Source organism: Streptomyces bugieae, assembly GCF_036352915.1.
GTDB classification, from domain to species: Bacteria; Actinomycetota; Actinomycetes; order Streptomycetales; family Streptomycetaceae; genus Streptomyces; species Streptomyces endophytica.
Genome location: NZ_JAZBJP010000008.1, coordinates 170,629 through 218,965, shown reverse-complemented (window position 1 = coordinate 218,965; position 48,337 = coordinate 170,629). Strand labels below are relative to the sequence as shown.

Sequence of the window (48,337 nt, the reverse complement as noted above, 5' to 3'; positions counted from 1 at the left end):
GTATGTCAAGCCTTGGTAAGGTTCTTCGCGTTGCGTCGAATTAAGCCACATGCTCCGCTGCTTGTGCGGGCCCCCGTCAATTCCTTTGAGTTTTAGCCTTGCGGCCGTACTCCCCAGGCGGGGAACTTAATGCGTTAGCTGCGGCACGGACGACGTGGAATGTCGCCCACACCTAGTTCCCAACGTTTACGGCGTGGACTACCAGGGTATCTAATCCTGTTCGCTCCCCACGCTTTCGCTCCTCAGCGTCAGTATCGGCCCAGAGATCCGCCTTCGCCACCGGTGTTCCTCCTGATATCTGCGCATTTCACCGCTACACCAGGAATTCCGATCTCCCCTACCGAACTCTAGCCTGCCCGTATCGAATGCAGACCCGGGGTTAAGCCCCGGGCTTTCACATCCGACGCGACAAGCCGCCTACGAGCTCTTTACGCCCAATAATTCCGGACAACGCTTGCGCCCTACGTATTACCGCGGCTGCTGGCACGTAGTTAGCCGGCGCTTCTTCTGCAGGTACCGTCACTTTCGCTTCTTCCCTGCTGAAAGAGGTTTACAACCCGAAGGCCGTCATCCCTCACGCGGCGTCGCTGCATCAGGCTTTCGCCCATTGTGCAATATTCCCCACTGCTGCCTCCCGTAGGAGTCTGGGCCGTGTCTCAGTCCCAGTGTGGCCGGTCGCCCTCTCAGGCCGGCTACCCGTCGTCGCCTTGGTAGGCCATCACCCCACCAACAAGCTGATAGGCCGCGGGCTCATCCTTCACCGCCGGAGCTTTCCACACGGAGGTCATGCGACCCCGTGTCGTATCCGGTATTAGACCCCGTTTCCAGGGCTTGTCCCAGAGTGAAGGGCAGATTGCCCACGTGTTACTCACCCGTTCGCCACTAATCCCCTCCCGAAGGAGGTTCATCGTTCGACTTGCATGTGTTAAGCACGCCGCCAGCGTTCGTCCTGAGCCAGGATCAAACTCTCCGTGAATGCTTCCGGGTACTCCCGGCGAACACTCGCGTTGAGCGGAACCAGAGGGAGGAATAATCCCTCGGTTCACAGCGTCCTCGCTGTGTTTTCTTCAAAGGAACCTCGTCACCAGACCATCCGGTCCGGTAGACGGGGTATCAACATATCTGGCGTTGACTTTTGGCACGCTGTTGAGTTCTCAAGGAACGGACGCTTCCTTTGTGCCTGTTTCACCAGGCTCTCCGGGCGCTTCCCTTCGGTCTTGCGTTTCCGACTCTATCAGATCCTCGCGGTCCTGATTTTCGCCGGTGCGTTTCGGCCTTTCGGCTTCTTCGCGGTTCCGACTTTATCAGATCCGGTTTCTTTCGATTCCGGCTTCCGATTTCATCGGAGTGCTTCGGAGTGCCTTTGCGGCGGCCCCTCGGCGTGTCACCACTTTAGCGAATTTCCTTGGCGACTCATAATCGAGTCGCCCGGATCGATTTTCGGCAACGCGAAAGTCGATCCCGTCAGGGAATCGTGCGGAAGTAGTTGGTTTGTGCCACCTGGCGGAGGGCGCAGAAAGCGCTGTCCGTCTCCAGCGGCTCGGGCTACGTTAGGCGGTCAGGCAAGCAGAGTCAAGTAGCCGAGGTGGCGCGGCGGCGGGGCACGTGACGGCGGTAGGGACTGACCGTCGGGTCGCCGTCGATCCAGTAGCGCCAGGGGTGGTGGGCGCCGTCTCCGCCCACACCGGTGCGGGGGCCGTTGCGCACCCGGTCGGGGGTGGGCGGGGCGCCGTGGAGCAGGGACAAGGGGGCGTCGCCGCCGCGGCAGAGGTCGGTGCCGTCGAGGGTGCGGTCGATGTCGAGGGCGGTGGCCAGGCGGGCCGGGCCCTTGGCCAGCTCGTGCGCGCTGCGCGCCTTGGGGCGGCGGGCGGCGGCCAGGTGCGCGCCGCTGAGGATCTCGCCGGCGCGCAGCAGGACACCGCTCGCCCGGCCCTCGGGGCCGCAGACCGCGTTGAGGCTGAACCACATGCCGTAGATGAAGTAGACGTACGCATGGCCGGGCGGGCCGAACATCGCGGCGTTGCGTTCGGTGCGGCCGCGGTAGGCGTGGGAGCCCGGGTCGCCCTCGCCGTCGTACGCCTCCACCTCGGTCAGCCGGAGCTCGATCGGGCCGTCGGGGGTGTGGCGCAGGAGGGTGCGGCCCAGCAGGTCGGGGGCCACCTCCACGACGGGGCGGTCGAAGAAGTCGCGGTTGAGCGGCATTCGTTCCGGTACGTCGGTCATGCGGATCGAGCGTAGTGGAACCGTCAGGGGTGCCGGCTGGCCAGCTGGGCGGCGGGGTTGGGAAGGTGTGGGCCGTGGAACCGGCCCGTGCCGGTTCGCGTTCGTAGGTAGCGACCCGCAGGTCGTAATGGAGCACAGGCGCTGTGCCTGGGGAGGACGAGCATGGGATTCAAGAAGCTGCTGGCGAGCCTGGGGGCCGGGGGTGCGTCGGTGGAGACGGTGCTCTTCGAGGAGAACGTCGTCCCGGGCGGTGTGGTGCAGGGCGAGGTGCGGATCCAGGGCGGGTCGGTGGCCCAGGAGATCCAGGGGCTGTCGGTCGGTCTGCAGGCGCGGGTCGAGGTCGAGAGCGGCGACGAGGAGTACAAGAGGGACATCCAGTTCACGAAGGTGCAGCTGGGCGGGGCCTTCGAGGTGCAGGCGGGGGCGGCGCACACCGTGCCGTTCGGGCTGGAGATCCCGTGGGAGACGCCGATCACCACGTTCCTGGGCACGCATCTGCGCGGGATGAGCGTCGGGGTGACGACGGAGCTGGCGATCGCGCGGGCGGTGGACTCCGGTGATCTGGACCCGGTCAACGTGCATCCGGTGCCGGCGCAGCAGGCGATCCTGGACGCGTTCGGGCGGCTGGGGTTCCGTTTCAAGGCGGCGGATCTCGAGCAGGGGCACATCCGGGGCACGCGGCAGCAGCTGCCCTTCTACCAGGAGATCGAGTTCTACGCGCCGCAGCAGTACCGCGGGCTGAACCAGGTCGAGCTGTCCTTCGTGGCGGACGACCGGGAGATGGACGTCGTGCTGGAGATGGACAAGAAGCCGGGGTTGTTCTCCGAGGGGTCGGACACCTACCGGTCGTTCACCGTGGGGCTGCACGACTTCGAGGGGACCGACTGGGCGGCTTATCTCCACCAGTGGCTGGCGGAGGTCGGCGGTAAGCGGAACTGGCTCTAACCTGGCCCGACAGAGTGTCAGCGAGCGACCAGGAGGTTCATGTGTCCGAGCTGAAGCGGCGGCCGCTTCCGCACGATTTCCATCCGCCGGTACCGGAGTTCACCGTGGTGAGCGACGAGGTGGAGCCGGGCGGGACGCTGCGGCCGGAGCAGGTCCACTCGGGCGGGAACCGCTCGCCGCACCTGCGGTGGGAAGGGGCACCCTCGGGGACCAAGAGCTACGCCGTCACCTGCTACGACCCGGACGCGCCGACGGGCAGCGGTTTCTGGCACTGGGTGCTGTTCGACATCCCGGCGTCGGTGACGGAGCTGCCGTCCGGTGCCGGCTCGGGGGACATGAAGGGGCTGCCCGAGGGCGTCGTGCACGCGCGTAACGACTACGGGACGCGGGACTTCGGCGGGGCGGCGCCGCCGCCCGGGGACGGCCCGCACCGTTACGTGTTCACGGTCTACGCGGTGGACCAGGAGAAGCTCGGGCCCGATGCGGACGCCTCGCCCGCGGTGGTGGGCTTCAACCTGCGGTTCCACGCGATCGGGCGGGCCCAGCTGATCGGCGAGTACGAGGTGCCGGCGCAGGGCTGAGCGCCGTAATTCCGTTGCGCCCCGGCGCTTCCGGCACGCAGAGTGGTACCTGTGCCGCCGCCCCTCATCAGGGCGTCGGGCAGTCGGTACCGCAGTGGCGGGAGCGGCGGGGCGCAGGTGTGTCGCCGGCCGCTTGCCGGAGCCCGGCCTCGTGCCGGGCGTCCGCGCCGGCTGCCGTTCGCTCCGGGTCCCGCGTGTTTCACGGGGGCGGGACCCGGAGCGCACTCTTTTCGACCGGTCGCGACCCGTGCGGTCCTCAGGTGTGCACCGTCGCCGGATCACCCGGTCTTCATCTCGTGCTCGTCCGCCATTTCCCTTGTGGCATGCGGAAATTGCGTTGTTCGGGGAATACCTGCCGCTGCACAGTGGAGCAACTTCGCCGCGGGGGCGGAGCGGGTCCGGGAGGTGGACGGGATGCGCGAGACGCTGGTGCTGAATGCGAGCTTCGAGCCGCTGGCGACGGTGTCGCTGCGGCGTGCGGTGGTGCTGGTCATGCAGGACAAGGCGGTCATCGAGCACGCCCACCCCGGGATGCGCGTGCGGGCCGCCTCGGTGGACGTACCGGTGCCGCAGGTGATCAGGCTGAGCAGATACGTACGGGTGCCGTTCCGAAGACGGGCGCCGTGGTCGCGGCGCGGGGTGCTGGTGCGTGACCAGCACCGGTGCGCGTACTGCGGGCGGCGGGCGACGACCGTGGACCACGTCGTGCCGCGGTCGCACGGTGGTGGGGACACCTGGCTGAATACCGTCGCCTCGTGCGCGGAGGACAATCACCGCAAAGCGGACCGTACGCCCGAGCAGGCCGGAATGCAGCTGCTGCGGCGGCCGTTCGAGCCGACGCCGGCGGATGCGCTGCTGTCGACGCTGGGGGTGTCGGTGCGGGACGGTCTGCCGGAGTGGCTGGCGCTGCCGGCGTAGCGCCGTTCGGCTGTCGGCCGTCGCCCAACTCCCGCTATCTGAGCAGGAGATGGGCGATGGCCGCCAGGCCGACCAGGACGATGACGGCGCGCAGGGCGGTCGGCGGCAGCCGGCGGCCGATCTTGGCGCCGAGCAGGCCGCCGAGGGTGGAGCCGACGGCGATCAGGGCGACCGCGGTCCAGTCGAAGCGGGCGACGAAGAGGAAGAAGACCGCCGCGACGCCGTTGACGCCGCCGACGAGGACGTTCTTGAGGGCGTTGAGGCGCTGGAGGTCCTCGTCGAGCAGCAGGCCCATGAGGGACATGTAGAGCACGCCCTGGGCCGCGCCGAAGTAGCCGCCGTAGACGCTGGCGAGCAGCAGTCCGAGGAGCAGGACCGGGCCGCCGTCGGGGTGGGCGGTGGTGCCGTTGCGCGCACGGCGGGCGCGGAGGCGGGCCGAGAGCCAGGGCTGGGCGACGACGAGGACGAGCGCGACCGCGATCAGCGCGGGAACGACCATGGCGAACGCCTCCGGGGGCAGCGCCAGCAGCAGGATCGCGCCACCGAGGCCGCCGAGGAGGGCGGCGAGCCCGAAGCGGAGCAGGCGTCGGCGCTGGCCGGCGAGTTCGCGGCGGTAGCCGAAGGCGCCGCTGAGCGAGCCGGGCACCAGGCCCAGGGTGTTGGAGACGTTGGCCGTGACGGGCGGCAGCCCGAGGGCGAGCAGCACCGGGAAGGTGATCAGGGTCCCGGACCCGACGATGGTGTTGATCGTGCCGGCGCCGACTCCGGCGACGAGGACGGCGGCGGCTTCCCAGAAGGTCATGCTGGCTCCCCCCGTGCATGCTCGGTGTGGTCCTGCCCGATCATGCACCAGGGGTGCGGGCGGCGGCGGAGGCGGGCTCAGTCGTCGAGCGGGGGCGTCTCGTGCTTCGGGGTGCTGGGCTTGGGGATGGAGCCGCCGCCGGTCGGCGGGGCGAAGTTGCCGATGGCGCCGCCGAGGCCCTTGAGGGCGTCGCCGATCTCGCTGGGCACGATCCAGAGCTTGTTGGCGTCGCCCTCGGCGATCTTCGGGAGCATCTGGAGGTACTGGTACGAGAGCAGCTTCTGGTCCGGGTCGCCGGCGTGGATGGACTCGAAGACCACCCGGATGGCCTGGGCCTCGCCCTCGGCGCGGAGCGCGGCGGCCTTGGCCTCACCTTCGGCGCGCAGGATCGAGGACTGCTTCTCACCCTCGGCGGTGAGGATCTGGGACTGCCGGACACCCTCGGCCTGGAGGATCGCGGCGCGCTTGTCACGGTCGGCGCGCATCTGCTTCTCCATCGAGTCCTGGATGGAGGTCGGCGGCTCGATGGCCTTCAGCTCGACGCGGTTGACGCGGATGCCCCACTTGCCGGTGGCCTCGTCGAGGACGCCGCGCAGGGCCGCGTTGATCTCCTCGCGGGAGGTCAGGGTCCGTTCCAGGTCCATGCCGCCGATGATGTTGCGCAGGGTGGTGACGGTGAGCTGCTCGATGGCCTGGATGTAGCTGGCGACCTCGTAGGTGGCCGCGCGGGCGTCCGTCACCTGGTAGTAGATGACGGTGTCGATGTTCACGACGAGGTTGTCCTGGGTGATCACCGGCTGCGGCGGGAACGGCACGACCTGCTCGCGGAGGTCGATGCGGTTGCGGATCGAGTCGATGAACGGGACGACGATGTTCAGGCCGGCGTTGAGGGTGCGGGTGTAGCGGCCGAAGCGTTCGACGATGGCGGCGCTGGCCTGGGGGATGACCTGGATCGTCTTGATGAGTGCGATGAACACGAGCACCACCAGGATGATCAGGACGATGATGATGGCGGATCCCACAGCGGCTCCCGTGCCCTTCGTTGCTGGTCCGTGCCGGCCGGTGACCGGCTTGCCGTTGATCAGTCTTTCAGAGACGTGGTTCGTCGCGCAGCGTGTTCGGGTCAGATGACGACGGCGGTGGCGCCGTCGATCTCGACGACGTCGACCTGCTGGCCCGGCTCGTACACCCGGTCGCCGTCGAGGGCGCGGGCGGACCAGATCTCGCCGGCGAGCTTGATGCGGCCGCCGTCACCGCCGTCGACCCGCTCCAGGACCGTGGCGCTCTTCCCCCTGAGGGCGTCGATCCCGGACAGGTGCTGGGGGCCCTGGCCGCGGCTGCGGTTGGCGAGGGGGCGTACGACGGCGACCAGCGCGACGGAGACGGCGGCGAACACGAGGAACTGCGCGACCGTGCCGCCACCGAGCCCTGCGGTGACGGCACCGGCGGCGGCACCGACCGCGAGCATCCCGAATTCGGGCATCGCGGTCACGACGAGCGGAATACCCAGTCCTACGGCGGCGATCAGCCACCACACCCATGGATCCACGGGCTCATGGTAGATCCGTACGGCGGCCCGGGGACAGGGCGCGATCGGTCAGCGGTGGCCGGGCGGACGGGCATTCAGGCCAGCGGCAGGCCCTGGGCGGTGAAGCGGTCGCCGACCCGCTCGACGACCAGGGGCACGCCGAAGCAGTGGGAGAGGTTCCGGGAGGTGAGCTCCAGCTCGAGCGGGCCGGCGGCCAGCACCTTGCCCTGACGGATCATCAGGACGTGGGTGAAGCCGGGGGCGATCTCCTCGACGTGGTGGGTGACCATCAGCATCGACGGCGCGTACGGGTCGCGGGCGAGGCGGCCGAGGCGGCGGACCAGGTCCTCGCGGCCGCCGAGGTCGAGGCCGGCGGCCGGCTCGTCGAGCAGCAGCAGCTCGGGGTCGGTCATCATCGCCCGGGCGATCAGGGTGCGCTTGCGCTCGCCCTCGGAGAGGGTGCCGAACTTCCGGTCGACGTAGTCGTTCATCCCGAGGCGGTCGAGGAACGCGCGGGCGCGCTGCTCGTCGACGTCCTCGTAGTCCTCCTGCCAGTGGGCCGTCATGCCGTACGCCGCGGTCAGCACGGTCTGCAGCACGGTCTGGCTGCGCGGCAGCTTGTCGGCGAGCGCAATGCCGGCGATGCCGATGCGCGGCCGGAGGTCGAAGACGTCGACCTTGCCGAGCTGCTCGCCGAGGATGGAGGCGGTGCCCTGGGTCGGGAAGAGGTAGCTGGAGGCGACGTTCAGCAGGGTGGTCTTGCCGGCGCCGTTGGGGCCGAGGATCACCCAGCGCTCCCCCTCCTTGACCGACCAGGAGACCTGGTCCACCAGAGCCCGTCCTTCGCGGACCACGGATACGTCCACCAGCTCCAGCACATCGCTCATGAGCGCGTTGTCTCCCATTGCATCTCGGTCGTCGCGTGCACCTGTAGGCGCAGCCCCCCTGCAAACCTACGCCACTCGTTGTCAGTGCCGTTCCCTAGGCTGGGGGCCATGCTCAAGGAACCTCGTTCAGGCCGGCTGGCGGCATGGGGAAATGCCCTTTTGGCCGGGCTTGTCTCACCTGATGAAGCGGTGCACCGTATCGCGGAGGACGACGCGGTGCACCGCGTGGCCGGTCTGCCCGGGGAGGAGACGCCGGTCGGGCTGACGCTCGCGCTGGGGCGGCTGCGGGCGCTCGGCGCGGTCGGGCTGCGGGTGGCGCTGCCGGTGCCCGGCCATCCGCTGGGGCTGTGCGGGCCGCCGGAATTCAACGCCCGCGCGCTGGAGGCCGAGGAGGCGGTGATCGTCACCGGCGCCGGGCTGGGCCTGGTCCCGGAGACGTACGAGGCCGGGCCGGAGGGCGGGGCGGCGCCCGATGTGCACGTCGAGGTGGTCTGGCGGTGCCTGCCGGTGCGGGAGGCGCCGCCGGCGGACGTGCCGTCGCTGGGCGAGGCGGAGCGGGAGCTGGCGGAGGCGCTGCGGGAGGCGACCGAGGTGCTCTCGAAGCTGGACGTGGCCGGGGCGGGTCCGGTGGCGCAGGCGGCGCTGGCAGCCTACCGGGCGCGGGCGGAGGCCGGCCGTCAGGTGCTCGCCCCGGGGTATCCGCCACGGGCGGTGCGCGTGTTGGAGCTGGCGCAGCGGGTCGGGGCGCTGATCGACATCGCGCGCGAGGCCGGCGGGGACGGCGCGGAGCACGGCGCGGCGGTGAGCGCGTCGGAGATGGCGGCGCGCGCGGAGGCGCTGCGTCCGGTGGAGCGGACGGCCCGCCGGGCGCAGGTCGCGGCGTACAACTCCGCCGTGGAGGAGCGGGAGCGGCGCGGCGGCTGACGAGGGGGTGGAAAGGGGCGGGCCCCGCCGGACCATTGTGTGGTCGACGACGGGGCCGTTGCCGAGATGGGCCGAACAGCCCTGGGCAGGGTGGGCTGTTCACCCCAGATCGGACAACCTCAGCTGTTCGAGCTCTCGTTGTCGAACGTGGGGTTGAGCACGCCGATGACGTTGACGCTGTTGCCGGTGGCGTTCACCGGGACGTGCACGGGCACCTGGACGAGGTTGCCCGAGCCGATGCCCGGGGAGATCGTCGCCTTGCCGTCGGCCTGGGCGCCGCTGGTGGCGAAGGCGGAGCCGGCCGCGGCGGTCAGGGCGAAGCCGGTGGCCGCGAGGACGAGGGCGGCCTTCTTGGCGGTGTTCATGGTGAGGTGAGTTCCTTGCGTGGTGGCACGGGACCGCAATGACGGTTGCGGCTTGGGGCGGCTCAGAAGTTGGTGCTGCGGTTGCCGAAGGCGGGGTTGAGCACACCGACGACGTTGACGCTGTTGCCGGTGACGTTCACCGGCACGGTCACGGGCGCCTGGACGAGGTTGCCGGAGAGGACGCCGGGAGAGGTGGTGGTGGCGCCGGCGGCCTGCGGGCAGTCGGTGGCGAAGGCGGAACCGGCGGCCGCACCCAGACCGAGGGCGGTACCGGCGACGACGAGGGCGGCCTTCTTGGCGGTGTTCATGAAATGTGGTCCTTGCGTGGCGCGAAGTGGTCGGAAGGAGAAAAGAAACAGAGGGGTGGTGACGGCTTCCGCGCGGCCGACGGGGCCGGCGCGGCGGCGGTCAGACGTTCTCGCAGACGTTCCCGAAGGTCGGGTTGAGGATGCCGACGACGGAGACGGTGTTGCCGCAGGCGTTCACGGGGATGTGCACCGGGGCCTGGACGAGGTTGCCGGAGACGATGCCCGGGGAGTTCTTGGCCTCGCCGTTGGCGTCCGCGCCGCCGTGCGCGAACGCGGAACCGGCGGCGGCGCCGAGGCCGAGGGCGGTGGTGGCGAGGACGAGGGCGGCCTTCTTGACGGTGTTCATACGGGGAAATCCTCCGGTGAGGGGGGCACAGAGCCGGTGCACAGCACTGATGGGGCTGACGGGGTGGGGAGGGGGGACCGGCCGCGCGCTCACGGCGGTGAGGGGGCCGGTCCGGTGCGGGCCCGCGCGGACGGGATCGTCACACGGGCCGCGCGCAAGGGCCCTGCTGCGCTCAGAAGTTGACGCAGGGGTTGCCGAAGTTGGGGTTGAGCAGGCCGACGACCGAGATGGTGTTGCCGCAGACGTTCACCGGGACCTTCACCGGGGCCTGAACGAGGTTGCCCGAGCCGATGCCCGCGGACTGCACCGCGGCGCCCTGCGCCTGCGGGGTGTGGGCGGAGGCGATGCCGGCGCCCGCGAGGGCGAGACCGCTCGCCATCATCGTGACGGCCGCTACCCGCTTGATGTTCTTCACTTCTCTGCTCCTCATTGCCGTTGCCGTGACCAGCCGTCACGACTGCTCTGGACAACGGCCCGGCACGAGGAGGGATACGCCGAACGGGCTACGGCTACACGACAGTATGAATCTCGGACCGGCGGGCGACGTTCGGGTTGACGCATTGTCGTACCGAAGGGTCGTCCGGCCCCGGGCCGGCGCCGCCGCCGGCCCGGTCGTGGCGGCCTTCGCGCCTGGTCAGGCCCCGATTCCGTGCCGTACGGCCCACAGCGCCGCCTGGGTCCGGTCGGCGAGGTCGAGCTTCATGAGGATGTTGGAGACATGGGTCTTGACGGTCTTCTCGGAGAGCACCAGGGCGCGGGCGATCTCTCGGTTGGAGCGGCCGTCCGCGATCAGGCCGAGGACCTCGCTCTCGCGGTCGGTGAGCGACGTCCCGCGTCCCTGGCCGCCGTTGCCGTCCTCCTGGGAGAGCAGCGCGCCGGCCACCTCGGGCTGCAGCAGGATGTGGCCGGCGTGCACCGAGCGGATGGCGGCGGCGAGCGCCTCGGGGTCGATGTCCTTGTAGACGTAGCCGGCCGCTCCGGCGCGCAGGGCCGGGACGACGGTGCGCTGTTCGGTGAAGCTGGTGACGACCAGGACCCGGGCGGGGTTGTCCAGTTCGCGGAGCTTGCGGAGGGCCTCGATGCCGTCCGTGCCGGGCATCTTGACGTCCATCAGGACGACGTCCGGGCGGAGTTGTTCGGCGGCGGCGATGCCCTCGGCCCCGTCGGAGGCCTCCCCCACCACCTCGATGTCGTCCTGGACCTCCAGGAACGTGCGCAGCCCGCGCCGGACGACCTGGTGGTCGTCGACGAGCAGGACGTGGATCGGTCGGGTGTCAGCCACCGGGCACCTCCATCTCGACAGCGGTGCCCTTGCCGGGCTCCGACTGCACGGTGAGCGTTCCGCCGACGCCGCCGGCGCGGTCGTGCATCGAGACCAGGCCGAGGTGGCGGCCGGCCCGGCGGACCGTGCCGGGGTCGAAGCCGCAGCCGTCGTCGGCGATCCGCAGCAGTGCGCCCTGGCCGGCGCGGGAGAGGGTGACCTCGACCTGCTCGGCGCCGGAGTGCCGCAGGGCGTTGTGCAGTGCCTCCTGGGCGACCCGGAGCATGGCCTCCTCCTGGGCGTTGGGCAGCGCGCGGACGCCGTGGGCGGCGAAGGTGACGTGGGCGGAGTGGGCGCGGTCGAGGACCTGGGTCTGTGAGCGCAGGGTGGCGACCAGGCCGTCCTCGTCCAGGGCGGCGGGCCGCAGCTCCACGACGGCGGCGCGGAGTTCGTCGGCGGCCTCGGCGGCGAGCGCGGCGACCTGGTGGAGTTCGTCCTTGGCGCGGACCGGGTCGCGGTCGACGAGGGCGGTGGCGGCCTGGGCGGTGAGCCGGAGCGAGAACAGCTTCTGGGACACCGCGTCGTGCAGTTCGTGGGCGAGCCGGGCCCGCTCCCCCGCGATGGTCAGCTCGCGGCTGCGTTCGTAGAGGCGGGCGTTGGTCAGGGCGATGGCGGCGTGCTGGGCGAGTATGCCGAGGAGGTGCTCGTCGTCCTCGGTGAAGCCGCATCCGCCGTCCGGCTTGGGGCAGCGCTTGTTGGCCAGGAAGAGGGCGCCGAGGATCTCGTCCCCGTCGGCGACCGGCAGGCCGAGGAAGTCCCGCATGTCCGGGTGGGCCGAGGGCCAGCCGCCGAAGCGGGGGTCCTGGCGGACGTCGGCGAGCCGTTCGGGGGTGGCGTTGTGCAGCATCGCGGCGAGGATGCCGTGCTGGCGGGGCAGCGGGCCGATGGCCTTCCACTGCTCGGCGCTGACGCCGTCGACGACGAACTGGGCGAAGCCGCCGTGGTCGTCGGGCACCCCCAGGGCCGCGTACTCGGCGTCCAGCAGTTCGCGGGCCGAGGCCACGATCGTCTTGAGGACGTCGCGCACCTCAAGATGCCTGCTCATGGCCAGGATCGCGGTGCTCACCGCGGGGATCCCGGCTCCCGGTCCGTTGGTCATGGCTTCACCGTACCGGCGGGTCGGGCGGGCCGTATCGGTCCTGCGGCATCCGGTGGCCGGGACCACGGACCTAGGCCGAATGCCCTGGCCGGGGCCGGTCCGGCGGCCGACGCCCGGCGGGTGGCGGCGTTCCTACGGTGAGGGCGCGGGCCGGGGTGTCCGGCCCGGGCGGAAGGGGACGTGATCATGCCGGTGGCGATCATCACGGGGGCGTCGAAGGGGCTGGGTCGGGCGCTCGCCGGGGCGCTGGCCGTACGGGGCTGGGATCTGGTGGTGGACGCGCGGTCCGCCGGGCCGCTCGAGGAGGCGGCGCGGGCGCTGGCCGGGGCGGGGACCCGGGTGGTGGCGCTGCCGGGGGACGTGGCGGACGCCGGGCACCGGGCGGCGCTGGTGGCCGCGGCCGGGGAGCTGGGCGGGCTGGATCTGCTGGTGAACAACGCGAGCGCGCTGGGGGCGGAGCCGCTGGTGCGGCTGGCGGACCTGCCGCTGGAGGGGCTGCGGCGGGCGCTGGAGGTGAATGTGGTGGCACCGCTGGGGATTGTTCAGGCGGCTTTGCCGCTTTTGCGGCAGTCCTCCTATTGGGAATCGTATGGGTCCGATTCCCCTTATAGGGGTGCTGCTCCTTATATAGGGGAACCGGAAGGTAGAGAAATGTCCGATTCACCCTATTATGACGCCTCGGATGTGCGGCCGGAAAGGCGTCCGGGCGGGGCGGTCCTCGGCATCAGCTCGGACGCGGCCGTCGAGGCGTACCCGACGTGGGGCGGCTACGGAGCGGCCAAGGCGGCGCTGGACCAGCAGTCGGCGGTGCTCGCGGTGGAGGAGCCGGGGCTGCGGGTGTGGTGGGTCGATCCGGGCGACATGGGGACCGATCTGTACGCGGCCGCGGTACCGGACGACGACGCGGACCGACCGCTGCCGGAGACGGTCGTACCGGCACTGCTGCGGCTGCTGGACGACGCGGCCCCCAGCGGCCGGTACACGGCGGCGGAGCTGCTGACCGCGGCCGGCAGCGGTACGTCCGGCGGGGCGGGCTCCCGGTGATCGCCCAGGCGCTGCGGGTCCCGGAGGAGCTGTCGGCACGGGTGCCGGCCGAGCAGCGCGGCCCGGGGCTCGGCCGGGACGACGTACGGCTGCTGGTGAGCCGGGGGACGCGGGAGCCCGCGCATCACGTCTTCCGGGAGCTGCCGGAGCTGCTCGGGGCCGGGGACGTGCTGGTGGTGAACACCTCACGGACCCTGCCGGCGGCGGTGGACGGCCGGACCGGGGACGGCCGGGGGCGCGGCGAGCCGGTGGTGGTGCACTTCTCGACCCGGGCCGACCGGTGGCATCCGGCGGGCCCGGCGGTGGCCGGCTGCTGGGCGGTGGAGCTGCGCAGCCCGGACGGCCGGGGCAGCACCGTGCCGCGGGCCGGCGGTCCGGCCGGCACGGTGGTGCGGCTGCCCGGCGGCGCACGGCTGACCCTGGAGGCGCCGGTGGACCCGGGAGGCGTACGGCTGTGGTGGGCACGGCCGTCCGGGCTGCGGGTGCCGGAGCTGCTGCGGCGGCACGGGCGGCCGATCCGGTACGGCTACACCGACCGGGACCAGCCGCCGGCCGCGTACCGGACGGTGTTCGCGGTGGACTCCCCCGGCGCCGGGAGCGCGGAGATGCCGAGCGCGGCCCGGCCGTTCACCGCGGAGCTGGTGGCGCGGCTGGTGAGCCGGGGGGTGCAGTTCGCGCCGATCTCGCTGCACACGGGGGTGGCGTCGGCGGAGGCCTTCGAGCCGCCGTACCCGGAGCGCTTCGTGGTGCCGGCGGCGACGGCGTGGCTGGTGAACGCGGCACGGGCCCGCCGCAGGGCCGCGCCGAGGGCCGCCGGGGGCCGGATCGTCGCGGTGGGCACGACGGCCGTACGGGCGCTGGAGTCGGCGGCCGGTGCGGACGGGCGGGTGCGGGCCGCGGCCGGGTGGACGGACCTGGTGGTGACGCCGGAGCGCGGGGTGCGGGCGGTGGACGGCCTGCTCACCGGGCTGCACGAGCCGACCGCCTCCCATCTGCTGATGCTTCGGGCGGTGGCGTCGGCGACCGCGGACCGGGCCGCGCTGGAGCGGGCGTACGAGGCGGCGGTGGAGCGGCGCTACCTGTGGCACGAATTCGGCGATCTGCATCTGCTGCTGCCGGGCTGAGTCCGAGACTCGGTGCATGACACAGGTAACGAGGAACTGGACGCCGGCCCACGGTGAGCCCTACCGGCCGGTGCCGTACCGGCCCGCGCGGATGCCCGCGGCCGAGTCGCTGGCCCGGGCCGCCGCGCTGCGGGAGCGGATGGGCCGGCGGCGCACGGTCCGGCAGTTCGCCGCCGACCCGGTGCCGGAGCAGGTGGTGAAGGACGCGATCGCCTGTGCGGCGACCGCGCCGTCCGGGGCCCATCAGCAGCCCTGGACGTTCGTCCTGGTCAAGGACCCCGGGGTGCGGCGCCGGATCAGGGCGGCGGCGGAGGCCGAGGAGCGCCGGTCCTACCAGGGGCGGCTGGGCGAGGAGTGGCTGGCGGCGCTGCGGCCGCTGGGCACGGACGAGGTCAAGCCGCATCTGACCGACGCCCCGCACCTGATCGTCGTCTTCCGGCAGCGCCACTGGCTGGGTGCGGACGGCAGCAGGCGCAAGCACTACTACGTCGACGAGTCGGTGGGGATCGCCGTCGGCATGCTGCTGTCCGCGCTGCATCTGTCGGGGCTGGCGGCGCTGGTGCACACGCCCAGCCCGATGCGGTTCCTGCAGGAGGTGCTGGGGCGGCCGGCGAACGAGAAGGCGTTCGCGGTGATCCCGGTGGGCTATCCGGCACCGGAGTGCGAAGTGCCCGATTTGGTACGGAAGAGCCTGGATCAGGTGCTGGTGGAGATGTAGCGCATACAGGCTGTGCGTTTGCAATTACTCCTGGCGAGACCTTCCCCTTCGGGCTGTGACGCCGCCAATAGGGCGTAAATCACTTACGACCCGGGTTAGTGGCCAAAGAAATCCCACCTGACCAGGGATTTGTCCATTCGGGACGCAATATTCCGCGTACTGGTTCCACTAACCCGCTTCGTACGTCACACCTTTGCCGGGGCAATTTTCGGCCGCTAAGAATGGCTCCCGTCGCTCGGCGCCGTGGTCAGAACTCGGCGTTGGCCGCCGCTCAAGGCCCGTGCGACGTTCCCCCTTCGGAAGGTCTGTCCCGCCATGCCCAAGCACGCTCTTTCCCGCCTCAACCGGACGCACAAGCTCGGTGTCGCCGGTGTCACCGCTGCCGGTGCCGCAGCTCTGATCTTCGCCGCCGTTCCGGGTGCGGACGCCGACCAGGGCAAGACCCAGGCCACGGCCGTCGAGAACGTCAAGCCGGTCGCCTTCAGCGCCGTCGGCACGGCCGCCAGGGCCCAGCAGGTCACCATCGCCAAGCAGGCCGACGCCTCCGCCGCCAAGGGCAAGGCCGAGGCCGCGGCCGCGGCCGCCGCGAAGAAGGCCGCCGCCGAGAAGGCCGCCAAGGCCAAGGCCGCCGCCGCGGCGAAGGCCAAGGCCGAGAAGGAGCGCAAGGCGAAGCAGGCCGCGAGCCGCTCCGCCGTCCGCACCGCGATCCCGGCCGCCGCGCCGAAGCCGGCCGTGAAGACCTACCCGAACAACCTCGACGGCTGGATCCGCGAGTCGCTGGACGTCATGGCCAAGAAGGGCATCCCCGGCTCGTACAACGGCATCTACCGGAACATCATCCGGGAGTCCTCCGGCAATCCGATGGCGATCAACCTCTGGGACATCAACGCCCAGAACGGCATCCCGTCCAAGGGCCTGCTGCAGGTGATCGACCCGACCTTCAAGGCGTACCACGTCGCGGGCACCTCCTGGAACATCTACGACCCGGTCGCCAACATCACCGCCGCCTGCAACTACGCGGCCGACAAGTACGGCTCGATGGACAACGTCAACTCGGCCTACTGAGCGGCCGGTTGACCGGTCGGTCCGCAGGGGGACGCGCACAGACCGCCGAGGGGCGGCACCCGCAGTCGGGTGCCGCCCCTCGGCGTATGCGGTACGGGCCGGGCGCTACTTGCGCATGACCTCCGGCTCGTGGCGGCGCAGCAGCCGCGCGACGACGAAGGCCAGCCCGACGCCGAGGCTGATCAGGATGATCATGTCCATCACGTAGACACCGGTCTGGTGCTTCCACAGCGGGTCGGGGTTGCCCAGCTCCCACGGCAGCAGGGTGTTCATGTCGGCCGTCGCGCCCATCGCGGCGACCGCCCAGCGGGACGGCATCAGCCAGGCGACCTGGGCGACGCCGACGGTGTCGAAGAGCTGGAAGAGCACGCCGGTGAAGACCACCTGGACGATGGCGAACATGACCAGCAGCGGCATGGTCTTCTCGGCGGTCTTGACCAGCGAGGAGATGATCAGGCCGAACATCATCGAGGTGAAGCCCAGCGCGATGATCGCCAGCGCCATCTCGACCGCCGGGGCCTTGGGGAGGATCAGGCCCTCGGTGGGCATGTTCCGGGTCGAGAAGCCGATCGCCGCGATGATCACGCCCTGCACGGCGGTCACCACGCCCAGCACGATCACCTTGGACATCAGGTACGCCGACCGCGACAGGCCGGTGGCCCGTTCGCGCTCGTAGATGACCCGCTCCTTGATCAGCTCACGGACCGAGTTGGCGGCGCCGGAGAAGCACATGCCGACCGCGAGGATCAGCATGATCGTGCTGGCGTCGCGGTTGGTGCGGTGCCGGTTCAGCGGTCCGTAGCCGAGGCCGTAGTCGCTGGGGATCAGCATCGAGACCACGCCGAGCACCGCCGGCAGGATCAGCATCAGGCCCAGGAAGCCGCGGTCGGAGGCGAGCACCGAGACGTACCGCCGCATCAGCGTCCACAGCTGCGAGCCCCAGCTCTGGGACTTCTGCATGCGGGCCGGCGGCGGCTGGACGGCCACCGACTGCGGGGCGGTGGCGTCGATGTCCGCGGCGTACATCTGGAAGTGCGGGGAGCCGCGCCAGCGGCCCATCCAGTCGTAGTCACGGTAGTTCTCGAAGGCCGAGAAGACGTCCGCCCAGCTGTCGTACTGGAAGAAGTTCAGCGCCTCCTCGGGCGGGCCGAAGTAGGCCACGCCACCGCCCGGCGCCATCACCAGCAGCTTGTCGCAGAGGCCGAGTTCGGCCACGGAGTGGGTGACGACCAGGACCGTGCGGCCGTCGTCGGCGAGGCCGCGCAGCAGCTGCATCACATCGCGGTCCATGCCCGGGTCGAGGCCCGAGGTGGGCTCGTCCAGGAAGATCAGCGACGGCTTGGTCAGCAGCTCCAGGGCCACCGAGACGCGCTTGCGCTGGCCGCCGGAGAGCGAGGTGACCTTCTTGTCCTTGTGCACGTGGAGCTTGAGCTCGTGCAGCACCTCGTCGATCCGGGCCTCGCGCTCGGACTCCGCGGTGTCGCCGGGGAAGCGGAGCTTGGCGGCGTAGCGCAGCGCCTTCTGGACCGTCAGTTCCTTGTGCAGGATGTCGTCCTGCGGGACCAGGCCGATGCGCTGCCGGAGCGCCGCGAACTCCTTGTAGAGGTTGCGGTTGTCGTAGAGGACGTCGCCCTCGTTGGCGGGGCGGTAGCCGGTGAGCGCCTTGAGCAGCGTCGACTTGCCGGAGCCGGACGGGCCGATGACCGCGATCAGCGACTTCTCCGGGACGCCGAAGGAGACGTCCTTGAGGATCTGCTTGCCGCCGTCGACGGTGACCGTGAGGTGGCGGGCGGAGAAGGAGACCTCGCCGGTGTCGACGAACTCCTCCAGGCGGTCGCCGACCAGCCGGAACGTGGAGTGGCCGACACCGATGATGTCGTTCGGACCGACGGGGGCCTTGCCGGACTTGGGGACCGGCTGGCCGTTGACGTAGGTGCCGTTGTGGCTGCCGAGGTCGCGGATCTCGAAGCGGCCGTCGGGGGTGGCGTGGAATTCGGCGTGGTGGCGGGAGACCTGGAGGTCGGAGACGACCAGCTCGTTCTCCAGCGCACGGCCGATCCGCATCACCCGGCCCATGTCGAGGCGGTGGAAGGTGGTCGGGCTGCGGTCGCCGGCCGGTGCGCCGCCGGCCTGGGGCGCCGGGCGCTCCTGGGGCCGGCGGGCCTGCTGCGGGGGGACGCCCTGCGGCGTCTGCTGGGGTACGGCCTGCTGGGGCGGGACGTACGGCGGCTGCTGGCCCTGCGGCGGCGCCTGCCAGCCCTGCTGGGCGGGCGGCTGCTGGTGAACGGGCGGCTGCTGGCCCGGCGCCTGGTGCGCGGGGGGCGCCTGCCACCCCTGGGCGGCCGGCTGCTGCTGCGGCGTCATCGCGGGCTGCGCGGCGGCGGACAGGGTCAGCCGGGGGCCGTCGGTGGCGTTGCCCAGATGCACGGCGGAACCGGGGCCGATCTCCGTCTGGTGGATCCGCTGGCCCTGGACGTAGGTGCCGTTGGTGCTGCCGTGGTCTTCGATGATCCAGCTGCGGCCGCCCCATCGCACGGTGGCGTGCCGCCAGGAGACCCTGGCGTCGTCGAGCACCATGTCGCCCTGCGGATCACGGCCCACGTTGTAGGACCGGGACGCGTCGAGCGTCCAGGTCCTTCCGTTCAATTCGAGTACGAGTTCAGGCACTCCATGCCCCATTACATAGTCCCCCGAGTGACGCCCTGTGCGGGAAGTCTAGGGATGGCGAACATCGTGAGGAACTATTTCAGGCTCGGCCCGTGGACCGGAAACCGGGACGGGGCCGGGGTGCAGACGGTTTCCGCGGGGCCCGCCAAACACTCCCGGAGCGCGGGAAGAACCCATGGATCCGCAGGGATCACCGGATTACGGGTGTACCGGACGGGCGGAGGTCCGGACGGGAGCGGCGCCCCTCGGCGGGAAGGCCGCACGAGCCGGTCCGGGAGGCCGTGCGGACCGGCCGCGTAAGCCGCATCATGGGAGGAAGCGGACATCATCCGGATCATGGCCGCGGTCCGTGCGCGGTGCGCCGGCCCTCCGTGCGCGGGCTGCCGCGTGCGTGCTCCGGATGTGCTCCGCCCTCGGCACGCGCCGGCCGCGACGGGCCGAACCCCGCGGCGGGCCAAGGAGGTTGGGTTTTCCGCCGGGGTTGTCCCGACCTGCGGATCCGTGCGGGCCGGACACGACTCCATAACGATCGACGGGGCCGCCGGGGCCGCGGCCGGCGGGCCCACCGCGAGGGGTGCGGGCCGGTGGCGGACCGTGCCGCCGCGGTCCGAACCCCGGACAGCCGTACGGGCGCGACGGCCCGGCGGTTACCGTAAGGGCACCATGAGCGCATCGCAGATCCCGCCTGCCACCGCCGTACCGGGCGATGACGTACCGACCCTTCTCGTGAAGATCTTCGGGAAGGACCGGCCCGGCATCACCGCAGGTCTCTTCGACACCCTCGCCGCCTACTCCGTCGATGTCGTGGACATCGAGCAGGTCGTGACCCGGGGGCGCATCACGCTGTGCGCACTGGTCACCAGCCCCTCCCCCGGGGAGGGCACCACCGGCTCCTCCGAGGGGGACCTGCGGGCCACCGTGCACAGCTGGGCCGAATCCCTGAACCTCCAGGCGGAGATCATCTCCGGCCGGGGTGACAACCGTCCGCGCGGCACGGGGCGTTCGCACGTCACCGTGCTCGGCCACCCGCTCACCGCGGAGTCCACCGCCGCCATCGCCGCCGCCATAACGGGCACCGGCGGCAACATCGACCGTATTTTCCGGCTCGCCAAGTATCCGGTGACCGCCGTCGAATTCGCCGTCTCCGGTGCGGCCACCGAGGCGCTGCGCACGGCGCTGGCGCTGGAGGCCGCGCAGCTGGGCGTGGACGTCGCCGTGGTGGCGGCCGGGCTGCAGCGCCGGGCCCAGCGGCTGGTCGTGATGGACGTCGACTCGACGCTGATCCAGGACGAGGTCATCGAGCTGTTCGCGGCGCACGCGGGCTGCGAGGCCGAGGTCGCCGAGGTGACCGCCGCCGCGATGCGCGGTGAGCTGGACTTCGAGCAGTCGCTGCACGCCCGGGTCGAGCTGCTCGCGGGGCTCGACGAGTCGGTGGTGGAGGCCGTGCGCAAGGAGGTGCGGCTCACCCCGGGCGCCCGCACCCTGGTACGGACGCTCAAGCGGCTCGGCTATCAAGTCGGCGTCGTCTCGGGCGGTTTCACCCAGGTCACCGACGCGCTGCAGGAGGAGCTGGGGCTGGACTTCGCCAACGCCAACACCCTGGAGATCGTCGACGGCAAGCTCACCGGCCGGGTCACCGGGCCCATCGTGGACCGGGCGGGCAAGGCGCGGCTGCTGCGGGACTTCGCGCAGCAGGCCGGGGTGCCGCTGGACCAGACCGTGGCGATCGGTGACGGCGCCAACGATCTCGACATGCTCAACGCGGCCGGTCTCGGGGTCGCCTTCAACGCCAAGCCGGTGGTGCGGGAGGCGGCGCACACGGCCGTGAACGTGCCGTTCCTGGACACCGTGCTGTACCTGCTGGGCATCACCCGCGAAGAGGTCGAGGCAGCGGACACGCACGCGGAGTGAGCGGGGGCGACACGTACGCGGAGTGAGCGGGGACGACCCGTCGCAGAGCGAGCGGGGGGCGACACGCTCACGGGGTGGGCGGGGCGCAGCCGGCTCGGGCCGGGGAGTCCCGGCACCGGGAGGCGGGCCTGCGGGACGCGCCGGTACGTGAGCCCGAGGACGGGCCGACACACGAGCGGGGCCCCGGCGGTGTGCCGGGGCCCCGCTCGCTGTCTCGCCCGGGCGTCTCGTGCGGTGGGACGGCGACGGCTGCCGGACCGGGGACCTCGGCCCTGCGGCGCCCGGGCGCGGTGGGCGCTCAGCCCTGCGGCGTCCAGTACGCGATCAGCCGGCCGACGCCGTGCTCCACCGACTTCCACGAGCCGTTGAAGGCGACCACGGCGATCGCGGCGGTCGGGAAGCCGCTGCGGTTCATCCGCGGCAGGAGATCACCGTCGGACTCCCCCGACAGCGCGTCCGCGAGGGCGTGCACGCCCGGGTTGTGCCCGACCAGCAGCAGGTCGGTGACATCGTCCGAGGTCTCGTTGAGCAGGGCGATGAGCTCGCCGAGGGAGGCCTCGTAAATCCGCTCGTCGTAGACGGTCTTGGGTCGCTGGGGGAGTTCATGGACGGCGAGCTTCCACGTCTCGCGGGTGCGCGTCGACGTCGAGCACAACGTCAGGTCGGGGGTGACGCCCGAGCCGGCCAGCCAGCGGCCGGCGACGGGGGCGTCCTTGCGGCCACGCTCGGCGAGCGGACGCTCATGATCGCTGGTCTCCGACCATTCGGCCTTGGCATGGCGGAGGAGGACAATCCGGCGGGGTGTATCGACGCTCATGCGTCCCAGCTTCGCATGAAAGGCGGCGCGGGGCGCGGGGTGTTGAAGCGCTCCCCCTGCCGGGTGACAGCGGGCAACCGGGGCGCTCAGGCACCTATCCGGAGGATTCCCACGAGGTACTCGAGCAGCACCGCGAACCCCTGCGGGGCGCTCGCCGCACTCGCCCGGGCGGGGCTCGCCACGAGCGCCAGCAGGGCCATGAAGGAGACCACCGGCAGCGCCAGCGCCCACCACGGCAGCCGCGCCCGCAGACCGCGCGTCCGCAGCCGAGGCATCCGCAGGCCGGGTATCCGCAGCCCGTGCGTCCGGGGGCCGTGCGTCCGCGGGCCACCGGTCCTCCGCAGGCGGGCGGCCGGGGCTGCGGGTGACCGGCTGAACGCGGCGGACATGGGGATCGCCTCCGTGACGCATCGAAGGGGCGCCGGGCCGCGGGCCGCGGCTCGGCCACCGCGCTGTGCGGTGTACTCCGAAGCTACGGATCACCGGCGGCCGTTCCCATCCGGGAAGCCCCCCACTTACCCCTGATACCGGCCCCCTAGGGGACGGGGGGGTATCCCCACCGCCGTCGCCCCGGCGGGGCCGGCAGCACCGCCGGTACCGCCAGTACCGGCCGTATCCCAGCGGCCCGCCGCACACCGCCCGCCGCGGCGTGCGTCACCGTGGCGCGGCGATGCTCGCGATGATCGCGACGACGACGGTCACACCGAGCATGAGGCCCAGCACGAGGAGCAGCTTCTTCTGGCTGCCCTGCGGATTCGGTTCGAGCACTGGCATGGGCCCAGTGTCGCACCCGCGGATCCGACCGTGAGCCCGGGGCGGGGCACACGGCCGGCGCTCACGCCTCGTCCTCGATCCGGCGGTCCCGGCCGGCCAGCACGCCGACCGCGATCTGCGGCACCATCAGCCCCGCCATCAGGGCGATCGGCAGGCTCCAGCCGCCGCTGTGCTGGTAGAGCGTGCCGACCAGCAGCGGGCCGGGGATGGAGATCAGATAGCCCACGCTCTGGGCGAAGGCGGACAGCTTGACGACACCCGCGGAGCTGGTCGAGCGCATGCCGATCATGGTCAGGGCGAGCGGGAACGAGCAGTTGGAGATGCCCATCAGCAGCGCCCAGACCCACGCCCCGGCGGCCGGCGCCAGCCACAGCCCCGCATAGCCGGCCAGACCGCAGACCCCCAGGAACACCGCGAGCGGACCCTGGTGCCGCATCCGGGACGCCAGCCTGGGCAGCACGAAGGAGAGCGGGACGCCCATCGCCATGGTGACCGCGAGCAGCACCCCCGCGGTCTGCGCCGAGACCCCGGCGTCGCGGAAGATCTGCGGCATCCAGCCCATGGTGATGTACGCGGCGGTGGCCTGGAGGCCGAAGAAGACGGCGAGCGCCCAGGCGGTCGGCGACGAGGTGATCCGCAGCGGGGCCTCCCCCGTACGCGCGCCGCCTCCCGCGGCCGGTCCCAAGGCCGTGGCGCGCTGCCGAACGACCGCGAGCCACGGCAGCACGGCGACCGCGGCGAGCGCCGCCCACACGGCCAGCCCGGTGCGCCAACTGCCGCCCAGCGCCTGGGTCATGGGCACGGTGACCGCCGCGGCGAGCGAGGTGCCCAGGGCCAGCGCCATCGAGTACAGCCCGGTCAGCGGGCCGACCCTGTCCGGGAACCAGCTCTTGATCACGACCGGCATCAGCACGTTGCTGACCGCGATGCCGGCCAGGGCGAGCGCGCTGGCCGCGAGGAACCCGCCGGTGCCACCGGCGTAGGGGCGCACCACGACGCCCACGGCGATCGCGGCCATGCCCGCGCAGACGATCGCGCCCGGCCCCCAGCGCCGGGCCAGCCGGGGCGCGGCGAACCCGAAGACCGCGAAGCACAGCGGCGGCACGGAGGTGAGCAGCCCGGCGAGGGTGCCGCTCATGCCGAGGCCGTCGCGGACCTCCTCCAGGAGCGCGCCGAGGCTGGTGATGGCCGGGCGGAGGTTGAGCGCCGCCAGGACGAGACCGGCGATCACGATCCGCGGCAGCCAGCGCCCGGCGGCCGGGGCGCTGCCCTGGGTGCCCGCCGGGGCGTCCGGTTGCGCCCCGGGGCCGTCGGGCGCCGGGGCGGTGGTGGTCGTAGGGGCCTCGGTTTCGGTGCCGAGGGTCGCGAGGTCTTCGTCTGCCATGGGACTCATCATAGAATCATGGGATGAATACTTGTCCAGCCGATGTCGATAGCCTCTGCTGTCGCGGCCGGCACCGGGGACCGGGAGGACCCGCCGGGCGCCGCGCCACCGTCGTCCGTCCGCCCCTGCACACCGGAGCGCTGCCATGCCGCCTCTGACCTCGCCCCGCCGCTCCGCGCTGGCCGACCAGGTGATCGCGCAGCTGCGCGCCCAGATCACCTCCGGCGAGTGGCCGGTGGGCTCGCGCATCCCGACCGAGCCGGAACTCGTCGAACAGCTCGGGGTGGCCCGCAACACCGTCCGCGAGGCCGTGCGCGCGCTGGCGCACAACGGGCTGCTGGACATCCGGCAGGGCTCGGGCACGTACGTGGTGGCGACCAGCGAACTGGCCGGGGTGATGAACCGCCGGTTCGCGGCCGCCGAGCCGGGGCACGTGGCCGAGCTGCGCAGCGCCCTGGAGGCGGCCGCCGCCCGGCTCGCCGCGCGCCGCCGCACCGACCAGGACCTGCGGCAGATCGACACCCTGCTGGAGCGGCGCGAGCGGGCCTGGGAGTCCGGTGCCGCCGAGGCGTTCGTGGAGGCGGACGCGACCCTGCACATGGCGATCGTGTCCGCCTCGCACAACGAGGTGCTGGCCGAGATCTACGCCGACCTCGGCGGCGTACTGCGCGACTTCCTCCGGGCGGACGTCGGCGAGGAGCTGCGTCCGGAGGCCCACATGGACCACTCCCGCCTGGTGGAGGCGATCCGCTCGGGCGACGGCGACCGCGCGGCGGCCGAGGCGAGCACCCATCCGTTCGGGTGCCGGGCGGGGGTGCTGGAGGGCTCGGTGGAGGGGTAGGGGGCGGGGCCGGGGGGCGGGGCCGGGGCCCGAGGGGGCCGGGGCCCCAGGGAGCCGAGGCCCTAGTAGGGGTGGGTCGAACGGTTCCCGTAGGGGACGCGAACGCCCCCTGAGGGGCCACAACCGGACGGGAGCAGGGGGTATTCCCGCGGGGGAGTCCTCCCGCGGGGGGTCCTCCCGCGGGGGGTACTCCCGCGAGGGGATCCCCGCGAGAGCTCACGCCCGGGGCTACCCCCACGCGCCGCAGCGCAACGCGCACTGCCCGCCCCGGCGACCGGGACGGGCAGTGCGGAGTACGGCGTGAGTACGGCGTACGGAGGCGGTGGGGCCGTCAGGCACCCATCATGTGGACGCCGCCGTCGACGTGCACGATCTCGCCGGTCGTGCGAGGGAAGAAGTCGGACAGCAGGCCGACCACGCCGCGGCCGGCCGGCTCCGGGTCGGCCAGGTCCCAGCCGATCGGGGCGCGGTGGTTCCACACGTCCGCCAGCTCCTCGAAGCCGGGGATGGACTTGGCGGCCATCGACTTGATCGGGCCGGCCGAGACCAGGTTGCAGCGGATGCCCTTCGGGCCGAGGTCGCGCGCCAGGTAGCGGTTGGTGCTCTCCAGCGCCGCCTTGGCCACGCCCATCCAGTCGTACTTCGGCCAGGCGATCTGCGCGTCGAAGGTGAGGCCGACGACCGCGCCGCCGTGCTCCATGAGCGGCAGGCACGCCATGGTCAGCGACTTGTAGGAGTACGCCGAGACCTGGACCGCGGTGCTGACGTCCTCCCAGCCGGCCTCCAGGAAGTTGAAGGCGCCCTGGGGGCCGAAGGCGATGGAGTGCACGATGCCGTCGAGGCGGGCGCCGTCGCCCTGGTGCTCGCGGATCTTGTCGGCCAGGCCGTCCAGGTGCTCCTGGTTGGTGACGTCCAGCTCGATGACCGGGGCCTCCTTGGGGAGGCGCTTGGCGATCCGCTCCACCAGGGAGAGCCGGCCGAAGCCGGTGAGGATGACCTCGGCGCCCTCGTTCTGGGCGACCTTGGCCGCCTGGAACGCGATCGACGACTCGGTCAGAACGCCCGTCACGAGGATGCGCTTGCCTGCGAGGATTCCACTCATGCTGATCAGTGACCCATGCCCAATCCGCCGTCGACGGGAATGACGGCTCCGGTGATGTACGCGGCCTCGTCGGAGGCCAGGAAGCGGACCGAGGAAGCGACCTCCTCGGGCTGCGCGTAGCGCGCGAGCGGTACCTGCTTGACGATGTTCTCCCGCTGCTCGTCGGTGAGCACCCGGGTCATGTCGGTGTCGACGAAGCCCGGCGCGACGACGTTGACGGTGATGTTGCGGCTGCCCAGCTCGCGCGCGAGCGAGCGGGCGAAACCGACCAGACCGGCCTTGGAGGCGGCGTAGTTCGCCTGGCCCGCGCCGCCCATCAGACCCACCACGGACGAGATCAGCACGATCCGTCCCTTGCGGGCCCGCAGCATCGCGCGGTTGGCGCGCTTGACCACCCGGAACGTGCCGGTGAGGTTGGTCTCCAGGACCGAGGTGAAGTCCTCCTCGGACATCCGCATCAGCAGCTGGTCACGGGTGACGCCGGCGTTCGCCACCAGCACCTCGACCGGACCGTGCTTCTCCTCGATCTCCTTGTACGCCTGCTCGACCTGCTCGCTGTCCGTGATGTCGCACTTCACGGCCAAAAATCCCGCGGGCGGCTCGCCCGAGCGGTAGGTGATGGCGACCTTGTCGCCTGCCTCGGCGAAGGACCGGGCGATGGCGAGACCGATGCCGCGGTTACCTCCGGTGACCAGAACCGAGCGGCTCAAGAGATCACCCTTTCCGTTTCCTGTCCGTCCTGCGTTCGATACGAAACTATCGGTCACGGGGCCCTTCCGGGGAATCGAGCACGGACAGGCGCGCGCGCCGCGCTCTGTCGGGTCCCCACAGAACCACCACCCACGGTGGCCGACGCGCCGTGCCACACCCCCGGGTCCTCTGGGCCGCGCGCCCGCCACAAGGCATGATGCAGGCGCCGACTACGGGAGGACGCCTTGGCCGCTGCACCCCATGCCCTCGACGCATCGTTCCTGGCGCTGCCGCTGCGCGCGCTGGCCGACGCCGCGCTGGCCCGGGCCCGCGCCCTGGGCGCCACGCACGCGGACTTCCGCCTGGAACGGATCCGCGAGGCGTCCTGGCGGCTCCGGGACGCCCGGACGTCCGGGACCTCCGACACCACCGACCTGGGGTACGCGGTCCGGGTGGTGCACGACGGGGCCTGGGGGTTCGCCTCCGGGGTGGACCTGACCATGGACGCCGCGGCGCGGGTGGCCGCTCAGGCGGTGGCGATGGCGAAGCTCTCGGCGAAGGTCAGGGCCGCGGGATCGGGAGGGGCGGCGCGAAGCGCTTCCGGCGAAGGGCGGTGGTGGGAGACGGGCGGGCCGGTGGAGCTGGCGGAGGAGCCCGCGCATCCGGACCGTACGTGGGTGTCCTCGTACGAGATCAACCCGTTCGACGTGCCGGACGCCGACAAGACGGAGCTGCTGGCGGAGTGGAGCTCCCGGCTGCTGGCTGCGGACGGCGTGGCCCACGCGGACGCCTCGCTGATGACCGTCCAGGAGAACAAGTTCTACGCGGACACCGCGGGCACCAGCACCACCCAGCAGCGGGTCCGGCTGCACCCGCAGCTGACCGCGGTCGCGGTGGACCCCGACAGCGGTGACTTCGACTCGATGCGCACCCTCGCCCCGCCGGTGGGCCGCGGCTGGGAGTACCTGACCGGCGGCCACTGGGACTGGGACGAGGAGCTGGCCCGGATGCCGGACGACCTCGCCCAGAAGATGTGCGCGCCCGGCGTCGAGCCCGGCCGCTACGACCTGGTGGTGGATCCGTCCAACCTGTGGCTGACGATCCACGAGTCGATCGGGCACGCGACCGAGCTGGACCGGGCGCTGGGCTACGAGGCGGCGTACGCCGGCACCTCCTTCGCCACCTTCGACCAGCTCGGGAAGCTGGCTTACGGCTCGCCGCTGATGAACGTGACCGGTGACCGCACCGCCGAGCACGGCCTCGCCACGATCGGCTACGACGACGAGGGGGTGGCCGCGCAGTCCTGGGACCTGGTCCGGGACGGCATCCTGGTCGGGTACCAACTCGACCGCAGGATCGCCAAGTTGACCGGTTTCGCGCGCTCCAACGGGTGCGCCTACGCCGACTCGCCGGGGCACGTCCCGGTACAGCGGATGGCGAACGTGTCCCTGCAGCCGGCACCCGGCGGACCGTCCACCGAGGAGCTGATCTCCGGCGTGGAGCGCGGCATCTACGTGGTGGGCGACCGCTCGTGGTCGATCGACATGCAGCGGTACAACTTCCAATTCACCCAGCAGAGGGCCTACGCGATCCGGGACGGGCGTCTTTGCGGGCAGCTGCGAGACGTTGCCTACCAGGGCGTCACCCCGGAGTTCTGGGGGTCCATGGAGGCCGTCGGAGGGCCTCAGACATACGTCCTGGGAGGGGCCTTCAACTGTGGAAAGGCGCAGCCCGGCCAGGTCGCGGCGGTGTCGCACGGCTGCCCGTCCGCGCTGTTCCGGAACGTGAACATCCTGAACACGTCGAGCGAGGCGGGCCGCGCCTGACGGGTGCCGGTCAGTCAGGTGAATTCGTGCGCGGCGCCAGGGTGCCTGCGCCACCGGTGGTAGATGAGCCACGTGAGCTCCCCACCACCGACCGGCCCGCCTGCCGGCCCTCCCCGCGGCCCCCTGCCCGGGCACGCCCCGGTGCCCGGCCCCCCGCCCCCTCGACGCCCCTGGTGGCGCACTCCGCCCGTGCTCATCGGCACCGCCGTCGCCGTCGTCGCGATCGGCGTCGCGATCGCCTTCGCTTCCACCGCCGGAAACGGCGGCGGAAATCCCTCGGGCGGCACTCCCCCGCCCGGCGCGAATTCCGGAGAACCCTCCAGCATTCCGAGCGTCGACTCACCCGCTGCCGCCGGCGCTGTCGTCAAACGCGTGACGCTGAAGCCCGCGGACTGGGGCAGCGGGTATGTGGCAGATACACCGTACGAGAACAGCGAACTGACCCAAACTGCCGTCGACCAGAACTGCAATGCGGTGGACCGGCCGATCAACAACGCTCTCGCCTCCCTGACGCGCTGGTCCAAGGCATCGGACGACACAGTCAGCGCCGTCTCGTGGGCCACCGCCTACAAGACGGCGGAGCCGGCCCAGTACAACGTGTCCGAGCAGCGCTCGGCCTTGCAGCGATGCCCCACGCAAAGCTTGGACAAATCACGGTTCGAGGGTGTCCACGAGATCAAGATCCCGGAACTGGACGGCTTTGATGAGGTGGTGGCCGAGGAAGGCCACCGCGTCTCGGATGCGAATGGCAAAAGCATCGACGACTACTACACGTACCTCACCGGCCGTAAGGGAAATTTCGTCATGAACACCGAGGTGGAGAGGTCAGGAACGGGGACCCAGGAGCAGAACCGCAACGACGCGAGCAGCGCCCTTTCGCTCATGCTGAGCCGTCTCGAAGGTGGGGCGTCACAGTGAGCGCGGCATACTGAGCCGGGTGCCTCCCCCTGCCCGGTCACTGCGCCCTGGCAGCGCGCGGACCGGTCGATAAGCTCGGGTGTGCGTCGGCCCTCTTCGAGGGCGTCAGCGTCGTGACCACCATTCAGGAGGCCGGTCGATGAGCCGTCGTACCACTGCGCCGCACGAGATCGTCGAGCAGGCCCTGGAGTTGTCCCGCGCCGACGGGTGCGTGGTCATCGCCGACGAGCACTCGGACGCCAATCTGCGCTGGGCGCGCAACGCGCTCACCACCAACGGCGTCACCCGGGGGCGGACCCTGACGGTGGTGGCCACCGTGAACGGCGCGGAGGGCACCGCCTCCGGGGTCGTCTCGCGCTCGGCGGTGACCGCGGACGAGCTGGAGCCGCTGGTGCGGGCGGCGGAGGCGGCGGCGCGGGACGCCGGTCCGGCCGAGGACGCCCAGCCGCTGGTCGGCGGCGGGAAGGCGTCCGCGGACTTCACCGACGCGCCGGCCGAGACCTCCTCGGAGGTGTTCGCGGCGTTCGCCCCGGCGCTGGGTGAGGCCTTCCAGCAGGCCCGGGCGGCCGGGCGCGAACTGTACGGCTTCGCGCAGCACGGCATGGTCTCGTCGTACCTGGGCACCTCGGCCGGGCTGCGGCTGCGGCACGACCAGCCGACCGGGACGCTGGAGCTGAACGCCAAGACAGCGGCCCCCGGTGCGGCGGCCTCCCCCCGTTCGGCCTGGGCCGGGCGGGCGACCCGCGACTTCACCGACGTCGACCCGCGGGAGCTGGACGCCGAGCTGGGCCGGCGGCTGGCCTGGGCGGAGCGGCGGGTGGAGCTGCCCGCCGGGCGGTACGAGACGCTGCTGCCGCCGACCGCCGTGGCCGACCTGCTGATCTACCAGATGTGGTCCGCCGGGGCCCGGGACGCCGCGGAGGGCCGTACGGTCTTCTCCCGGCCGGCCGAGGGCGAGGGCGGGCCGGCGGACCGGCCGGCGGACCGCACCCGGATCGGTGAGCGGCTGAGCGAGCTGCCGCTGACCCTGCGCAGCGACCCGCGGGCGCCCGGCCTGGAGTGCGCGCCGTTCGTGCTGGCGCACTCCTCGGGGGACGACGCGTCGGTCTTCGACAACGGGCTGCCGCTCGCGGCCACCGAGTGGGTGCGTGAGGGCGTGCTGAACCGGCTGGTGGCCACCCGGCACAGCGCCGGGCTGACCGGTCTTCCGGTGGCGCCCGGTGTCGACAACCTCCTTCTGGAGGGCGGTGGTTCGCGCTCGCTGGAGGAGATGGTGGCGTCGGCCGGGCACGACGGGCCGGCGCTGCTGCTGACCTGCCTGTGGTACATCCGCGAGGTGGACCCGGCGACGCTGCTGCTGACCGGGCTGACCCGGGACGGCGTCTATCTGGTCGAGAACGGCGAGGTGACCGGCGAGGTCAACAACTTCCGGTTCAACGAGTCGCCGGTGGACCTGCTGTCCCGGGCGGTGGAGGCGGGCCGTACGGAGCGGACCCTGCCGCGGGAGTGGAGCGACTACTTCACCCGGGCGGCGATGCCGGCGCTGCGCGTCCCGGACTTCAACATGAGCTCGGTGAGCCGGGGGGTGTGAGGCGGGCCGGGAGGTCTGCCGCGAGCCGGGGTGTGAGCGGGCGACCGGGCGGGCGCACGGGCACAGCAGCGGGACTGTCACAGGGGGCTAATAGACTGTGCCCCTGTCCTCCCGTTTCGGGAACCACGATCGATCAGGGACGCCATGACACGCCTCGGCGAATCCGTCGCCCGCGCCAGCACGCTGCTCTCCACCGACCTCTCCTCGGACGCCACGGTCCGGGAGCTGCTCCAGGAGACGGGCGCGCGGCGCTATCTCGACCTGACGGACCTGCCCGCCAAGGAGCAGGCCGAGCTGATCGCGGCCCGTACGGTCGAGGTGCTGCCGGGTGTGGAGCAGCTGGCCGAGCGGATCGAGGAGCGCCGGGCGGCCGGCAAGGGTCTGCACATCAAGCTGGGCATCGACCCGACGGCGACCGATGTGCACCTGGGGCATGCGGTGCCGCTGATCGTGCTGAGCCGGTTCCAGCGGCTGGGCCATGACGTCACGCTGATCATCGGCGACTTCACCGCCAAGATCGGTGACCCGTCGGGCCGTACGGCCGAGCGGCCGCCGCTGACCGACGAGGACATCGCGCACAACCTCGCGACGTACCGCGAACAGGTCCGCCCGTTCTTCGACTTCGAGAAGGTCAGCTTCCGGCAGAACAGCGAGTGGCTGGCGCCGTACACCTTCCCCGAGCTGCTGTCGTTGCTCGCGCAGGTGCCGGCCTCGCAGCTGCTGCAGCGCGAGGACTTCCGCAACCGGCTCGCGGCCGGCTCGGGTCTGACCATGACCGAGCTGCTGTACCCGATCGCGCAGGGCCTGGACTCGGTGGCGCTGGAGTGCGACGTGGAGCTGGGCGGTTCGGACCAGCTGCTCAATCTGCAGATGGGCCGGAAGCTGATGGAGCTGCGCGGGCAGCGGCCGCAGCTGGTGGTGACCATGCCGCTGATCGAGGGCACGGACGGCACCGGCGCCAAGATGTCCAAGTCCAAGGGCAATTACGTCGGGCTGAGCGCGCCCGCCGACGACGTCTTCGGCAAGATCATGTCGGTGCCGGACCGGCTGATGGAGCCGTACCTGAAGGCCTGGACGGAGTGGACGGACGAGGAGATCGCGCTCGCCCTGGGCCGGGTCTCGGACCGCTCGCTGCACCCGATGGACCTGAAGAAGATCCTCGCGGGTGAGGTCGTGACGGCGCTGTACGGCCTGGACGCGGCGATGGCGGCGCGGGCCGGGTTCGTCGCGCAGTTCTCCAAGAAGTCGTTCTCCGACGTGGAGTCGCTGCCGGTCGTCGAGGTCGCCGAGCACGGCGCGGAGACGGTGGCGACGGTGCTGAGCAAGGTGCTGGAGTTCACGCCGAGCGCCTCGGCGGCCCGGCGGCTGGCCAAGCAGAACGCGCTGCGGCTGGTCGTGGAGGGCGAGGACGGTCAGCAGACGGTGGTGCTGGCGGAGGCCGACGCGATCCGTCCGCTGGGCGAGGTGCTGGCCGAGAAGCTCGCGGACGCGACCGGGGACGCGTACCTCAAGGCGGGACGGAAGCTGGCCCACCTCCAGGGCCGCTGAGGAAGCCGTACGACGGGGCGGCCGGTGCGCAGGGTGCGCGCCGGCCGCCCCGGTGTTTCCGTCGGTTCTCCGGTTCTTCTCAGGTCGCGTGTCTGCGATGGCCGCGCAGGGAGACCCACAGCCGGTCACCGATGGCGACGATGATGACCGCGCCCGCCAGTTGCAGCAGGTGGCGGATCCAGTCGATGCCCTTGGTCTCGTTGACCCCGAGACCGGTGGCCGCCCAGTTCCCGAGGACGCTGCCCAGCATGCCGAGGATGATGGTCAGCCACAGCGGGATCTGCTGCTTGCCCGGGATGATGGCCTTGGCGATGAGGCCCAGGACCAAGCCCACGATGATGGCCCACAACCACGTCATGTCGCCTCCTCTGACGGCGCGGTGCACATGGGGTCGCACGTGCGGGTCGCCCCGCCAGTGTCGCCCCGCCCCGGCCCCCGCGCACGCCGGAGCCGGGCCGCGCAGTCGGGACCCGGTCTCGAATGCGGCGCAGCCTGGGCGTACCGTGGAATCCGACCGGAAACCGGGGTGAATTCCGGCGGAACCGAGCAGGTGGTGGAAACGTGGTGCGGAAGCAGAGCAGCGGACAGACCTTCCGGATCACCGGGGCCCGGCAGGGGCTGACCGAGGACGTGCGCGGCCGGCAGCGCCGGTATGTGATCTCGATGGGCGTGCGGACCGTGGCGGTGCTGCTGACCGTCGTGCTGTGGAACGTCGAGCGGCCGGTCGCCATCGCGACGCTGGTGCTGGGCATGGCGCTGCCGTACATCGCGGTGGTGATCGCCAACGCGGGCCGGGAGAACGTCCCTTCGCTGCCGAAGACGTTCGTGGCGGGGCCGAGCCGGCCGATGCTGACGCCGGGGCCGACCGACGGTACGTCGGATTCCGTTCCGGAACGGCCCGCGGCGGGCGCGTCGGCATCCGACTCCGACCTCGGCTGATCACTTACCGGTCTGCAAAGCTCAAGAAAAGCTCAGATCAATCATGGAGTTCCGGTGCACCGCGCACCATTCCCCGTGACATACTGCGTACGCGCTCCGCATCCCCCGTCGGAGCGACGGACCGACGCCGGGCGGCTCCCCCCGTGGCTGCCCGGCGTCGTCATGTCCGCAGCCCGGTCGGGGGCCGCTGCGGGCGGACGTAGGGTTGAGGCGTGAACTCCCCGAACTCCGCCGAGAACGTCACCATCTGTTCGGCCAAGGGCTGCCGGGCCGACGCCGTGTGGGTGCTGGCGTGGAACAACCCGAAGCTGCACACTCCGGACCGCCGCAAGACCTGGCTGGCGTGCGAGGAGCACCGGGAGCATCTGTCGCAGTTCCTCGGCGTGCGCGGGTTCCTCAAGGACGTGGTGGCGCTTGAGGAGTGGAAGGCCTCGGCGGGCGGGCGCTGACGGCCGGGGCGCCCCTTCCGGGATAGCCGCCGCGGATCAGCCGCCGATCGCGGACATCGGGCGGTCGGGCTGGAGGAAGGACGGGTCGTCCAGGCCGGAGCCCGCCTTCTTGCCCCACATCGCGAGCTTCCATATCCGGGCGATCTCGTCGTCCGGCGCCCCGGAGCGCAGCGCGCCGCGCAGGTCGGTCTCCTCGGTGGCGAACAGGCAGGTCCGGATCTGGCCGTCGGCGGTGAGCCGGGTGCGGTCGCAGGCGCGGCAGAACGGGCGGGTGACGGAGGCGATGACGCCGACGCGATGCGGTCCGCCGTCGACGAGCCAGCGCTCGGCGGGTGCGGCGCCGCGGGCCTCCTGGCCCTCGGGGGTGAGCTCGAAGCGGGTGCGCAGCGAGGCGAGGATGTCACCGGCGGTGATCATGCCGTCACGCTTCCAGCCGTGCTGGGCGTCGAGCGGCATCTGCTCGATGAAGCGGAGTTCGTAGTCCTGGGCGATGGCCCAGGCGAGCAGGTCGGGGGCCTCGTCGTCGTTGAGCCCGGGCATCAGGACGGTGTTGACCTTCACCGGGGTGAGGCCGGCGTCGCGGGCCGCGGCGAGGCCGTCCAGGACGTCGGCGTGCCGCTTGCGGCGGGTGAGGGCCTGGAAGACGTCCGGGCGGAGGGTGTCCAGGGAGACGTTGACGCGGTCCAGGCCGGCGTCGCGCAGGGCCCGGGCGGTGCGCTGCAGGCCGATGCCGTTGGTGGTCAGCGACATCTGGGGGCGCGGGGTAAGGGCGGCGACCCGCTCGACGATGCCGACCAGGCCGGGGCGGAGCAGCGGTTCGCCGCCGGTGAAGCGGACCTCTTCGATGCCCAGGTCGCGCACCGCGATCGTGATCAGCCGGACGATCTCGTCGTCGGTGAGCAGGTCCGGCTTGGCGAGCCACTGCAGGCCCTCTTCCGGCATGCAGTACGTACATCGCAGATTGCACCGGTCGGTGAGCGAAACCCGCAGGTCGGTGGCCACGCGGCCGTAGGTGTCGATGAGCACAGGGCCCCCTCCCCGAGAGCGACGGACCGGTACGTCGTCCGCTGGTGGATCAGTACGTCTTCGAGACTACGCGATGGGTCCGACAGTGAGCAGAGATGAGAAGCACGAGGTGGGCGGGGCGGCGTCGTAGATCTCTACGACGCCGCCCCGTCCGGGGCCTGTACGGATGGCTCAGCGGCGCTCAGTGCGCTCCGGTGCCGGTCAGGGAGCGGACCTCCAGTTCGGCGTACTTCTGGGCGTCCGGTTCCTCCTTGGAGAGCAGGGAACCGAGCCAGCCGAGCAGGAAACCCAGCGGGATGGAGATCAGGCCGGGGTTCTCCAGCGGGAAGACGGCGAAGTGGGCGCCGGGGAACATCGAGGTCTCCTTGCCGGAGACGACGGGCGAGAAGAGCACCAGCAGGACGGAGGAGGCCAGGCCGCCGTAGATGGACCACAGCGCGCCCTGGGTGGTGAAGCGCTTCCAGAACAGGCTGTAGAGGAGCGTCGGGAGGTTGGCGGAGGCGGCGACCGCGAAGGCCAGCGCGACCAGGCCGGCGACGTTCAGTCCGCGGGCGAAGACGCCCAGCACGATGGCGACCGCGCCGATCCCGACGGTCGCCCAGCGGGCCGCGCCGACCTCCTCCTTCTCGGTGGCCTCGCCCTTGCGCAGGACGTTGACGTAGATGTCGTGGGCGAAGGACGAGGAGGAGGCGAGGGTGAGGCCGGCGACGACGGCGAGGATGGTGGCGAAGGCGACCGCGGAGATGAGGGCGAGCAGGACGGCGCCGCCGGTGGAGCCGGCGCCGCCGCCGATGACCTCGGCGAGCTGCGGGGCGGCGGTGTTGCCCGGCTTCTCGATGTCCGCGGGCTTGATCAGGGCCGCGGCGCCGAAGCCGAGCGCGATGGTCATCAGGTAGAAGACGCCGATGATGCCGATCGCCCAGTTCACGGATTTCCGGGCGGCCTTGGCGGTGGGGACCGTGTAGAAGCGGATGAGGATGTGCGGCAGGCCGGCGGTGCCCAGGACGAGCGCCAGGCCCAGCGAGATGAAGTCGATCTTCGAGGTGGCGGTGGCGCCGTATTTGAGGCCGGGCTCCAGGAAGGCGGCGCCCTTGCCGCTGTTCTCCGCCGCGGCGCCGAGCAGCGACGAGATGTTGAAGTGGAACTTCAGCGCCACCAGGAACGTGATCAGCAGGGTGCCGGCGATCAGCAGCACCGCCTTGATCATCTGGACCCAGGTGGTGCCCTTCATGCCGCCGATGGTGACGTAGAGGATCATCACGATGCCGACGAGGACGACGACCAGGACCTTGCCGGCCTCGCTGGTGATGCCCAGCAGCAGGGTGACCAGCGCCCCGGCGCCCGCCATCTGGGCGAGCAGGTAGAAGATCGAGACGACGATGGTCGAGGTGCCCGCGGCGGTGCGGACCGGGCGCTGGCGCATCCGGTAGGCGAGGACGTCGCCCATGGTGAACCGGCCGGAGTTGCGCAGCGGTTCGGCCACCAGGAGCAGCGCGACGAGCCAGGCGACGAGGAAGCCGATGGAGTACAGGAAGCCGTCGTAGCCGAAGAGGGCGATGGCGCCGGCGATGCCGAGGAAGGACGCGGCGGACATGTAGTCGCCGGAGATGGCCAGGCCGTTCTGGAAGCCGCTGAACTGGCGGCCGCCGGCGTAGAAGTCCTCCGCGCCCTTGGTCTGCCGGCCGGCCCAGACGGTGAGGCCGAGGGTGGCGGCGACGAAGACGGCGAAGAGGGTGATGATCAGGGGGCGGTGCGCGCCCGCGCCGCCGGCCGCGAGCGGGACGGCGGACAGCTGCTGATGGAGGATCATGCGCCGGCCTCCAGGCGGGACTTGATGGCCTCGGCCCGGGGGTCGAGCTTGCGGGCGGCGTGCCGGGAGTACCACCAGGCGATGAGGAAGGTGGTGACGAACTGCGCCAGGCCGAGGACGAAGGCGACGTTGAGGTGGCCGGCGACCCTGGTGGCCATGAAGCCGCCGGCGTAGCTCGACAGCACGACGTACACCAGGTACCAGAGGACGAAGGCGACGGTGAGCGGGAAGGCGAACGAGCGGTGGGCGCGGCGGAGTTCGTCGAATTCCGCGCTCGACTGCACCTGTTGGTAGTCGGGCGGCTCGTGCGTCCCCGGGTCGATGGTCGGTGCGGCGCTCACGGAATCTCCTGACGCGAGGGGGCGGGTGTTCCGGGCCGGTCCGGCGGCCGTGCGGGGGCCGGCCCAGGCCGACAATAAAGCTCACGTAAGTGACGTGGATCACGCATGGTAGAGCCGTGGCACCCGATCCGACAGAGGGCCGTTGATTGAAACCCTGAGGAAAAATCCGGCGGATGGCCGCACCGGCCGCCACCGCGCGCGGGGCGCTTCGTTGAGCCCGGTGTGAACCCGCCGCCCCAGCAGGCCCCGCAGCCCTCCACTCCCCGTCGGCGCCCTTACGGCAGCGTCCGGCTGCCGGCGCCGCTCGTCACCGCCCCGTCGGAGCCCCGGCCGGGTGCGGCCCCCGCCGTGCGCCGCTGGTACGGCCGGCGGATCCCGCTGCCGCCGCTGAGCATCGCGACCCTGCGCCGCACCGACTGACCGCCCTGCATGGGTGACGGTACGTCAACCCCCCGTCCGCGCAAGGACGTACCGCTTTTGCCGTCGTACGGTTTTCGCCCGGTTTTTTCGCCGGATTCCATTGCTGCACCCGAGTGATCGCCGATAACTTCACGTCTCACTGCATCCGCCCGTGCGCAAACCCGCGCGCGGGCGGTCTCACGGATGATGTGGAGTACCCATGGCTCATCCCCGATCCAGACGCATGCGGGCGCTGGCCGTACCGCTCGGGCTGGCTCTCACGGCGTCCCTCGGCTTCCTCTCCCCCGCGGCCACCGCCGCGCCGCAGGACGCCGAGGCCGCCGCGGCTTCGGCCGACGGCCCGCTGCTGTCGTACGTCGTCAACACCACGCCCGACCATGCGACGGTCGGCAAGGTCGAGAAGGCGATAGCCCGGGCCGGCGGGAAGGTGGTCGTCGCCCACGAGAACATAGGCGTGATCGTCGTCCACTCGGCCAATCCGCAGTTCGCCGCCTCCCTGCGCGCCGTGCCGGGCGTGGCGTCGGCGGGCGCGACCCGTACCGCGCCGCTGAAGGCGTCGGGCACCACCGACGTCGGCAAGCCGCAGAAGGTCAACCTCCCCAAGTCGCAGCTCGCGGCGGCCGGCCGGACCGCGAAGGCGAAGGGCGAGGAGCCGCTCGAACCGCTGCAGTGGGACCTCCCCGCCATCAAGGCCGACCGGGCCGCGAAGGTGAACCCGGGCAGCCGGAAGGTCACCGTCGCCGTCATCGACACCGGTGTGGACGACACCCACCCGGACCTGAAGCCCAACTTCTCCGCCAAGCAGTCCGCCAACTGCGTGGGCGGCGTGGCCGATACGTCCAAGGGGGCCTGGCGGCCCTGGGACCCGGCCAGCGACTACCACGGCACGCACGTCGCGGGCACGATCGCCGCGGCCCGCAACGGCGTCGGGGTGGCCGGCGTCGCTCCGGGCGTGAAGGTCTCCGCCATCAAGGTCAGCGAGCCGGAGACGAGCCTGTTCTACGCCGAGAGCGTGGTGTGCGCCTTCGTCTTCGCGGCCGACCACGGCGTCCAGGTCACCAACAACAGCTACTACGTCGACCCGTGGATGTTCAACTGCAAGGATGACGCCGACCAGGCCGCCATCGTTGACGCGGTCGGCCGGGCGGCGAGCTACGCGCAGCGCAAGGGCGTGCTCAACGTCGCCGCGGCGGGCAACTCCGACCTCGACCTGGCGGCGCCGAAGCTGCCCGACGCCTCCAGCCCGAACGACTCCACCCCCGTCGAGCGCACCATCAACCCGAAGACCTGCTGGGACGTGCCCACCCAGCTGCCGGGCACGGTGACGGTCGCGGCGACCGGTGTGCACAAGCTCAAGTCCGGCTACTCCAACTACGGCCTGGGCCAGATCGACGTGGCCGCGCCGGGCGGCGACTCCCGGCAGGTGCCCGACCTGCCGGCCAAGAACGGCAACATCCTCTCCACCATGCCGGGCGGCGACTGGGCCTACCTGGCGGGTACGTCCATGGCCACCCCGCACGTGGCGGGCGTCGCGGCGCTCCTGAAGAGCGCCCACCCCAAGTCCAGCCCGCAGGAGATCCAGTGGCTCCTCAAGGAGCAGGCGGACAACCCCGGCTGCCCCACGGGGGACACCACCTGCACCGGCACGCAGCACGTCAACAGCCACTTCGGTTACGGGATCGTCGACGCGCTCGACGCGGTGAAGAAGTAACCGCGACGGCGTCGCCGAACCGTCACCGGGACGTCAGGGCCGGGAGGCGGCTTCAGCGGTGACCGTCTGCGGGGGCCGGGTGCTTCGGCGCCCGGCCCCTTGCCGTTCCGCGGCCGCCCGGAGCACGCCCTCGGCCAGGGCGAACTGCGCCACCGTATAGGTGAGCATGATCCAGAACTGCGGGGCCGGCAGCTGCGGCCAGTGGGCGATGCCGGAGGCGATCAGGGTGTCGGAGAGCAGGAAGAGCAGCCCGCCGGCCGCCGCCCACAGGCCCGCCCGCACCGCGCCGAAGGCCATCGCGGTGAGCAGCAGGCTGTATCCGGCGACCGGGATCCGCAGGTCGGCCGGGAGGTCGGACCACAGCAGGGCGACGGTGGCGATCAGCGCGAGGGCGTAGCCGCCGGCGAACGCGCCCGTACGGGCCCGGCCGCCCGGCGGGGAGCCGTGGCGCCCGCACAGCAGCAGGTAGCAGACGTGCCCGGCGGCGAACGAGCCCATCCCCACCAGGAAGACCACTCCCCCGCCGTGCCCGCCGAGCTGGAGGAAGGTGTCGCCGCCGCAGCCGAACAGCAGCGCCCCGGCGAGCAGTACGGGGCCGCCGCGGGCGAGGACGTACGCGGCGAGCACCGGCATCAGGGCGGGCTTGGTGAGGTGGTCGACGAGGCTCGCACCCGCGAGCAGCGCGCCGAGGTGGACGACCGCGAGCACGGTGAACGCGACCAGCAGGGGCCGGACCGCCCCCGGCCACCGGGCCGTCACGCGACGGTCTCCTCGACGGAGGCGGAGGGGGAGGTCGCGGTGGGGGCCGGGGACGGGGCGGGCGCGGCGTCCGTCCCGGACCGCCCGGCGGCCGGCTGCCAGCCCGGGCCGCGGAAGATCCGCCCGGCGCGCTCGGCCCAGCTGTCCGCGGCCCGTACGTCGCGTGCGATGGCGGCGTACTCATGGGTGGCCACCCGCAGCGGGTTGTAGGTCCCGATGTTCTTGGTCAGGCCGTAGACGGGCCGCTCGGTCTCGGGGACGAACGAGCCGAACATGCGGTCCCAGATGATCAGGATCCCGCCGAAGTTGCGGTCCAGGTAGCCGCCCTGGGAGGCGTGGTGGACGCGGTGGTGGGAGGGGGTGTTGAGGACGAACTCGAAGGGGCGGGGCAGTTTGCCGACGCGTTCGGTGTGCACCCAGAACTGGTAGACGAGGTTGGCGCCGGAGGTGAAGGCGACCACGGCCGGATGCACGCCGAGCGCGACCATCGGCACGTAGAACGGCCAGACGGTCCAGGTCGTCCAGGGCTGGCGCAGGGCGGTGGTGAGGTTGAACTTCTCGCTGGAGTGGTGCACCACGTGGCAGGCCCACAGGACGCGGATGACGTGGTGGCCGCGGTGCGACCAGTAGTAGAAGAAGTCCTGGGCGAGCAGCATCAGCAGCAGCGTCCACCACAGCACGGGGATGCGCAGCGGGGTGAGTTCGTAGATCGCGGCGTAGATCGCCACGATGGGTATCTTCCACAGCGCGTCGAAGACCAGGCTCCCCAGCCCCATACCGACGCTGGTGGCCGCGTCCTTGGCTTCATAGCCCGCCGCGTCCTCGTCGGGATGCAGGCGGTAGCTCACCATCTCCACGACGGTGAGCAGGACGAAGGCCGGTACGGACCACAACACGACATCGGGCAGGTGCGGCATGCCCCGCACCATAAAGGCGTGGACGGGGGTGCCGCTAGGGGTTGTTACTCAGAAGTATGTGAGACGTGATGTCAGCTGACGACGATTCCTGTGAGGCCCGATGACGACCGCACCCACCCTCGCCGTCCTCGGCGGCGGTTTCTCGGACGACCCCGACACCCTGCTCGACGACTTCGTCCTGGCCGCCACCGGGCGGCCGCGGCCGAAGGTCTGCTTCCTGCCCACCGCCAGCGGTGACGCCCCCGGCTACATCGAGAAGTTCCACACGGCGTTCGCCGCCCGGGACTGCGAGACCAGCCACCTGGAGCTGTTCCGCCGCACCGTGACCGATCTGCGGGCCTTCGTCCTCGCGCAGGACGTCGTCCACGTCGGCGGCGGCAACACCGCCAACATGCTCGCCCTCTGGCGGCTGCACGGCCTGGACGCGGTGCTGCGCGAGGCGTACGCGGCCGGCGTCCTGCTGTGCGGCATCAGTGCGGGCGCCTGCTGCTGGTTCGAGAGCGCCTTCTCCGACTCGTTCGGCCCGCCGGCCCCGCTCACCGACGGCCTGGGCCTGCTGCCGGGCAGCCTGTGCCCGCACTACGACACCGAGCCGGAACGCCGCCCCGGCTACCTGGCGGCCGTCAAGGACCGCTCCCTGCCCGCGGGTTGGGCCGTCGACGACGGCGCGGCGGGCCTGTTCTCCGCCGGCCGCCTGGTGGACGTCGTGACCCGCACCCCGGGCGCCACCCTGCACCGGGTGACCCCCGGCCCGGACGGCACGGCACACGAGACGGCGGAGGAGGCGCGGGTGCTGGGCGGGTGACGGCAGTGGACGACGCCGGGCGGTGGCGCTTCTCCCCCTGGTGGTCCACCGCCCCGCCCCTCACCACACCCGTACCGACCCGCCCGGGGCGAAGGCCGGGCTGGTGGCGGCCGGGGGGATCTTGTCCAGGGGGTGGGTGAGTTCGGTGATCGTGGGGCCCACGCGGGCGGCTATGGGGGCCAGGTGGGCGAGGTCGAAGCCGTAGACGTGGGCGGCGTTGGTGGCGAGCAGGGCGGCGGTCTCGTCGGGGGGCAGGTCCGCGTAGGCGAGGCGGAGGGCCTCGCGGGTGTAGGGGTGGGTGCCCTCGTCGTGCGGGTAGTCGCTGCCCCACATGATCTTGTCGAGGCCGATGCGGTGGCGCAGCGGGACCTCGTGCGGGCGCATGAAGCTGGCGCCGACGTAGCAGTGGTCGCGCCAGACGGCGGCCGGGGTGTCGTCCATGGTGGCGGCCAGACCCGCGCCGAACCGGGACTCCGCCGTGGTGCCGGTGCGGGACGCCGCGGCGACCAGCCGGCCGTGGTAGTAGTCCAGCATGTCCAGGACGCCCGGGATCCAGCCGGAGCCCTGTTCCGTCAGGACGAGCCGGAGGCCGGGGTGGCGGCGGAAGGCGCCGCCGAAGATCAGGTGCCACAGGGCGCGGTGCGAGAACCAGGTCGTCTCGACCATGAAGACCGCGCGGGCGGCCGGTTCGTCGCCGAGCGGCGGGGAGGCCGAGCCGCCGTGGTGGTTGACCGGGACCTGGAGCTCGTCGCAGACCGCCCAGAGGGGGTCGTACGCCGCGGAGTGGAGTTCGGGGAGGCCGGAGCCGGGCGGGGTGCCGGGGAGCATGATGCCGCCGGTGAGCCCCGCCTCCTTGGTGCGGCGGACCTCCCGTACGGCCAGCTCGACGTCGTTGAGGAGGATCTGGGCGACGCCGGCCCGGCGGCCCGGGGCCTCGGCGCAGAAGTCGGCCAGCCAGCGGTTGTGGGCCCGCAGGCCGGCCCAGCGCAGCTCGAACTCGGTCCCGGTGGGCGGCGGCGCCATGAGGGAGGCGCTGGGGAAGAACGGCGGGATGGTGTTGGGGAAGACGACTTCGGCGACGATGCCGTCGGCCTCCAGCTCGGCGAGCCGGCGGGCGGAGTTCCAGTTGCGGTCGGCGGTGTCGGCGAGCAGGTCCTCGTGCGGATTGACGTAGGTCGCCGCCCAGGCGTCGAAGGCGTCGTGGTGGCGGGACTCCAGGTACGGCTTGTAGTCGAGCAGGTCGGCGCCGGCGTGGCAGTCGGCGGAGATGACGGTGTAGCGCTCCTCGGCCGTCGCCTCGGTCGTCGCCTCGGTCGTCGCCTCGGCCCGCGTCCCGGTGGTCGTCGTGGTGGGCGTGGTGTTCGTCGTCATGGTTGTCACTCCGTTCCCAGGAGCGGGAAGTCGTGGCCGGTGAGCCAGTGGCGGCCCACGTCGCGGGAGCGGGCCCAGGCCGCCTCGACCGCCGACTGGTCGTCGGACTGGCCGAGTTCGGCGGGCGTCGGGCCGATGCGGCGGGCCAGCGGGGCGAGCGCGTCCGGGTCGAAGCCGAAGACCTCGGCCGCGGCCAGGCCGAGCATCCGGCGGGTCTCGGCGACCGGGATGTCGTGGAAGGTGTCGCGCAGCCAGCGCCGGGTGTCCGGCCAGGTGCCCTCGGGGTGCGGGAAGTCGCTGCCCCAGAGGATGTTGTCGACGCCGATCTCGTAGCGCTGGGCGAGTTCGCGGCGCTTGGTGTTGGTGGCGCAGACGAACACCTGGCGGTCGAGGTATTCGTGGGGCGCCCGCTTCAACTCGGCGAAGGGGGACAGTTTCTTGCCGCCGTGTGCGCCCAGGTAGAGGCGGTCCATGAACCACAGCAGGTTCGGCAGCCACCAGCAGCCGGACTCCGCGACGCCGAACTTCAGGCCGGGGTGGCGTTCGAAGACGCCGGACCAGAGCAGGAACCACAGCGGCCGGGCCGGCCACCAGGTCACCTCGGAGACGTAGATGCCCAGGTGGTCGCCGTATTCGTGGCGGGGCGCGGCCCCGGAGTGGGTCACCACCGGCATCGCGCACTCGGCGGCGGCCGCCCACACCGGGTCGTAACGCCGGTCGTGGTAGGGCGCCTTGTCCGCCCACATGGCGGGGATCATCAGCGCGCCGAGCCCGGACTCCCTGGCGCGGTGGATCTCCGCGACGACCTCGCCGGGGTCCGCCGTCACGGGCAACAGGGCCACGCCGCAGTGCCGTTCGGGGTGTGCGGAGACGAACTCGGCGAGCCAGCGGTTGTGGGCGCGGGCCCCCGCCATGCCCAGGTCGGGGTCCTGGTCGCCGGAGAGCCCGAGTCCCACACCGAAGGGCGCGGCGGTCCGGCTGTCCACCGCGTCCGCGTCCGGGAAGACGACCTCCGCCGCGACACCGTCGCCGTCGAGCTCCTTGAGGCGCTGTGCGGGGTCCCATCCGCCGCGCAGGCCCTCCTCGTTGTCGGCGAACCACCGGTCGGCGAACGCGTCGTTGCGGATGCCGAGGCGGGTGGCCTCCGCCCGGCGGGCGCCGCGCTCCCCGAGGAACTCCTCGAAGGCCCGGTGGAACCGGCGCTCCAGATAGGGCCGGTACTCCTCGGTGGGCAGCCCGGCGTGGCAGTCGGAGGAGATGATCAGGTACGGGTCCTGGTCGGTCATCACACACCCCTCAGTCCAGGATGAAGCGTTCGAGGTACGACGGGGCGGACCGGTCCAGCATCGACCGCGCCCGGGCCCTGATCTGCCGGTCGGTGTGCTCGGCGGGCGGCAGCATCCAGAACCGCTCCGCCCGGATCCCGTCCACCACGGCGTCGGCGACCTCCTCGACCGGGGTGAACGCGATCTCCTGCCCGGCCTCCTGCATCGCGGCCTCCCACTGGCCGAGGCTGCGGTAGGGCGTCCGGCGGGGCTTCTCCTTGGCGTACCGCGCGGGCCGGTTGCGGTGCGACTCCCACAGGCCGGTGCGCAGCATGTGCGGGCCGGGGAAGAGCACCGACGCCCCGACGGGCGCGCCCTCCGCCGTCAGATGGGCGTGGAGCGATTCCGTCATGGTCACCACGGCGGCCTTGGTGACGGCGTAGACGGACGCGGTGGGCAGCGGGGCGATGCCGCCGTCGGTGGAGGAGGTGTTGACGACGCGGCCCGGTGCGCCGCCCGCGAGCATGCGGGGCACGAACGCCTGGATGCCGTGGAAGACGCCCCACACGTTGACCGCGAAGGCCCACTTCCAGTCGTTGACCTCGTGTTCCCACATGCGGCCCTCGGCGCCGGAGCCGACGCCCGCGTTGTTGCAGAGCACGTGGACCGCGCCGAACGCGTCGTACGCCGCGTCGGCGAGGCCCCGTACCTCGTCGCGCACGCCGACGTCGACGGTGCGCGCGAGGACCTCCGCGCCGCCGGCCGTCAGCGCGTCCGCGGCGGCCCGCAGCGGCGCCTCCTCGACGTCCGCGAGGACGACCTTGAGCCCCTCGGCGGCGAAGCGCCGCGCCAGCGCGAGGCCGATGCCGCTCGCGGCGCCGGTGACGACCGCGACCTGTCCCGCCCGCAGGTCCATCAGACGCTCCCCTCGGGCGGCCCGTCCAGGATCTGCTGCGGGTCGTCGTACCGCTGGTGGACGTAGGGCAGCAGGGCCTCCGGGTCCACCCGCGCGACGACCCGGCCCCGCTGGTCGCTGGTCTTCTCGCCGAGGGTGATCCCGACGAGGGTGCGGACGGGGAGGTCGGCGACCGGGTCGTACATCGACTCCCGGAGGACGACGTCGCCGGTGACCCGCTCCAGGGTGCGGTGCTTCTCCCGCCGCACGCAGTGCACCAGCACCGGGTCCACGTCGAAGCCCGAACCGTCCACCGCGGGAAGGAACTTGAAGTAGAAGTCCGTCCTCTCGGCGGGTTCCGGGACCGGCAGGCCGCCGCTCACCGCGCCGCGCACCTCCACGAAGGCGATGCCGTGCCGGGCCAGCACGGCGCGTACGGTCAGGCCGTCGCGCTCGACGGTCACCTCGCCGAGCTTCTTCGGCTCCCCGAAGACCTCCCGCCCACCGGTCAGGGCCCGCTCGTGGGTCATCGGCATGACGAGCGGATACCAGCCCGGTACGCCGTCGTGCTCGGCGGCGACCGCGACCGAGCCGGCGCCGAGCGGATAGCCGGGCAGCGAGACGGTGCTGACGGTGGCCCGGACCAGCGGGCGGCCGGAGGGTTTCAGCGGCGGCGGGAGCACGGCCGCGACCGCGTCCGGATCGCTCTCCCAGAGCGCCACCACACCGGTGGACCAGATGTCGGGGAGCCGGGAGCCGGTGGCGCGCGCCGCGGCGATCTCCGCCTCGGTGCGGGCTCCGTAGCGTGTGCGTGCCATGTCGTACCGCCCTTCGCAGGTCGTGACCTTCCGGGGGTTCCATCGGCGCCTGTAACACTGTTACACCGAGCGGGACGAAGGGTAAAGAGCCTTGCGCGCACGGGAGTTGACGGGATAGGTGGGAGTCATGACACGTACCGCGCTGACCGGCGAAGAGGTGCTGGCGGCCGCCGCGCAGCTGGTGCGGGAGCACGGCCCGGCCGCCCTGACCATGCGCCGGCTCGCCGCGGAACTGGGCACCGCCGTCACCTCCATCTACTGGCACGTCGGCAACCGCGAGTCCCTGCTGGACGCGCTGGTCGAGCGCACCGTCCGGGAGATGGGCCAGATCCGGCCCGCCGGGCGCACCCCGCACGCCCGGGTCGTCTCGGTCGCCCGGGCGCTGTACGCGGCGCTGCGCGAACGGCCGCAGCTGATCGCGATGGTGCACGAACGCGGCCTGACGGAGCGGATGTTCCTGCCCGCCCAGCAGGCGCTGGTCCACGAACTGCACGCCGCCGGGCTGCGCGGCCGGCCGGCCGCCGAGGCGGTCCGCGCGGTGCAGTTCCAGGTCGTCGGCTTCGTGCTGGTCGAGCGGGCCCGCGAGCGGTCGCCGGCGCAGCACCCGAGCGAGGGTGAGCTGTGGGACTCCCCCACCGCGGAGCACGATCCGGCACTGGCCCGCGCGCTGGCCGCACCGGCCGACCCCGAGCGGCTGTTCACGGTCGCGCTGGAGGCGCTGGTGGCGTCCCTGCTGCCGGCCTGAGGGGGGATCGGGCGGCGGGGGCGTCAAACCCGCGGCGGTGGGCCGGATTTGCCGGTTTGCGGGCCGTCCGGGCGGGTTGCGGCGGCGGTCCGGGTTCGGCCGGTGTCGGTGGGGGCCCGTATCCTCAGGGACCATGCTCGAAGACCGCATGGCAGCAGCCGACCCGATCGCGCCGAAGATCGGGCAGCAGCCGGGACCGTCCACGCCGCCGACGCCGCCGGCCCCCTGGCCGTCCGGGTACCCCGAGGGGTATGCGGTGGTCGACGTGGAGACGACGGGCCTGGCGCGGGACGACCGGATCATCTCCGCGGCCGTGTACCAACTCGACGCCCGCGGCGAGGTCCAGGACCACTGGTACACCCTGGTCAACCCGCAGCGGGACCCGGGCCCGGTGTGGATCCACGGGCTCACCAGCGCGGTGCTGGCCGACGCCCCGCTCTTCCCGGACGTCGTCCCGGAGCTGTCCCGGCGGCTGGACGGCCGGGTGCTGGTGGCGCACAACGCCATGTTCGACTGGTCGATGATCGCCCGTGAGTACGCCCGCGCCGCGGCGGTCGCCCCGGTGAGCCAGCGGCTGTGCACGATCGCGCTGTCGAAGGAGCTCGGGCTGCCGCTGCCCAACCACAAACTGGAGTCGCTGGCCGCCCACTACGGCGTCGTCCAGGAGCGCGCCCACCACGCGCTGGACGACGCCCGCGTGTTGGCCGAGGCGTTTCGTCCCAGTTTGCGGCGGGCCGCCCAGGAGAACCTGCGACTGCCGCTGCTGAGCTGCCAGCCGCTCACGGAGTGGTCGGACAGCCCCGCACCCCCCCGGACCGCCGCCGCGACGTCCTACCGCCCGTCCACCTGGCGGCCGTCCCGCAAGCGGCCGGCCTGCCCGTACCCCAATCCGGGGCGCTACGAGGAGGGCGGGCGACTCGTCCAGGGGATGCGGGTCGCCTTCTCCGGTGACACCTCGGTGGACCGCGAGCTGCTGGAGGACCGGGCGATCGAGGCCGGACTGCACGTCGCCACGAGCCTGTCCCGGGTGACCAGCCTGCTGGTCACCAACGACCCGGACGCCCGCACCTCCAAGACCGTCAAGGCCGCCGCGTACGGCACGGTCGTGATCGACGAGGCGGCCTTCATGCAGCTGCTGCAGGACGTCGCGCCGGCCGGGTCCGCGCCTGCGTCCGGGTGAAGCCCGCCCAACACGCCCCCCGGCGCCTCGCCCCGCACCGGCCCCGCCCGCACGCTGTGGCGCATGGCACGTTGTGAGGTCTGCGGAAACGACTACGGGATGACGTTCGAGGTGCACGCGCAGGGCGCGGTGCACGTCTTCGACTGCTTCTCCTGCGCCATCCACCGCATGGCGCCGATCTGTGAGCACTGCCGGGTCCAGATCATCGGCCAGGGCGTCGAGGCCGACGGCAAGTGGTACTGCGGGGCGCACTGCGCCCGGTCGGACGGGCGGGTGGGCATCGTCGACCGGGTGTGAGGCCGGGACGGCGGCCGGCGCTCCCGGACCCGGCGCCGGGCGACCGGACCGCCCCAGGTACCGTCGAAGCCGTGTACCGCTTCCTGTTGTCCCGGCAGTGGGTGATCCTCACCCTCGTGGGTCTCGTGCTGATCCCCGTCATGATCAAGCTGGGCTTCTGGCAGCTGCACCGCCATGAGCACAAGGTGGCGCAGAACCAGCTCATCGCGTCCAGCCTGGCCGCGAAGCCGGTCCCGGTCACCGACCTGGCCGCCCCCGGACGGGACCTGCCGCACCGCGACATGTGGCGCCCGGTGACCGCCACCGGCCGCTACGACACCGC

The 48,337-nt window shown here is 71.8% G+C and carries 51 protein-coding genes and 1 rRNA gene (1 of these 52 cut by a window edge); 23 read left to right on the top strand and 29 right to left on the bottom strand.

Going from position 1 to position 48,337, the window contains the following annotated elements:
* Positions 1 to 976 (bottom strand): 16S ribosomal RNA (locus V2J85_RS17425); the annotation flags it as partial.
* 596 nt (positions 977 to 1,572) lie between these two features.
* Positions 1,573 to 2,223: a DNA-3-methyladenine glycosylase gene (locus tag V2J85_RS17420; protein ID WP_330822104.1), complete on the bottom strand. Its 651-nt coding sequence runs from the start codon at positions 2,221 to 2,223 to the stop codon at positions 1,573 to 1,575.
* Between the two features lie 162 nt (positions 2,224 to 2,385).
* On the opposite strand from V2J85_RS17420, the gene V2J85_RS17415 reads away from it, so the two are divergent.
* The 3 genes from V2J85_RS17415 (at position 2,386) to V2J85_RS17405 (ending at position 4,667) form a co-directional block, all read left to right on the top strand.
* On the top strand, positions 2,386 to 3,168 hold the full coding sequence (locus V2J85_RS17415; protein ID WP_201802173.1) for a sporulation protein: 783 nt from the start codon (positions 2,386 to 2,388) through the stop codon (positions 3,166 to 3,168).
* A 41-nt stretch (positions 3,169 to 3,209) separates the two neighbouring features.
* A complete protein-coding gene (locus V2J85_RS17410; RefSeq protein WP_261952248.1) occupies positions 3,210 to 3,749 on the top strand; it encodes a YbhB/YbcL family Raf kinase inhibitor-like protein in 540 nt (179 codons plus the stop codon).
* 414 nt (positions 3,750 to 4,163) lie between these two features.
* Positions 4,164 to 4,667: an HNH endonuclease gene (locus V2J85_RS17405; RefSeq protein WP_261952247.1), complete on the top strand. Its 504-nt coding sequence runs from the start codon at positions 4,164 to 4,166 to the stop codon at positions 4,665 to 4,667.
* Positions 4,668 to 4,701: 34 nt separating this feature from the next.
* On the opposite strand, the gene V2J85_RS17400 is transcribed toward V2J85_RS17405, so the two are convergent.
* From V2J85_RS17400 to V2J85_RS17385, 4 genes are all read right to left on the bottom strand, one after another.
* Positions 4,702 to 5,469, bottom strand: a complete 768-nt coding sequence (locus tag V2J85_RS17400) for a sulfite exporter TauE/SafE family protein (protein WP_330822103.1) — start codon at positions 5,467 to 5,469, stop codon at positions 4,702 to 4,704.
* A 77-nt stretch (positions 5,470 to 5,546) separates the two neighbouring features.
* Positions 5,547 to 6,491 (bottom strand): SPFH domain-containing protein, encoded by a 945-nt coding sequence (locus V2J85_RS17395; protein WP_261952245.1) that lies wholly within the window; start codon positions 6,489 to 6,491, stop codon positions 5,547 to 5,549.
* Between the two features lie 101 nt (positions 6,492 to 6,592).
* Entirely contained in the window at positions 6,593 to 7,006 is a 414-nt protein-coding gene (locus V2J85_RS17390; RefSeq protein ID WP_261957188.1) for an NfeD family protein, read from the bottom strand.
* 86 nt (positions 7,007 to 7,092) lie between these two features.
* Positions 7,093 to 7,884, bottom strand: a complete 792-nt coding sequence (locus V2J85_RS17385) for an ABC transporter ATP-binding protein (protein WP_330822102.1) — start codon at positions 7,882 to 7,884, stop codon at positions 7,093 to 7,095.
* Between the two features lie 108 nt (positions 7,885 to 7,992).
* Here V2J85_RS17385 and V2J85_RS17380 point away from each other — a divergent pair, with 108 nt between their 5' ends.
* Positions 7,993 to 8,808: a hypothetical protein gene (locus V2J85_RS17380; protein WP_261952243.1), complete on the top strand. Its 816-nt coding sequence runs from the start codon at positions 7,993 to 7,995 to the stop codon at positions 8,806 to 8,808.
* 119 nt (positions 8,809 to 8,927) lie between these two features.
* On the opposite strand, the gene V2J85_RS17375 is transcribed toward V2J85_RS17380, so the two are convergent.
* The 6 genes from V2J85_RS17375 to V2J85_RS17350 all read right to left on the bottom strand — a co-directional run bounded on the left by V2J85_RS17375 (position 8,928) and on the right by V2J85_RS17350 (position 12,247).
* Entirely contained in the window at positions 8,928 to 9,173 is a 246-nt protein-coding gene (locus V2J85_RS17375) for a chaplin (protein ID WP_261952242.1), read from the bottom strand.
* Positions 9,174 to 9,235: 62 nt separating this feature from the next.
* Positions 9,236 to 9,481: a chaplin gene (locus V2J85_RS17370; protein WP_261952241.1), complete on the bottom strand. Its 246-nt coding sequence runs from the start codon at positions 9,479 to 9,481 to the stop codon at positions 9,236 to 9,238.
* Positions 9,482 to 9,581: 100 nt separating this feature from the next.
* On the bottom strand, positions 9,582 to 9,827 hold the full coding sequence (locus V2J85_RS17365) for a chaplin (RefSeq protein WP_261952240.1): 246 nt from the start codon (positions 9,825 to 9,827) through the stop codon (positions 9,582 to 9,584).
* 172 nt (positions 9,828 to 9,999) lie between these two features.
* Complete coding sequence (locus tag V2J85_RS17360; RefSeq protein ID WP_315975389.1) at positions 10,000 to 10,242, bottom strand: chaplin; 243 nt, start codon at positions 10,240 to 10,242, stop codon at positions 10,000 to 10,002.
* A gap of 219 nt (positions 10,243 to 10,461) precedes the next feature.
* Positions 10,462 to 11,109: a response regulator gene (locus V2J85_RS17355; RefSeq protein ID WP_315975388.1), complete on the bottom strand. Its 648-nt coding sequence runs from the start codon at positions 11,107 to 11,109 to the stop codon at positions 10,462 to 10,464.
* Positions 11,102 to 12,247: a GAF domain-containing sensor histidine kinase gene (locus V2J85_RS17350; RefSeq protein ID WP_261952239.1), complete on the bottom strand. Its 1,146-nt coding sequence runs from the start codon at positions 12,245 to 12,247 to the stop codon at positions 11,102 to 11,104. Before V2J85_RS17350 ends, V2J85_RS17355 begins: the two co-directional genes overlap by 8 nt.
* Before the next feature lie 186 nt (positions 12,248 to 12,433).
* Here V2J85_RS17350 and V2J85_RS17345 point away from each other — a divergent pair, with 186 nt between their 5' ends.
* From V2J85_RS17345 to V2J85_RS17330, 4 genes are all read left to right on the top strand, one after another.
* Complete coding sequence (locus V2J85_RS17345) at positions 12,434 to 13,291, top strand: SDR family NAD(P)-dependent oxidoreductase (RefSeq protein ID WP_330822100.1); 858 nt, start codon at positions 12,434 to 12,436, stop codon at positions 13,289 to 13,291.
* Positions 13,288 to 14,415, top strand: a complete 1,128-nt coding sequence (locus V2J85_RS17340; RefSeq protein WP_330822099.1) for an S-adenosylmethionine:tRNA ribosyltransferase-isomerase — start codon at positions 13,288 to 13,290, stop codon at positions 14,413 to 14,415. Before V2J85_RS17345 ends, V2J85_RS17340 begins: the two co-directional genes overlap by 4 nt.
* A gap of 16 nt (positions 14,416 to 14,431) precedes the next feature.
* Positions 14,432 to 15,133: a nitroreductase family protein gene (locus V2J85_RS17335; RefSeq protein WP_261952236.1), complete on the top strand. Its 702-nt coding sequence runs from the start codon at positions 14,432 to 14,434 to the stop codon at positions 15,131 to 15,133.
* A gap of 315 nt (positions 15,134 to 15,448) precedes the next feature.
* A complete protein-coding gene (locus V2J85_RS17330; protein ID WP_261952235.1) occupies positions 15,449 to 16,198 on the top strand; it encodes a transglycosylase SLT domain-containing protein in 750 nt (249 codons plus the stop codon).
* Between the two features lie 105 nt (positions 16,199 to 16,303).
* Here the strand turns inward: V2J85_RS17330 and V2J85_RS17325 are convergent, their stop codons facing one another.
* Positions 16,304 to 18,877: an ABC transporter ATP-binding protein/permease gene (locus tag V2J85_RS17325; RefSeq protein ID WP_261952234.1), complete on the bottom strand. Its 2,574-nt coding sequence runs from the start codon at positions 18,875 to 18,877 to the stop codon at positions 16,304 to 16,306.
* A 651-nt stretch (positions 18,878 to 19,528) separates the two neighbouring features.
* Between V2J85_RS17325 and serB the strand changes: the two genes are divergently transcribed.
* Positions 19,529 to 20,776: a phosphoserine phosphatase SerB gene (serB, locus tag V2J85_RS17320; protein ID WP_261952233.1), complete on the top strand. Its 1,248-nt coding sequence runs from the start codon at positions 19,529 to 19,531 to the stop codon at positions 20,774 to 20,776.
* A 298-nt stretch (positions 20,777 to 21,074) separates the two neighbouring features.
* On the opposite strand, the gene V2J85_RS17315 is transcribed toward serB, so the two are convergent.
* The 4 genes from V2J85_RS17315 to V2J85_RS17300 all read right to left on the bottom strand — a co-directional run bounded on the left by V2J85_RS17315 (position 21,075) and on the right by V2J85_RS17300 (position 23,751).
* Positions 21,075 to 21,593 (bottom strand): SixA phosphatase family protein, encoded by a 519-nt coding sequence (locus tag V2J85_RS17315; protein WP_261952232.1) that lies wholly within the window; start codon positions 21,591 to 21,593, stop codon positions 21,075 to 21,077.
* An 86-nt stretch (positions 21,594 to 21,679) separates the two neighbouring features.
* Positions 21,680 to 21,982, bottom strand: a complete 303-nt coding sequence (locus V2J85_RS41360; RefSeq protein ID WP_419836795.1) for a hypothetical protein — start codon at positions 21,980 to 21,982, stop codon at positions 21,680 to 21,682.
* A 265-nt stretch (positions 21,983 to 22,247) separates the two neighbouring features.
* Positions 22,248 to 22,367: an SGM_5486 family transporter-associated protein gene (locus V2J85_RS17305; RefSeq protein ID WP_261952231.1), complete on the bottom strand. Its 120-nt coding sequence runs from the start codon at positions 22,365 to 22,367 to the stop codon at positions 22,248 to 22,250.
* A gap of 61 nt (positions 22,368 to 22,428) precedes the next feature.
* Positions 22,429 to 23,751: a CynX/NimT family MFS transporter gene (locus tag V2J85_RS17300; protein ID WP_330822097.1), complete on the bottom strand. Its 1,323-nt coding sequence runs from the start codon at positions 23,749 to 23,751 to the stop codon at positions 22,429 to 22,431.
* Between the two features lie 145 nt (positions 23,752 to 23,896).
* Here V2J85_RS17300 and V2J85_RS17295 point away from each other — a divergent pair, with 145 nt between their 5' ends.
* Positions 23,897 to 24,592 (top strand): FadR/GntR family transcriptional regulator, encoded by a 696-nt coding sequence (locus tag V2J85_RS17295; protein ID WP_330822096.1) that lies wholly within the window; start codon positions 23,897 to 23,899, stop codon positions 24,590 to 24,592.
* A gap of 331 nt (positions 24,593 to 24,923) precedes the next feature.
* Here V2J85_RS17295 and fabI read toward each other — a convergent pair whose 3' ends face one another.
* Together fabI and fabG are read right to left on the bottom strand one after the other, a co-directional pair.
* Positions 24,924 to 25,694, bottom strand: coding sequence for an enoyl-ACP reductase FabI (gene fabI, locus V2J85_RS17290; RefSeq protein WP_261952228.1), 771 nt, complete (start codon positions 25,692 to 25,694; stop codon positions 24,924 to 24,926).
* 5 nt (positions 25,695 to 25,699) lie between these two features.
* Positions 25,700 to 26,404 (bottom strand): 3-oxoacyl-[acyl-carrier-protein] reductase, encoded by a 705-nt coding sequence (gene fabG / locus V2J85_RS17285; RefSeq protein WP_030411678.1) that lies wholly within the window; start codon positions 26,402 to 26,404, stop codon positions 25,700 to 25,702.
* Between the two features lie 225 nt (positions 26,405 to 26,629).
* Between fabG and V2J85_RS17280 the strand changes: the two genes are divergently transcribed.
* From V2J85_RS17280 to tyrS, 4 genes are all read left to right on the top strand, one after another.
* Positions 26,630 to 28,210, top strand: a complete 1,581-nt coding sequence (locus V2J85_RS17280; protein WP_330822095.1) for a TldD/PmbA family protein — start codon at positions 26,630 to 26,632, stop codon at positions 28,208 to 28,210.
* Between the two features lie 189 nt (positions 28,211 to 28,399).
* Complete coding sequence (locus tag V2J85_RS17275) at positions 28,400 to 29,128, top strand: hypothetical protein (protein WP_261952226.1); 729 nt, start codon at positions 28,400 to 28,402, stop codon at positions 29,126 to 29,128.
* 139 nt (positions 29,129 to 29,267) lie between these two features.
* Positions 29,268 to 30,719, top strand: a complete 1,452-nt coding sequence (locus tag V2J85_RS17270; RefSeq protein ID WP_261952225.1) for a metallopeptidase TldD-related protein — start codon at positions 29,268 to 29,270, stop codon at positions 30,717 to 30,719.
* 144 nt (positions 30,720 to 30,863) lie between these two features.
* Positions 30,864 to 32,267: a tyrosine--tRNA ligase gene (tyrS, locus tag V2J85_RS17265; RefSeq protein ID WP_261952224.1), complete on the top strand. Its 1,404-nt coding sequence runs from the start codon at positions 30,864 to 30,866 to the stop codon at positions 32,265 to 32,267.
* Positions 32,268 to 32,346: 79 nt separating this feature from the next.
* On the opposite strand, the gene V2J85_RS17260 is transcribed toward tyrS, so the two are convergent.
* Entirely contained in the window at positions 32,347 to 32,625 is a 279-nt protein-coding gene (locus tag V2J85_RS17260; RefSeq protein WP_261952223.1) for a GlsB/YeaQ/YmgE family stress response membrane protein, read from the bottom strand.
* A gap of 206 nt (positions 32,626 to 32,831) precedes the next feature.
* Here V2J85_RS17260 and V2J85_RS17255 point away from each other — a divergent pair, with 206 nt between their 5' ends.
* Together V2J85_RS17255 and V2J85_RS17250 are read left to right on the top strand one after the other, a co-directional pair.
* A complete protein-coding gene (locus tag V2J85_RS17255) occupies positions 32,832 to 33,206 on the top strand; it encodes a DUF3099 domain-containing protein (protein WP_261957184.1) in 375 nt (124 codons plus the stop codon).
* A gap of 212 nt (positions 33,207 to 33,418) precedes the next feature.
* The gene (locus tag V2J85_RS17250) at positions 33,419 to 33,655 is read left to right on the top strand and encodes a hypothetical protein (protein WP_261952222.1); all 237 of its coding nucleotides are present in this window, start codon (positions 33,419 to 33,421) and stop codon (positions 33,653 to 33,655) included.
* 36 nt (positions 33,656 to 33,691) lie between these two features.
* Here the strand turns inward: V2J85_RS17250 and moaA are convergent, their stop codons facing one another.
* From moaA to V2J85_RS17235, 3 genes are all read right to left on the bottom strand, one after another.
* Positions 33,692 to 34,681, bottom strand: a complete 990-nt coding sequence (gene moaA, locus V2J85_RS17245; protein ID WP_261952221.1) for a GTP 3',8-cyclase MoaA — start codon at positions 34,679 to 34,681, stop codon at positions 33,692 to 33,694.
* A 181-nt stretch (positions 34,682 to 34,862) separates the two neighbouring features.
* Positions 34,863 to 36,491 carry a solute symporter family protein gene (locus V2J85_RS17240; RefSeq protein ID WP_261952220.1) on the bottom strand — a complete coding sequence of 543 codons (1,629 nt, stop codon included), beginning with the start codon at positions 36,489 to 36,491 and terminating at the stop codon, positions 34,863 to 34,865.
* Positions 36,488 to 36,832: a DUF485 domain-containing protein gene (locus V2J85_RS17235; protein WP_261952219.1), complete on the bottom strand. Its 345-nt coding sequence runs from the start codon at positions 36,830 to 36,832 to the stop codon at positions 36,488 to 36,490. The genes V2J85_RS17240 and V2J85_RS17235 overlap by 4 nt, the downstream gene beginning before the upstream one ends.
* A 222-nt stretch (positions 36,833 to 37,054) precedes the next feature.
* Here V2J85_RS17235 and V2J85_RS17230 point away from each other — a divergent pair, with 222 nt between their 5' ends.
* Positions 37,055 to 37,252, top strand: coding sequence for a hypothetical protein (locus V2J85_RS17230; RefSeq protein ID WP_330822093.1), 198 nt, complete (start codon positions 37,055 to 37,057; stop codon positions 37,250 to 37,252).
* Positions 37,253 to 37,451: 199 nt separating this feature from the next.
* Positions 37,452 to 38,963, top strand: a complete 1,512-nt coding sequence (locus V2J85_RS17225) for a S8 family serine peptidase (protein ID WP_261952217.1) — start codon at positions 37,452 to 37,454, stop codon at positions 38,961 to 38,963.
* A 33-nt stretch (positions 38,964 to 38,996) separates the two neighbouring features.
* Here the strand turns inward: V2J85_RS17225 and V2J85_RS17220 are convergent, their stop codons facing one another.
* Together V2J85_RS17220 and V2J85_RS17215 are read right to left on the bottom strand one after the other, a co-directional pair.
* Entirely contained in the window at positions 38,997 to 39,722 is a 726-nt protein-coding gene (locus tag V2J85_RS17220; protein WP_330822092.1) for a lysoplasmalogenase, read from the bottom strand.
* Positions 39,719 to 40,639, bottom strand: coding sequence for a sterol desaturase family protein (locus V2J85_RS17215; RefSeq protein ID WP_261952215.1), 921 nt, complete (start codon positions 40,637 to 40,639; stop codon positions 39,719 to 39,721). Before V2J85_RS17215 ends, V2J85_RS17220 begins: the two co-directional genes overlap by 4 nt.
* A 100-nt stretch (positions 40,640 to 40,739) precedes the next feature.
* Here V2J85_RS17215 and V2J85_RS17210 point away from each other — a divergent pair, with 100 nt between their 5' ends.
* A complete protein-coding gene (locus V2J85_RS17210; protein ID WP_261952214.1) occupies positions 40,740 to 41,444 on the top strand; it encodes a Type 1 glutamine amidotransferase-like domain-containing protein in 705 nt (234 codons plus the stop codon).
* Positions 41,445 to 41,504: 60 nt separating this feature from the next.
* Here the strand turns inward: V2J85_RS17210 and V2J85_RS17205 are convergent, their stop codons facing one another.
* Genes V2J85_RS17205 through V2J85_RS17190 form a run of 4 tightly spaced genes read right to left on the bottom strand, consistent with a single transcriptional unit; the run spans position 41,505 to position 45,793 of the window.
* The gene (locus V2J85_RS17205; RefSeq protein WP_330822090.1) at positions 41,505 to 42,815 is read right to left on the bottom strand and encodes an amidohydrolase family protein; all 1,311 of its coding nucleotides are present in this window, start codon (positions 42,813 to 42,815) and stop codon (positions 41,505 to 41,507) included.
* A gap of 5 nt (positions 42,816 to 42,820) precedes the next feature.
* A complete protein-coding gene (locus V2J85_RS17200; RefSeq protein ID WP_261952212.1) occupies positions 42,821 to 44,101 on the bottom strand; it encodes an amidohydrolase family protein in 1,281 nt (426 codons plus the stop codon).
* 10 nt (positions 44,102 to 44,111) lie between these two features.
* On the bottom strand, positions 44,112 to 44,996 hold the full coding sequence (locus V2J85_RS17195) for an SDR family NAD(P)-dependent oxidoreductase (protein ID WP_261952211.1): 885 nt from the start codon (positions 44,994 to 44,996) through the stop codon (positions 44,112 to 44,114).
* Positions 44,996 to 45,793 carry an acetoacetate decarboxylase family protein gene (locus tag V2J85_RS17190; protein ID WP_261952210.1) on the bottom strand — a complete coding sequence of 266 codons (798 nt, stop codon included), beginning with the start codon at positions 45,791 to 45,793 and terminating at the stop codon, positions 44,996 to 44,998. Before V2J85_RS17190 ends, V2J85_RS17195 begins: the two co-directional genes overlap by 1 nt.
* Before the next feature lie 127 nt (positions 45,794 to 45,920).
* Here V2J85_RS17190 and V2J85_RS17185 point away from each other — a divergent pair, with 127 nt between their 5' ends.
* From V2J85_RS17185 to V2J85_RS17170, 4 genes are all read left to right on the top strand, one after another.
* A complete protein-coding gene (locus V2J85_RS17185) occupies positions 45,921 to 46,538 on the top strand; it encodes a TetR/AcrR family transcriptional regulator (protein ID WP_261952209.1) in 618 nt (205 codons plus the stop codon).
* A 133-nt stretch (positions 46,539 to 46,671) separates the two neighbouring features.
* Positions 46,672 to 47,718, top strand: a complete 1,047-nt coding sequence (locus V2J85_RS17180; RefSeq protein ID WP_261952208.1) for a DEDDh family exonuclease — start codon at positions 46,672 to 46,674, stop codon at positions 47,716 to 47,718.
* Positions 47,719 to 47,781: 63 nt separating this feature from the next.
* Complete coding sequence (locus tag V2J85_RS17175) at positions 47,782 to 48,015, top strand: hypothetical protein (protein ID WP_077192103.1); 234 nt, start codon at positions 47,782 to 47,784, stop codon at positions 48,013 to 48,015.
* Positions 48,016 to 48,086: 71 nt separating this feature from the next.
* A protein-coding gene (locus V2J85_RS17170) for an SURF1 family cytochrome oxidase biogenesis protein (RefSeq protein WP_330822087.1) crosses the window boundary here: on the top strand, positions 48,087 to 48,337 show its 5' portion. 634 nt of this gene lie beyond the right edge of the window; the window shows 251 of its 885 coding nt (coding positions 1-251); the start codon lies at positions 48,087 to 48,089; the stop codon falls past the right edge of the window.

Excerpts from the sequence above, each read along its gene's own strand:
- V2J85_RS17420 (WP_330822104.1), bottom strand. The coding sequence starts at position 2,223 with ATGACCGACGTACCGGAACGAATGCCGCTCAACCGCGACTTCTTCGAC.
- V2J85_RS17415 (WP_201802173.1), top strand. The coding sequence starts at position 2,386 with ATGGGATTCAAGAAGCTGCTGGCGAGCCTGGGGGCCGGGGGTGCGTCG.
- V2J85_RS17405 (WP_261952247.1), top strand. The coding sequence starts at position 4,164 with ATGCGCGAGACGCTGGTGCTGAATGCGAGCTTCGAGCCGCTGGCGACG.
- V2J85_RS17400 (WP_330822103.1), bottom strand. The coding sequence starts at position 5,469 with ATGACCTTCTGGGAAGCCGCCGCCGTCCTCGTCGCCGGAGTCGGCGCC.
- V2J85_RS17385 (WP_330822102.1), bottom strand. The coding sequence starts at position 7,884 with ATGAGCGATGTGCTGGAGCTGGTGGACGTATCCGTGGTCCGCGAAGGA.
- V2J85_RS17380 (WP_261952243.1), top strand. The coding sequence starts at position 7,993 with ATGCTCAAGGAACCTCGTTCAGGCCGGCTGGCGGCATGGGGAAATGCC.
- V2J85_RS17375 (WP_261952242.1), bottom strand. The coding sequence starts at position 9,173 with ATGAACACCGCCAAGAAGGCCGCCCTCGTCCTCGCGGCCACCGGCTTC.
- V2J85_RS17370 (WP_261952241.1), bottom strand. The coding sequence starts at position 9,481 with ATGAACACCGCCAAGAAGGCCGCCCTCGTCGTCGCCGGTACCGCCCTC.
- V2J85_RS17365 (WP_261952240.1), bottom strand. The coding sequence starts at position 9,827 with ATGAACACCGTCAAGAAGGCCGCCCTCGTCCTCGCCACCACCGCCCTC.
- V2J85_RS17350 (WP_261952239.1), bottom strand. The coding sequence starts at position 12,247 with ATGACCAACGGACCGGGAGCCGGGATCCCCGCGGTGAGCACCGCGATC.
- V2J85_RS17345 (WP_330822100.1), top strand. The coding sequence starts at position 12,434 with ATGCCGGTGGCGATCATCACGGGGGCGTCGAAGGGGCTGGGTCGGGCG.
- V2J85_RS17335 (WP_261952236.1), top strand. The coding sequence starts at position 14,432 with ATGACACAGGTAACGAGGAACTGGACGCCGGCCCACGGTGAGCCCTAC.
- V2J85_RS17330 (WP_261952235.1), top strand. The coding sequence starts at position 15,449 with ATGCCCAAGCACGCTCTTTCCCGCCTCAACCGGACGCACAAGCTCGGT.
- V2J85_RS17325 (WP_261952234.1), bottom strand. The coding sequence starts at position 18,877 with ATGGGGCATGGAGTGCCTGAACTCGTACTCGAATTGAACGGAAGGACC.
- serB (WP_261952233.1), top strand. The coding sequence starts at position 19,529 with ATGAGCGCATCGCAGATCCCGCCTGCCACCGCCGTACCGGGCGATGAC.
- V2J85_RS17315 (WP_261952232.1), bottom strand. The coding sequence starts at position 21,593 with ATGAGCGTCGATACACCCCGCCGGATTGTCCTCCTCCGCCATGCCAAG.
- V2J85_RS41360 (WP_419836795.1), bottom strand. The coding sequence starts at position 21,982 with ATGTCCGCCGCGTTCAGCCGGTCACCCGCAGCCCCGGCCGCCCGCCTG.
- V2J85_RS17305 (WP_261952231.1), bottom strand. The coding sequence starts at position 22,367 with ATGCCAGTGCTCGAACCGAATCCGCAGGGCAGCCAGAAGAAGCTGCTC.
- V2J85_RS17300 (WP_330822097.1), bottom strand. The coding sequence starts at position 23,751 with ATGGCAGACGAAGACCTCGCGACCCTCGGCACCGAAACCGAGGCCCCT.
- V2J85_RS17295 (WP_330822096.1), top strand. The coding sequence starts at position 23,897 with ATGCCGCCTCTGACCTCGCCCCGCCGCTCCGCGCTGGCCGACCAGGTG.
- fabI (WP_261952228.1), bottom strand. The coding sequence starts at position 25,694 with ATGAGTGGAATCCTCGCAGGCAAGCGCATCCTCGTGACGGGCGTTCTG.
- V2J85_RS17270 (WP_261952225.1), top strand. The coding sequence starts at position 29,268 with ATGAGCCGTCGTACCACTGCGCCGCACGAGATCGTCGAGCAGGCCCTG.
- tyrS (WP_261952224.1), top strand. The coding sequence starts at position 30,864 with ATGACACGCCTCGGCGAATCCGTCGCCCGCGCCAGCACGCTGCTCTCC.
- V2J85_RS17260 (WP_261952223.1), bottom strand. The coding sequence starts at position 32,625 with ATGACGTGGTTGTGGGCCATCATCGTGGGCTTGGTCCTGGGCCTCATC.
- V2J85_RS17240 (WP_261952220.1), bottom strand. The coding sequence starts at position 36,491 with ATGATCCTCCATCAGCAGCTGTCCGCCGTCCCGCTCGCGGCCGGCGGC.
- V2J85_RS17225 (WP_261952217.1), top strand. The coding sequence starts at position 37,452 with ATGGCTCATCCCCGATCCAGACGCATGCGGGCGCTGGCCGTACCGCTC.
- V2J85_RS17215 (WP_261952215.1), bottom strand. The coding sequence starts at position 40,639 with ATGCCGCACCTGCCCGATGTCGTGTTGTGGTCCGTACCGGCCTTCGTC.
- V2J85_RS17210 (WP_261952214.1), top strand. The coding sequence starts at position 40,740 with ATGACGACCGCACCCACCCTCGCCGTCCTCGGCGGCGGTTTCTCGGAC.
- V2J85_RS17205 (WP_330822090.1), bottom strand. The coding sequence starts at position 42,815 with ATGACGACGAACACCACGCCCACCACGACGACCACCGGGACGCGGGCC.
- V2J85_RS17200 (WP_261952212.1), bottom strand. The coding sequence starts at position 44,101 with ATGACCGACCAGGACCCGTACCTGATCATCTCCTCCGACTGCCACGCC.
- V2J85_RS17195 (WP_261952211.1), bottom strand. The coding sequence starts at position 44,996 with ATGGACCTGCGGGCGGGACAGGTCGCGGTCGTCACCGGCGCCGCGAGC.
- V2J85_RS17190 (WP_261952210.1), bottom strand. The coding sequence starts at position 45,793 with ATGGCACGCACACGCTACGGAGCCCGCACCGAGGCGGAGATCGCCGCG.
- V2J85_RS17185 (WP_261952209.1), top strand. The coding sequence starts at position 45,921 with ATGACACGTACCGCGCTGACCGGCGAAGAGGTGCTGGCGGCCGCCGCG.
- V2J85_RS17180 (WP_261952208.1), top strand. The coding sequence starts at position 46,672 with ATGCTCGAAGACCGCATGGCAGCAGCCGACCCGATCGCGCCGAAGATC.
- V2J85_RS17175 (WP_077192103.1), top strand. The coding sequence starts at position 47,782 with ATGGCACGTTGTGAGGTCTGCGGAAACGACTACGGGATGACGTTCGAG.